Origin of the sequence: Pseudomonas sp. 21, from assembly GCF_000955805.1 — a bacterium.
In the GTDB taxonomy this organism is placed as follows: domain Bacteria; phylum Pseudomonadota; class Gammaproteobacteria; order Pseudomonadales; family Pseudomonadaceae; genus Pseudomonas.
In genome coordinates this window covers 337,900-395,452 of record NZ_JYOA01000010.1, presented here as the reverse complement: position 1 = coordinate 395,452, position 57,553 = coordinate 337,900, and the positions used below count along the sequence as shown (strand labels likewise).

Genomic DNA, 57,553 nt, shown 5'->3' with positions numbered 1-57,553 from the left:
AGCCGGCCAGCTGGCGCATGACGTGCTCGACCCAGGCGCGATCCTTCAGACGCGGATCGTCCTGCTTGGCCAGGGCATGCAGGTCCTCGGTGCCGACCAGCTCGCGGGTGATGATCGCGCCACGGGAGAAGCCACCGTTGACGCGCTCCAGGCCGTAGGCCACCACCTTCGCGGTCGGTATGCCCCACTTGGCGAACTGCTTGAGGTTCTGCCACTCGGCCTTCACCCGCGGACGCGGCAGGTAGCGGCGGAAGCCCTTGCCCGGCTTGCGGTAGCGCTTGACGTAATAGCGCACGCCGTCGCGCTCGATGCGCACGACGTCGGACATCGCATCCTTGGTAATGCGCTCGCCTTCGAGGGCGAACACGGCATCCAGGCTGCCGAAATCGGCGGCGAGATGCTGGTAGTCGGCTTCGAGTACCCAGCCGGCCATCAGAGCAGGTCTCCGTATCGTTGTTTGCGGTCGTAGAGCTTGGCCGCCTTGCGTTCCATCCACGCCAGCAGCGCGGCTTCCTCACGGAGGATGTCACGCAGCGGGCGCAGGAAGTAACCGCGCAGGAAGCGCAATTTGTCGCGGCGTGTAAGGCCGATGTCCAGCGCGGAGAAGTACAGCGCCGCCAGGTCCTTGTCGCGCCAGCGGCGCGGGGTGGCGGCGCGGGTCTGGGCGCGGTGCAGGTCGATGACCGACAGGCGCAGGTCATCGGCGCTGATCGGGCGGTCGGTGTGCAACAGGAAATGGCAGATGTAGCAGTCGCGGTGGTTGACCCCGGCGCGGTGCATGGTGCCGACCATCTTCGCCACTTCGGCGATCAGCGCGCGCTTCAGGCGCGGCTCGGGCGGCGCCTGCAGCCAGTCCAGCGAGAGGACTTCCAGGTCGGTCGTCGGCGCCAGCTCTTCGGTGATGATGAAGGAGTGCTGCGCGGCCGGATTGCCGCCGCGCTCGCCATAGGCCACCGAGGTCATGGTTGCCACGCCGGCCTGGTGCAGGCGCTCCAGGGCGCGCTGCTCCTGCCCCGCTCCGAGTACGGGGAGCTTGGCACTGAACAGGTTCTTGACGATCTCGCCCCAGCCGATGCCACGGTGGATCTTGACGAAGAAACCGCGCCCGTCGACTTCGGTGCGCAACGTGCGGCGGCCCTCCAGTTCGCGGTAGACCTTGCCCTGCAGGCGCTCGACTTCGGCGAACGGGTCCTTGCCGGCCCAGAGGGTCTTGAAGGGTTCTTTCAAATCCAGCTTCACGGCACAGCCCTATCTGTAAGAGCAAGCTTGTGACCCACATGGATGTGGGGAATGCCGGAAGCCGTAGGGAACGGCTCCGGCCTCGCGATTGGGGCGGCACGATCCATCCGGCTGTTCGCGAGCAAGCTCGCTCCTACGAGAGCCAAAGCGTTCATTCATGCCCCCGCAGGATCACGTCGGCCGCATGCTGCGGCATGCTGTAGAGATCGGCGCTGTCGGCGAAGGCCAGGCCGTTGCGCGACCAGTCGGCGCGCACGGCGTCGTCTTCCAGCATCTCCTGGAGCATGGAGTTCAGCCGCTCCTGCTCGAAGGGCGACGGCACCACACGACCGGCTTTCGCCTCGTCGATGTAGTGGGCATAGCCGCAGACATCGGTGACCAGCACCGGCAAGCCCGCGACCAGCGCTTCGAGCAGCACGGTGCCGGTGTTCTCGTTGTACGCCGGGTGGATCAGCAGGTCGGCGCCCAGCAGGAAGCGCGGGATATCACTGCGCCCCTTGAGGATCTGCACGTTGTCCGAGAGGCCCAGCGCCTTCACCTGCAGCAGGAACGGCTTGGGATCGTCCTGGCCGATGGCGATCAGGCGGGTGCGCTTGCGCAGCGAGCGCGGCAGCGCGGCCAGCGCCTTGAGGCTGCGGTCCAGGCCCTTGGTCTTGAAGCCGGAACCGATCTGCACCAGCAGCAGCTCGTCGTCACCCAGCTTGAACTCACGGCGGAATTCGGCGCGGATTTCGCCGGCGTTTGCCGGTGCCCGGCGGTCCTGGGCAATGCCCGGCGGCAGCAGGTGGAAGCGCGCCTCGGGGGTGCGGTAATGCTTGATGAACAGCGGCTGCTGGACTTCGGAGATCATCAGGATCTCGGTCTTCGATTCCGGCGCGAACACCGCGCGCTCGTAGTCGGCGAAGTGCTTGTAACGGCCCCAGCGACGGTAGAAAGCATTGCGCAGGGTCTGCGCCTTGTCCTCGAAGCAGCCGTCGGCGGCGTAGTACACATCCAGGCCCGGCATCTTGTTGAAGCCGATCACCCGGTCCACCGGCGAGCGCGCGAGGTCCGCGGCCAGCCAGGCGCTGAACTTCTCGTTGCGACGATGGTTGAACAGCGACTTCACCGGCGCCACGCGCACATCGAAGCCGGGCGGCACCTCGCCTTCCCAGATCGGCGTGTAGACGCGGATGGAGTGGCCACGTTTCTGGCACTCCAGGGCGATGCGCATGAAATCACGCTGCAGCCCGCCGAACGGGAAGTATTTGTAGAGGACGAAAGCCAGGGTCATCGAAGCGTCTCCGGGGCCAGCAGCAGTGCCTCCAGCTGGTTCGCCACGCGCTGGGGATTCAGGCGCGTGAAGCACAGAGGCTGTTCATGCCGCAGGTCGAACTGGCGCTTGTCTTCGGCCGTCGGCTGGTAGGTGCAGGTCTTCTGCAGGCAGGGCGCACAGGAGGGCCAGTCGCTGGCCAGGTGCACCTGCGAACGCCCGTAGGCGCCGGTCAGACCGGGGTTGGTCGGGCCGAACAGCGACAGCGTCGGCACATCCAGTGCGGCGGCCAGGTGTCCGAGCCCGGTGTCGACCGCCACGCAGGCGGAAGCGCCGGCCAGTACCTTGGCCATGCCTGCGAGGCTTAATCTGGGGAGCACGGAGGCGTTTTCCAAGCCTTCGGCGAGCCGTTCGGCGCGTTGCCGCTCGGCTTCGCTGCCCCAGGGCAGGCGCACCTGCCAGCCGCGCTCGCCCATGCGCTGGGCCAGCTCGCGCCAGTAGACCTCGGGCCAGTGCTTGGTCACCCAGGTGGTGCCATGCAGGAACACCAGGTAGGGCTCGCTCTCCACCGAGTCCAGCAGGCGATTGCGGTCCAGCCCGTAGTCGCCGGTGCCGGCGGGCAGCGGGTAGTCCAGCGCCTGTGCGAACAGCTGGCGCACGCGCTCGACAGCATGCTGGCCCCAGGCGACCGGATAGGTGCGGTTATAGAAGCGACTGGCCGCCGGCTCGCGGGCGGACTCCTTGTCCAGGCCGGCGATCGGCGTGCGACGGCGAGCGTAGCGGGTCAGCCAGGCGCTCTTGAGCAGGCCCTGGGCGTCGATCACCAGGTCGTAGTCGACTTCCTTCAGGCGGCGCTTGAAGCGGCTCCACTCGCCGCTCCTGAGGGTCTGCCAGAGGTTCTTGCGCCAGCGCCGGATCGCCACCGGGATCACCTGGGCCACGGCAGGGTGCCAGGCGGGAATCTCGGCGAAGCCCTCCTCCACCACCCAGTCGAACTGGATGCCGGGAATGGCGCGGGCAGCATCGGTCAACGCCGGCAGGGTGTGGATGACATCGCCCAGGGACGAGGTCTTGATCAGCAGGACCCTCATTCGGCGCTTTCCACATCCACCGGGTCAGCGACCAGTCGGTCCAGCGCTTCGATCACCGGGCGCGGCTTCAACTCGCGCAGGCAGTTGTAGTGGCCGAAGCGGCACACGCGATCGAAGCAGGGGCTGCATTCCAGGCCGAGGCGGACGATCTCCACGGCATCGGCCAGCGGCGGGGTGAACTGCGGCGAAGTGGAGCCGTAGACCGCCACCAGCGGGCGGTTCAGCGCGGCGGCCACGTGCATCAGGCCGGAATCGTTGGTGACCACGGCGCCAGCGCAGGACATCAGGTCGATGGCCTCGGACAGGGCGGTCTCGCCGGCCAGGTTCACCGACTCTTCGCGCAAGCCGGGGATCAGGCGCATGCGGATGTCTTCGCCGCCGGGATGGTCGTTCTTCGAGCCGAAGATCCACACCTGCCAGCCGGCGCGGATCTTCACCTCGGCGACCTTGGCGTAGTACTCCGCCGGCCAGCGCTTGGCCTCGCCGAACTCGGCGCCAGGGCACAGCGCCAGCACCGGACGGTCCAGGCTCAGGCCGAACTTGGCCAGCGCGGTCTCGCGGCTGTGCGGGTCGATGGCCAGGCGCGGCTGTGGATACGGCTGCGGCAGCTTCGCACCCGGCTCGTAGGCCAGGGCCATGAAGCGCTCGATCATCAGCGGGTAGCGCTCTTTATCCAGCGCGCGGATGTCGTTGAGCAGGCCGTAGCGCATCTCGCCCTTCCAGCCGGTGCGCTTGGGGATGCCGGCGAAATACGGCACCAGCGCCGACTTCAGCGAGTTGGGCAGGAGGATCGCCTGGTCGTACTGGCCCTTGAGGGTCTTGCCGATGCGGCGGCGCGAGGCGATGTCCAGCACACCGTGGCCGAGCGGGAAGCTCAGGGCCTGGCGCACCTCGGGCATGCGCTCGAGGATCGGCCGGCTCCAGTCGGGCGCCAGCACGTCGATCACGCAGTCCGGATGCTGCTGCTTCAGACACTGGAAGAGTGTCTGCGCCATCACCATGTCGCCCACCCAGGAGGGGCCTACGATCAGAATTCTCATGCCTTTTCCAGAAACGACCGGGGAGGCTCTCGCCTCCCCGTACTCCATTCATCCAGCCGTGTGGCGCGTGCCCTCACGGTCGGGTGCCGAGCATCGAATGCCGGCAGTCTAGCCCAGCGCACCTCGCGGCCGGGCGGATTTCGTCACTCCCTGTGACCTGGCGCAATGGCATCACGCGCCCAACTCCTGACCTCTGTATAGCCGCGCAGGCAACCGACAGCGCGGCCCACTCCGGCGAACATCATCCCGCCGGATGCTGGCTACTTCGAGGGAAATCGCAGCGAATCAGGTCAGCTCGAAGGCTTTCCACATCTGCATCACCATGCGCCGCTGCGCATGGAAGTGGTCGCCGCTCACCACGCCCGGCTGCTTCTGCAGGGACAATCGGTGCGCCGCCGCCCGGTAAGCCTTGTAGGCGTCCTGCAACTTCAGGACATCCTCGCCGGACATCAACCCGACCCGCTCCAGCGCTTCCAGAATCCGGATATTGTCGGTGAACTCCACCAGCTCCGGGTGCTGCCACGACCAGGCCAGGGCCGCGTATTGCACCATAAATTCGATATCGACGATACCACCGGCATCCTGCTTGAGATCGAACGGGGCCGCGGCCTCGAAGGCATTCGGCGCCGTACCGGCAGCGGTACTCTGGGTGCCGAGGTTGTCGCGCATCTTGGCGCGCATCTCGCTGACTTCCTTGCGCAGCTCGGCCAGGTCGCGCTGCTGGCCGATGACTTTCGCGCGGATCGCCTCGAAGGCCTTGGCCACCCGCTGGCAGCCCGCGAGCACGCGGGCGCGCACCAGCGCCTGGTGCTCCCAGGTCCAGGCCTCGCCCAGCTGGTACGCCTCGAAGGCGCGCAGCGAACTGACCAGCAGCCCGGAGGCGCCACTCGGACGCAGGCGCATATCCACCTCATAGAGCATGCCCGAGGGCGTCTGCGCGGTGAGGAAGTGGATGATCTTCTGCCCCAGGCGCGTGTAGAACTGCGCGCCGTCGATGGACTTCTCGCCATCGGTCTCGCACTGCGGGTCGCCGTCATGGATGAAGACCAGGTCCAGGTCCGAACCGTGGCCCAGCTCCAGGCCGCCGGACTTGCCGTAGCCGATGATGATGAAGTCCGGATCGCACGGCGTGCCGTCCACGCGAGTGGGCCTGCCATGGCGCTGCACCAGCTGGTCCCAGGTCAGGACGAGCACCTGTTCGAGGATCGCCTCGGCCAGCCAGGTCAGGTAATCGCTCACCTTCATTAAAGGCAGGGTGCCGGCGATCTCCGAGGCCACCACGCGCAGGGCATGGGCCAGCTTGAAGTGGCGCAGGGTTTCCATCTGCTGCTCGAGGTCGTCCTCGGGAATGCGCATCAGCCGCTCGCGCAGCTCGGCGCCCAGTTCGGCGGCCTGCGGCGGGCGGAACAGGCGCCCTTCGTTCAACAGCTCGTCAAGCAGGATCGGGAAGCGGGCAATCTGCTCGGCCACCATCGGGCTGGCCGCGCAGAGGGTCAGCAGGCGCTCCAGCGCACCAGGGTTCTCGGTGAGCAGCACCAGATAGGCGGAGCGCCGCGCCACCGCCTCGATCAGCGGCAGCGTGCGCTCCAGCAGCACGTCCGCCGGGCCGCGCTCGGCGATCATGTTCAGCAGCCGCGGCATGAAGGCATCCAACCGCTCGCGCCCAAGACGCTGCATGGCACGCACCTGGGTGCCATGACGCAAGTCGGTCAGGCGTTTCCAGGCCTGCGCGGGCTCGGTGAACCCGGCGTCGGCGAACTGCCGGCAGGCGGACTCCTCGTCCACCGCCTCTTCCCAGAGCGGAATCCATTCGCCACCGATGGTGGTGTCGACCTGGCCGTCTTCGTCCTCGTCCGGGTCGGCGATGACCTGGCGGAAATGCCAGTCGATGCGATCGCGCCATTGATTGGTGGCCTGGTGGAACGCCGACCAGTTGGCGAAGCCCATGATGAAGGCGACGCGGATTCGCTCGAGCTCGTCCTCCGGCAGCATCTGCGTCTGCCGATCGGCGATGGCCTGCAGGGCGTGCTCGGCGTAACGCAGGAATTCGTAGCCCTCGCGCAACTCGGCGACCACCTGCGGCGGCAGGTAGCCCTGCCCTTCGAGGATCGCCAGCACGCGCAGCAGCGGCCGCTGCTGCAGGCTGAGGTCACGGCCGCCATGGATCAACTGGAAGGCCTGGGCGATGAACTCCACCTCGCGGATGCCCCCGGCGCCCAGCTTGATGTTCTCGCTCATGCCCTTGCGCCGGACTTCCTGCTGGATCAGCTGCTTCATGGTGCGCAGCGCCTCGATGGCGGAGAAGTCCAGGTAGCGCCGGTAGACGAACGGGCGCAGCAGCTCCAGCAGGCGCTGGCCGGCTTCCTGGTCACCGCCGACCACGCGGGCCTTGATCATCGCGTAGCGTTCCCAGTCGCGCCCCTGGTCCTGGTAGTACTGCTCCAGCGCGGCAAAGCTGTGTACCAGCGGGCCGCTGGAACCGTAGGGTCGCAGGCGCATGTCGACGCGGAAGGCGAAGCCCTCGACGGTGATCGCGTCCAGCGACTTGATCAGCTTCTGCCCCAGGCGGGTGAAGAATTCCTGGTTATCCAGCGCGCGCTTGGCGCCCTGCGTCTCGCCACCCTCGGGGTAGCCGAAGATCAGGTCGATGTCCGAGGACAGGTTCAGCTCCCCCGCCCCCAGCTTGCCCATGCCCAGCACGATCATCTTCTGCGGCAGGCCCGAGCGGTTGCCGATGGGCACGCCGAACTGCTGGCAATGGCGCTGGTAGAGCCAGGCCAGGGACTGGTCGATGCTGGCGTCGGCGAGGTCCGACAGGTCGCGGCAGGTGCCCGCGAGGTCGCTGCGGCGACTCAGGTCGCGCCAGATGATGCGCACCTGCTGGCGCCGGCGGAAGCGACGCAGGCGGCGGCCCAGTTCGTCCTCGTCGGCGCAGTCGGCCAGCAGCGCTTCCAGCTGCGCACCCATCTCGCCGGGCTGCAGGGCACGCTCCAGCTCACCGGTCGCGGCCAGCTCCAATAGAAAGGCAGGATCGCGCTGGACCTGCTCGGCGACGAAGTCGCTGCCGGCCGTGACGCGGGAGAAATCGGCGTGCCGCTCGTCGGACCAGCTGTCGAAGCTGGCGATCTGCTCGGCGGAAAACGCGGCGATGGCGGTGCGGAAATTCTGCTCAGCGCGCTCGGCGAGAGGCTTGAGAGTAGCCGGCAAAGCGGCCAGGGACGGCAGGCTCATGGTCTATCCTGAGTGGTCGGCGAGGCGCCGGCATTCCTGTCTTTTCGCGCCCCTGTAGTTTTACTACTAACTTTTTCGAGGGGAGGGATGTATCCGCTGGCGATTTGTAGTAAAACTACAACCCGCCGGGCGTACCCCCGGAGCACTTCCAAGAATTCGCCGCGTCGCCCACGAGGTTGGCGCAGCTATCGGCAACGATCTACTGGCTTCCGATTCTGGAAGCCTTTCCGCCCTGGAGCAAGCCATGCAAGACCTCGATCCCGTCGAAACCCAGGAATGGCTGGACGCCCTGGAATCGGTTCTGGACCGTGAAGGTGAAGACCGCGCCCATTACCTGATGACCCGCATGGGCGAGCTGGCCAGCCGGTCCGGCACCCAACTGCCCTACGCCATCACCACGCCGTACCGCAACAGCATCCCGGTCACCCACGAAGCGCGCATGCCCGGCGACCTGTTCATGGAACGCCGCATCCGCTCCCTGGTGCGCTGGAACGCCCTGGCGATGGTGATGAAGGCCAACAAGAACGACCCGGATCTGGGTGGCCACATCTCCTCCTTCGCCTCCTCGGCAACCCTGTATGACGTTGGCTTCAACTACTTCTTCCAGGCCCCGACCGACGAACACGGCGGCGACCTGGTGTTCTTCCAGGGCCACGCCTCCCCCGGCGTCTACGCCCGCGCCTTCCTCGAAGGCCGCATCAGCGAAGACCAGCTGAACAACTTCCGCCAGGAAGTGGACGGCAACGGCCTGTCTTCCTACCCGCACCCCTGGCTGATGCCGGACTTCTGGCAGTTCCCGACCGTGTCCATGGGCCTGGGCCCGATCCAGGCGATCTACCAGGCGCGCTTCATGAAGTACCTGGAAAGCCGCGGCTTCATCCCCGCCGGCAAGCAGAAGGTCTGGTGCTTCATGGGCGACGGCGAGTGCGACGAGCCCGAATCCCTGGGCGCGATCTCCCTGGCCGGCCGCGAGAAGCTGGACAACCTGATCTTCGTCATCAACTGCAACCTGCAGCGCCTCGACGGCCCGGTTCGCGGCAACGGCAAGATCATCCAGGAACTCGAAGGCGTGTTCCGTGGCGCCGAGTGGAACGTCAACAAGGTGGTCTGGGGTCGCTTCTGGGACCCGCTGTTCGCCAAGGACACCGCCGGCCTGCTGCAGCAGCGCATGGACGAGGTCATCGACGGCGAGTACCAGAACTACAAGGCCAAGGACGGCGCCTACGTGCGTGAGCACTTCTTCGGTGCACGTCCGGAGCTGCTGGAGATGGTCAAGGACCTCTCCGACGAGGAAGTCTGGAAACTCAACCGTGGCGGCCACGACCCCTACAAGGTCTATGCGGCCTACCACCAGGCGGTCAACCACAAGGGCCAGCCGACCGTCATCCTGGCCAAGACCATCAAGGGCTACGGTACCGGTTCGGGCGAAGCGAAGAACATCGCGCACAACGTCAAGAAGGTCGACGTCGAGTCCCTGAAGTCGTTCCGCGACAAGTTCGACATCCCGATCAAGGATGCCGACCTGGAAAACCTGCCGTTCTACCGCCCCGAGGAAGGCAGCGCCGAAGCCAAGTACCTGGCCTCGCGCCGTGCCGCGCTGGGCGGCGTGATGCCGGTTCGCCGCGAGAAGAGCTTCCAGGTCCCGGTTCCCCCGCTGGAAACCCTCAAGGCCATGCTCGACGGCTCGGGCGACCGCGAAATCTCCACCACCATGGCCTTCGTGCGGATCATCTCGCAGCTGGTCAAGGACAAGGAACTCGGCCCGCGCATCGTCCCGATCGTGCCGGACGAAGCCCGTACCTTCGGTATGGAAGGCATGTTCCGCCAGCTGGGCATCTACTCCTCCGTCGGCCAGCTGTACGAGCCGGTGGATAAAGACCAGGTGATGTTCTACCGCGAGGACAAGAAAGGTCAGATCCTCGAGGAAGGCATCAACGAAGCCGGCGCCATGTCCAGCTGGATCGCCGCGGGTACCTCGTACTCCACGCACAACCAGCCGATGCTGCCGTTCTACATCTTCTACTCGATGTTCGGCTTCCAGCGTATCGGCGACCTGGCCTGGGCCGCTGGCGACAGCCGCGCGCACGGCTTCCTGATCGGCGGCACCGCCGGCCGTACCACCCTGAACGGTGAAGGCCTGCAGCACGAAGACGGTCACAGCCACCTGCTGGCGGCGACCATCCCGAACTGCCGCACCTACGATCCGACCTACGCCTACGAGCTGGCAGTAATCATCCGCGAAGGCTCGCGCCAGATGATCGAAGAGCAGCAGGACATCTTCTATTACATCACCGTGATGAACGAGAACTACGTCCAGCCGGCCATGCCCAAGGGCGCCGAGGAAGGCATCATCAAGGGCATGTACCTGCTCGATGAGGACAAGAAGGACGCCGCGCACCACGTGCAGCTGCTGGGTTCGGGCACCATCCTGCGCGAAGTCGAAGCCGCCGCGAAGATCCTGCGCGAAGACTTCGGCATCGGCGCCGATGTCTGGTCCGTTCCGAGCTTCAACGAACTGCGCCGCGACGGCCTCGCCGTGGAGCGCTGGAACCGCCTGCACCCGGGCCAGAAGCCCAAGCAGAGCTACGTCGAAGAGTGCCTGTCCGGCCGCAAGGGCCCGGTCATCGCCTCCACCGACTACATGAAGCTCTACGCCGAGCAGATCCGCCAGTGGGTTCCGAGCAAGGAGTTCAAGGTCCTGGGCACCGACGGCTTCGGCCGCAGCGACAGCCGCCGCAAGCTGCGCGACTTCTTCGAAGTCGACCGCCACTGGGTCGTGCTGGCCGCGCTGGAAGCCCTGGCCGATCGCGGTGATATCGAACCCAAGGTCGTGGCGGAAGCCATCGCCAAGTTCGGCATCAACCCCGAAAAACGCAACCCGCTGGACTGCTGAGGAGAGGCACGATGAGCGAACTGATTCGTGTACCCGACATCGGCAATGGTCAGGGTGAAGTGATCGAACTGCTGGTCAAGGTCGGCGACACCGTCGAGGCCGACCAGAGCCTGCTGACCCTGGAATCCGACAAGGCCAGCATGGAAATCCCCTCGCCGAAGGCCGGCGTGGTGAAGAGCCTGAAGGTCAAGGTGGGCGACACCCTGAAGGAAGGCGACGAGATCCTCGAGCTGGAAGTCGAGGGTGGTTCGGCTGCTGCCGAAGCACCCAAGGCCGACGCGCCGGCTCCGGCCGCCGAGGCTCCGAAGGCAGAGGCTCCGGCCGCTGCCCCGGCGCCGGCTGCCGCGCCTGCTGCTGGCGCCAGCGTCCAGGACATCCACGTCCCGGACATCGGCTCGGCCGGCAAGGCCAATGTCATCGAGGTCATGGTGAAAGCCGGCGACACGGTCGAAGCCGACCAGTCGCTGATCACCCTGGAGTCGGACAAGGCCAGCATGGAAATCCCCTCGCCGGCTTCCGGCGTGGTGGAGAGCGTGTCGATCAAGGTCGGTGACGAAGTCGGCACCGGCGACCTGATCCTCAAGCTCAAGGTCGCGGGCGCTGCTGCCCCGGCTGCCGCTGAACCCACTCCGGCTGCTGCACCGGCCGCTGCTGCTCCAGCCGCCGCTCCGGCACCGGCTGCCGCACCGGCCAAGGCTGCGGAAGCCGCTCCGGTGGGCGCGCCCAGCCGTGACGGCACCAAGGTTCACGCCGGCCCCGCGGTGCGCATGGTCGCCCGCGAGTTCGGCGTCGAGCTGGGCGAAGTGAAAGGCACCGGTCCGAAAGGCCGCATCCTCAAGGAAGACGTGCAGGCGTTCGTCAAGGAACAACTGCAACGCGCCAAATCCGGCCCGGCTGCGGGCGCTACCGGTGGCGCGGGCATCCCGCCGATCCCGGAAGTCGACTTCAGCAAGTTCGGCGAAGTGGAAGAAGTGGCGATGACCCGCCTGATGCAGGTCGGCGCTGCCAACCTGCACCGCAGCTGGCTGAACGTGCCGCACGTGACCCAGTTCGACTCGGCCGACATCACCGAGATGGAAGCCTTCCGCGTGGCCCAGAAAGCCGTGGCGGAGAAGGCGGGCGTCAAGCTGACCGTGCTGCCGATCCTGCTGAAGGCCTGTGCCCACCTGCTCAAGGAAATGCCGGACTTCAACAGCTCGCTGGCCCCCAGCGGCAAGGCGCTGATCCGCAAGAAGTACGTGAACATCGGCTTCGCCGTGGACACGCCGGACGGCCTGCTGGTGCCGGTGATCAAGAACGTCGACCAGAAGAGCCTCCTGCAACTCGCCGCCGAAGCCGCCGAACTGGCCGAGAAAGCGCGCACCAAGAAGCTCTCCGCCGACGCCATGCAGGGCGCCTGCTTCACCATCTCCAGCCTCGGCCACATTGGCGGCACCGGCTTCACGCCGATCGTCAACGCGCCGGAAGTGGCGATCCTGGGTGTCAGCAAGGCAACCATGCAGCCGGTGTGGGACGGCAAGGCCTTCCAGCCGCGCCTGATGCTGCCGCTGTCGCTGTCCTACGATCACCGCGTGATCAACGGGGCCGCGGCTGCGCGCTACACCAAGCGCCTGTCCGACCTGCTGGGCGATATCCGTACCCTGCTCCTGTAAGTGTTGCAAAGGCCGGCCCCGCGCCGGCCTTTCCTCTCGACGAGCACGCCACGCTCGTACTCTCCAGCCCTGCCGGACGGCGGGGCTTCTTTTTGTCCGGACCGGCGGTCACGCCTGGCTCCCTGCACTGCCTCAACTTCGATCCGTGACGGCCGATACAGTCTTGGCTTGTCATGGCCCCGTGCCTCATGCAAATCTTGCCAACGCCCATAGAAGTCGGGTGGGGCGAAGTACCCCATCCAGCACCCTGGAAATCTCCCGCGCATGAAGAGTCATCCCGATGCCGCCAGCCGTCAGGCGGCCGAGGTTGTCACGCAGCTTCCCGTCCCTTCGAGGCTCGGGATGCTGCGCTTCGAGCGCCTGAACGAACCCAGCTGGACCCTGCTGTTCCTCGACCCCGGCTGCGAACGCCAGATCGGCGTGCCGGCCCAGGACCTCTGCGGCCTCCTCGACGCCCCCTATGCCAGCCTGATGGAGCCCGAAGCGCGCCATCGCCTGCATGAGCAGGTGCAGCAGCAACTGCTCAAGGACGGCCGTTACCGGGTGCGCTACCTGCTTCACTCGCCGCGCGGCACGCTGAACGTGCTGGAGGTCGGCGAGTCCTTCCAGCAGCACGGCCGCCAGTTGCTCCACGGCTACCTGCTGCAGACCGAGGCGGACGAGCACGAAACCGAACTGGACCCGCGCCTGCTGGACCTGGAAGCGCAGAACATCCGCCTGAAGATGTCCCTGGAGATGTACCAGCGTTCCCAGGACGAACACCTGCAGCACCTGGTGCGCTCGCGCACCCAGCAGAACCTTATCGTGCGCCTGGCGCGGCACCGCTACCTGTCCAGCGACCCGCTGCTCGAAGCCGCGCAGCTGATCGCCCAGGCCGCCTGCGAGGCCTATGACGTGGCCCGCGCCGGCATCTGGCGCCTGCACCCGGACCATCGCCTGGAGGCGGTGACCATCTATCGCCGCGACACCGACCAGTACGAAAAGCCCCAGGACATCGACGCCAGCCACTTCCCCAACTACCTCGACGCGGTGCACAGCGGCCGCGCCATCGACGCGCACAACGCCCAGCAGGACCCGCGCACCCAGGAACTGGCCGCACGCTACCTGCGCCCGCAGGGCATCAGCGCCATGCTCGACGCCACCATCCGCGTCGGCGGCGAAGTGGTCGGTGTGCTGTGCCTGGAACACGTTGGCGAAGTGCGCATGTGGCAGAGCGACGAGATCGCCTTCGCCGGCGAGCTGGCCGACCAGTACGCCCAGGTCCTGATGAACCACGAGCGACGCAACGTCTCCAGCGCCCTGCACCTGTTCCAGCGCGCCGTCGAGCAGAGCGCCAGCGCCTTCCTGCTGATCGACCGCGACGGCCTGGTGGAATACGTCAACCCGAGCTTCACCGCCATCACCCAGTACGGCGCCGACGAAGTGCGCGGCCGCCGCCTGCCGGAGCTGCCGGCGCTGGCGAATCTCAGCGAACTGCTGTTCGACGCGCGCTCCACCCTGGTCACGCAGAACAGCTGGCAGGGCGAGTTCCGCAGCCGGCGCAAGAATCTCGAGCCCTACTGGGGCCAGCTGTCGCTGTCCAAGGTCTACGACGACAAGGGCGAGCTGACCCACTACATCGGCATCTACGAAGACATCACCCAAAGCAAGCTGGCCCAGCAGCACATCGAGAAGCTCGCCTACCGCGACAACCTCACCGGGCTGGCCAACCGGCACTTCTTCATCAACGCCCTGGAAGAACGCCTGCAGGTGGGCAGCGAGCATTCGCTGAGCCTGCTGCTGGTGGATATCGACAACTTCAAGCGGATCAACGACAGCCTCGGCCACCAGACCGGCGACAAGCTGCTGGCCAACCTCGCCCGGCGCCTGCGCAGCAGCCTGAGCGACAGCGCCACCCTGGCGCGCTTCGCCAGCAACGAGTTCGCCGTGCTGCTGGAAGAATCCGTCGCCGGCCGTGGCGAGAAGGTCGCCGCGCAGATCCTCGACGTGCTCGACAAGCCGCTGTTCGTCGACAACCAGCTGATCAGCATCACCGGCTCCGTGGGTATCGCCTACGCGCCGCAACACGGGCAGGACCCGCAAACCCTGATGAAACACGCGGGCCTGGCGCTGCACAAGGCCAAGGCCAACGGCAAGCACCAGGTGCAGACCTTCACCGAGGCGATGACCGCCGAGGCGAGCTACAAGCTGTTCGTCGAGAGTAACCTGCGCCGCGCGCTGGTACAGGACGAACTGGCGGTGCACTACCAGCCCAAGCTCTGCCTGCGCAGCGGCGCGCTGCTCGGCCTGGAAGCACTGCTGCGCTGGCAGCACCCGGAGAAGGGCATGATCCGCCCGGACCAGTTCATCAGCGTCGCCGAGGAAACCGGGCTGATCATCCCCATCGGCAAATGGGTGATCCGCCAGGCCTGCCGGCAGGTCCGCGAGTTGGCCGCCAAGGGCCTGGGCGAGCTGCACATGGCGATCAACCTGTCGCCCAAGCAGTTCAGCGACCCGGACCTGGTCGGTTCCATCGCCGCGATCCTCCACGAGGAAAGCATCCCGGCCTGCCAGCTGGAGCTGGAGCTCACCGAAAGCCTGCTGCTGGACGCCACCGACGACACCCGCCAGCAGCTGGAGCGCCTGAAGAGCCTCGGCCTGACCCTGGCGATGGACGACTTCGGCACCGGCTACTCGTCGCTGAGCTACCTGAAGAAATTCCCCATCGACGTGATCAAGATCGATCGCAGCTTCATCAAGGACATCCCGGACAACCAGGACGACATGGAAATCACCTCGGCGGTGATCGCCATGGCCCACAACCTCAAGCTGCAGGTGGTCGCCGAAGGCGTCGAGACCGCCGCCCAGCTGGCCTTCCTGCGGCGCAACCGCTGCGACATCGGCCAGGGCTACCTGTTCGACAAGCCCATCCCCAGCCACGACCTGTCCTCCAGCCTGCAGCGCTATCCCTGCCGCCCACATTGAGGCGCTCTGGCGCGGCGTGCCCGCAGCCAGTTCCGCAAGCGGTATCAAACCTCCCGCAAAGCAAAACAAACGCTGTAATCTTCGGCGAGTACCCGAGTCTATTGCCGCCCCTATTCGACAGGAGACGAATGCCATGACCCTGCGCTCGCAAATACTTGCCCACAAACTGGAACTGCCCAGCTCCGCCCAGGCCCTGCCGGGGCGTGAAAGCCCGATGCCGGTGCCCGAAGCGCATTACGTCAATGGCCACCCGCTGACGGCGCCCTTCCCCGCCGGCGTGCAGCAGATCGTTGTCGGCCTGGGTTGCTTCTGGGGCGCCGAGCGGCGCTTCTGGCAACAGCCGGGTGTGTGGGTCACCGCAGTGGGCTATGCCGGCGGCTACACGCCGAACCCGACCTACGACGAAGTCTGCTCCGGCCTGACCGGCCACAGCGAAGTGGTGCTGGTAGCTTATGACCCGCGCGAAACCAGCATCGAAGCGCTGCTGAAGGTGTTCTGGGAATCCCACGATCCAACCCAGGGCATGCGCCAGGGTAACGACACCGGCACCCAGTACCGCTCGGTGATCTACTGGTTCGACCAGGCGCAGAAAGCCGCCATCGACGCCAGCCGCGCGGCCTTCCAGAAGGAGCTCGACGCCAAGGGCTACGGCGCGATCACCACGGAAATCCGCGAAGTGCCGCCGTTCTACTACGCCGAGGCCTACCACCAGCAGTACCTGGCGAAGAACCCCAACGGCTATTGCGGCCTGGGCGGCACGGGCGTGTGCCTGCCGGCGTAAGCCCATACCTGTAGGAGCGAGCTTGCTCGCGAACAACCCCGCTGCAAGATCGGTTCGCGAGCAAGCTCGCTCCTACACGGGCACCTGGCTCATCCGTAGCGTAGGAGCGGACTCCGTCCGCGATCGGTCCGAGCCACACTGAACCGTCACGGTCACCCCCAAGAAAAAGCCCCGGCACTGCCGGGGCTTTTTTCATTCGGCGATCAGCCAGTCCACCTGGCTGCTGCCTTCGCTCTGCGCCAGCGTGTCCGCCAACCACGGCAACAGCCCGCGCAGCTCCTCGTCCAGCGGCCACGGCGGGTTGACGATGACCAGCCCGGAGCCGTTCAGACGGTCAGCCGTATCTGCCGGATGCACGCACAGCTCCACGCGAAGCATCTTCGGCGCCGAGCTTTTCTCCAGGCGCTGGTAGAAGCGTTTGAGCTGGCGGCGGTCCTTGATCGGATACCAGATGGCGACCACGGTCTGGCGCATGCGCCCAATGGCTTCGTCCAGTGCGGTTATGCAGCGCTCCAGGTCATCGGGCTGCTCGAAGGGCGGGTCGATCAGCAGTACGCCTCGCTTCTCGGCAACCGGCAGGAAGGCCCGCGGCAGCAGCCAGCCGTCGCCCTGATGCACGGAAATGCGGCGCTCGCCGGCCATGTTGGCCTTGAGCAGGCGACCGTCTTCCGGGTGCAACTCGTTGAGCATCACCCGATCCTGCGGGCGGGTCAGGCGTCGCGCCAGCTCGGGCGAGCCGGGGTAGAACTCCAGGCCGCCATCGGGATTGAGCGCGCGCACCACCTCCAGGTAATCCTGCAGCAACTCCGGCAGATCATCGCGCTCATGCAGGCGGCCGATGCCCGACTCCCACTCGCCGGTGCGGCTGGCTTCATCGCCCAGCAGGTCGTACAGGCCGATGCCGGAGTGGCTGTCGAGGTAGGCGAAAGGCGTGTCCTTGCGCGCCATCAGCGCGAAGATGCGGGCGAGGACGATGTGTTTCAGCACGTCGGCGTGGTTGCCGGCGTGGTAGGCGTGGCGGTAGTTCATGGATAGCGGACTCCTCAAGGCGCGCAGTTTAGGTCCTGGGGCGGGTGCGGTGCGAGTCCGCCGTCGCCGGGGCCCGCCGGGAGGCCGGGCGTTTTAGCCCTTTATCACGCTCATGGATGATTCTGTGCGCGCTTCATTCACCAGACTAGACTGCGCCGATTCCCACGGAGGTCGATCCATGTCCGAGACCCTGCTCAGCTCCCGCAACCTCGCTTTCGAACTCTACGAAGTGCTCGACGCGCAGGCCCTGACCCAGCGCGAACGCTTCGCCGACCACAACCGCGAGACCTTCGATGCCGCCCTGTCCACCGCGCGCGGCATCGCCGAAGAGCTGTTCGCCCCGCACAACCGCAAGAACGACGAGAACGAACCGCAGTACGTCGACGGCGGCGCGGTACTGATTCCGGAAGTGAAGCCGGCGGTGGACGCCTTCAACGAGGCCGGCTTCCAGAACGCCTCGCGCAGCTTCGAACAGGGCGGCATGCAGCTGCCGCACCTGCTGTCGCGCGCCTGCTTCGCGCACTTCCAGTCGGCCAACATCGCCACCTCGTCCTATCCGATGCTGAGCATGGGCGCCAGCCACCTGATCGAGACCTTCGGCAGCGACGAGCAGAAGCGCCTGTTCCTGCAGCCGATGATCGACGCGCGCTTCTTCGGCACCATGGCGCTGACCGAGCCCCACGCCGGTTCGTCGCTGGCGGACATCCGCACCCGCGCGGAACCGGCCGCCGACGGCAGCTACCGGATCAAGGGCAACAAGATCTTCATTTCCGGCGGCGACCACCCGCTGTCGGAGAACATCGTGCACATGGTCCTGGCCAAGCTGCCGGACGCACCGCCCGGCGTGAAGGGCATCAGCCTGTTCATCGTGCCCAAGTTCCTGGTCAACGACGACGGTTCCCTCGGCGCACGCAACGACGTGACCCTGGCCGGCCTGTTCCACAAGATGGGCTGGCGCGGCACCACCTCCACTGCGCTGAACTTCGGCGACAAGGGCGAGTGCGTCGGCTACCTCGTCGGCAAGCCGCACCATGGCCTGGCCTACATGTTCCAGATGATGAACGAGGCGCGCATCGGCGTTGGCATGGGCGCGATCATGCTCGGCTACGCCGGCTACCTGTACTCCCTGGAATACGCCCGCGAGCGCCCGCAAGGCCGCCCGGTGGATGCCAAGGACCCGACCTCGGCACCGGTCTCCATCGTCCAGCACACCGACGTGAAGCGCATGCTGCTGACGCAGAAGGCCTACGTCGAGGGCGCCTTCGATCTGGGCCTGTACGCCTCGCGCCTGGTGGACGACTGTGAAACCCTGCCCACCGAGGAAGAGCGCAAGCAGGCCCACGAGCTGCTCGACCTGCTCACCCCGATCGTCAAATCCTGGCCCTCGGAGTTCTGCCTGAAGGCCAACGAGCTGGCGATCCAGATCCTCGGCGGCCATGGCTACACCCGCGAATACCCGGTGGAGCAGTACTACCGCGACAACCGCCTGAACCCGATCCACGAAGGCACCCACGGCATCCAGTCTCTCGACCTGCTCGGCCGCAAGCTGGCGCAGAACAATGGCGCCGGCCTGAAGCAGCTGACCCGCCTGATCAACCAGTGCTGCGAGCGCGCCAGCGCGCATCCATCGCTGGACAAGCTGCGCGAGCCGCTGGAGCAACTGATGGCGCGCCTGTCCGCAACCACCCTGAGCCTGCTCGGCGACCTGATGCAGGGACGCGTGGCCCAGGGCCTGGCCAACTCCGCGCTGTACCTGAAGGTCTTCGGCCACGCCGTGATCGGCTGGCGCTGGCTGGAGCAGGCCATTCGCGCCGAGGAAGGCCTGGCGCAGATCCAGAAAGGCGGGGGCAATGCCGCCGACAGCGACTTCTACCGCGGCAAGCTGCAGGCCGCGCGCTACTTCCTGACCTGGGAAGTGCCGTCCTGCCACCACGACCTGGCGCTGCTCGAAGGCCGCGACGATACCTGTTCCACCATGCAGGACGCCTGGTTCTAGGCCCCCGCATGTCCCTTTCGCCCCGGTCACGTCCGGGGCTTTTTTATGCCTCGATGAAGGCCGCGCCGACGAGCGCGGAAGCGTCCCACAAGTTGCCGGAAGGCAGTCCAAAAAATTGAAGGAAACTTCCCACCACCAACACTGAACCAACTGACAGCGAGGCCCGAGGCAGATGCGGTTGAATGGCGCCCGCGCATTTTCCGCCCCTCACGACCATGGCCATGCAGACCGTCACCCTCCCGTCATTCCAGCGCCACTACCGGAACTTTCTTCCCCTACTCGCCATCGCCGTGGCCCTGGGCTGCACGCTCGTCCTGTTCAACACCGGCTCGACCGATGGCGGCAAACAGCGCGAGACAGCCCTTTCACCCCGCACCTCGCCGATCTACAGCGCACCCAGCACAGAAGCCTTCGAGCACGCCGACGACTACCTGAGGGAAATCGACAAGGCCATGACCGACGGTCTTGCCGTGCTGCGCGGTGGAGACAGCGGCTCGATCACCTCGCAGAGCCGCTACTTCAACGCACTGGTCAATGCCGGCTACGCGCAGTTCGGCTCGTCCTATTACGAGCCGCTGGGCAGCTGCGGCGTTTCCGGCAGCTCGGCCCGCCACCTCTGGCACACGCAGATTCGCGCCCTGAGCACCGACGCCGGGCAAAGCATCGCCGGCGAGGTCGCCAATGCCCGCGCCATCCTGCAACGGGACAGGCAATCCTGCCTGGACGCCGTCAGGATGCCTCTGGAAGAGGCACTGGAATGGGCGCCCACCGCACTCTCCGGGCTCAATCTGGTGCCCACCTGGCAAGGCAGTGCAGGCTGGCTCGAAAGCACCGCCGAACGGTCCTCAACAAACCTTTGACAGCCTTGTAAATCCGCAGGTTAGAATCGATTGGCATGCGGCCTGCATCCTGATCCCAAGTAGCGTCGCCACTCCCCTACTCCCCTGGAGGTCGACACCTTGGATGCCGTGGCCATCAACAGCTATTTCCTGATCGCTGCTGTGCTGATCGGCATGAGCATCCTGGTCAGCTCGCTGTCCTCGCGCCTGGGCATCCCGATCCTGGTCATCTTCCTCGCCGTGGGCATGATCGCGGGCACCGACGGCCCTGGCGGCATCGGCTTCTCCAACTACCCCATGGCCTACCTGGTGGGCAACCTGGCGCTGGCGGTGATCCTGCTGGACGGCGGCTTGCGCACGCGGGTGTCGAGCTTCCGCGTAGCCCTCTGGCCGGCCCTGTCGCTGGCCACGGCCGGGGTGCTGATCACGGCGGGCCTCACCGGCGTTGCCGCCGCCTGGCTGTTCAAGCTGAGCTGGATGGAAGGCCTGCTGATCGGCGCCATCGTCGGCTCCACCGACGCCGCGGCAGTCTTCTCGCTGCTCGGCGGCAAGGGCCTGAACGAGCGTGTCACCGCCACCCTGGAAATCGAATCGGGCAGCAACGACCCCATGGCGGTGTTCCTCACCGTCACCCTGATCGACATGCTCGCCCATGGCGAGAGCGGCCTGTCCTGGAGCTTCCTCTGGCACTTCCTGCGCGAGTTCGGCATCGGCTCCATCCTGGGCCTCGCCGGCGGCTGGCTGCTGCTGCAAGTAATCAACCGCATCCACCTGGCCAACGGTCTCTACCCGCTGCTGGCGATCAGCGGCGGCCTGTTGATCTTTGCCCTGGCCAACGCGGTGCACGGCAGCGGCATCCTCGCCATCTACCTGTGCGGCCTGGTGCTGGGCAACCAGCCGATCCGCTCGCGCCACGGCATCATGCACATGCTCGACGGCATGGCCTGGCTGGCGCAGATCGGCATGTTCCTGGTACTGGGCCTGCTGGTCACGCCCCACGACCTGTGGCCCATCGCCCTGCCCGCCCTGGGCCTGGCGCTGTGGATGATCCTCTTCGCCCGCCCGCTGTCGGTGCTGGTCGGTCTGTTCCCGTTCCGCGCCTTCCATGGCCGCGAGAAGGCCTTCATCGCCTGGGTCGGCCTGCGCGGCGCGGTGCCGATCATCCTCGCGGTGTTCCCGCTGATGGCGGGGCTGCCCAATGCCCAGCTGTTCTTCAACGTGGCCTTCTTCATCGTGCTGGTTTCACTGCTGGTGCAGGGCACCAGCCTGCCCTGGGCCGCCAAGCTGCTGCGCGTGGTGGTGCCGCCGGACCCGGCGCCGATCTCCCGTGCCGGCCTGGAAGTCCACCCGACCAGCGAGTGGGAGCTGTTCGTCTACCACCTGAGCAAGGAAAAGTGGTGCATCGGCGCCGCCCTGCGCGAGCTGAAGATGCCCGAAGGCACCCGTATCGCCGCGCTGTTCCGCGGCACCCAACTGCTGCACCCGTCCGGCAGTACCATCCTCGAAGCCGACGACATCCTCTGCGTGATCGGCCACGAGCATGACCTCTCGCCGCTGGGCAAGCTGTTCAGCCAGGCGCCGGATCGCGGTCTGAGCGCACGCTTCTTCGGCGACTTCGTCCTCGAAGGCGACGCCCAGCTCTCCGCCGTGGCCTCGCTCTACGGCCTGAAGCTCGAAGGCGTCGACGGCGAGCAGAGCCTGGGCCGCTTCATCGCCCACGAAATCGGCGGCCAGGCGATCATCGGCGACCAGGTGGAATGGAACGGCCTGACCTGGACCGTGGCCGCCCTGGACGGGAACAAGATCCGCAAGGTCGGGGTCAAATTCCCGGAAGGTCGTCCCGGTCCGGGACTCTTCCTCTGACCGCCCACCGGCGCCCGCTTGCGGGTGCCGGCCAGCCAGCACTACCCTCACTCCACTTTTTCCGCACGAGCCGCTGAACGCGACCATGTCATTCCTGCTGCGTACTCTCCTGACTGCCGTCCTCCTGGGCAGCTCGCTCACCGGCCTGCCCGCGCTGGCCGCCGATACCACCGTCCCCAGCGCCGAGAAGGTGCAGCAGAGCCTCGACGGCCTGGCCGACCGCAAGCTCAGCGATGCCGAAGCCAAGCCGGTCAAGGCCAGCCTGGAGAACACCCTGAAGCTGCTGGCGGCCAAGGATGACAGCGAGAAGCAGCTCAGCGAGCTCAATGGCCGCCTGGCCGATGCGCCCAAGCTGATCAGCGAGAACCAGAAGGCCCTCAGTCGCCTCAAGGGCAGCGCCGACAAGCCCGCCGCCCAGCGCTACGTCGGCTACAACGCCACCCAGCTGGAAATGCTCCTCAACGAGCAATCCACCCAGTTGGCTGCCTGGCAAAAGGAGATGATCGACGCCAAGAGCGAGATCCTCACCGCGCAGACGCGTCCCGAGCGCGCCCAGGCCGACCTGAGCAAGAACCAGACGCGCCTGCTGGATATCAACACCGCCCTCAAGGCCGGCAAGGAAGGCGCCAAGCCCCTGGCCGACGAGCGCCGCAATGAACTGCTCGCCGAACAGGCTGCGCTGACCGCGCAGAACCTGCTGCTGCGCAAGCAGCTGGCCGGCAACAACCTGCTGCTCGACCTCGCTTCCAGCCAGCGCGACCTGTTGGCCGAACGCATCGGCCGCGAAGAACGCGAAACCCTCGAACTGCAGGCGATGATCAGCGACAAGCGCCGCGAGCAGTCGGAGAAGACCGTCGCCGAACTGTCCAAGGACAGCCAGGCCGCCGGCACCGACAGCCTGCTGAGCCAGCAGAGCGCCGCCAACCTCAAGCTTTCCGACTACCTGCTACGTACCACCGACCGCCTCAACACGCTGACCCGGCGCAACCTGGAAGCCAAGCAGCAACTGGACAACCTGACCCAGGGCGAACAGGCCCTCGACGAGCAGATCAACGTGCTGCGCGGCAGCCTGCTGCTGGCCAAGATCCTCTACCAGCAGAAGCAATCGCTGCCGGTGATCAAGACCGACCAGGACCTCGCCGACGAGATCGCCGACCTGCGCCTCTACCAGTTCGAGCTCAACCAGAAGCGCGACGAGATCAACAACACCCAGGTCTACCTCGACAACCTGCTGGCCCAGCAACCCCAGGAAAGCATCACCCCGCAGCTGCGCCATGACCTCGGTGAACTGGTGGACACGCGCCTGGAGCTGATGGAGCGTCTCAACCACGAGCTGAACGCACTGCTCAACGAAGCCATCACCCTGCAGCTGAACCAGAAGCAGCTCAAGGAAACCAGCGACAGCCTGCGCGCCACTCTCGACGAGCAGATGTTCTGGATTCCCAGCAACCGCCCGCTGGACCTGTCCTGGTTCAAGATGACCCCCAGCCTGCTGCATCACCAGCTGGCCGAAGTCCCCTGGGGCTCAGGTGTAAAGGAGCTGTTCGAGGGCCTGATCGACCGCCCCTTCCTGTTCCTGCCGCTGCTCCTGCTGGTCGCCGGGCTGTTGTGGAAACGTCGCTTCCTCTACGACAAGCTCGAATCGCTGAACGACGACATCGGCCACTTCAAGCGCGACAGCCAGGCCCACACCCCGCTGGCCCTGTTGCTGGCGGTGCTGCTGGCGTTGCCCGGCACCCTGGCGCTGGCCATCGCCGGCCTCGCCCTGCTGCTCGACGCCCGCGGGCAGAACGCCACCCTGGGCAGCGCGCTGCTGGAGATGGCGCAGGTCTGGCTGGTGTTCTACACCGCGCACCGCATCCTGCGCCCCGGTGGCATCGCCGAGCGGCACTTCCACTGGAGCCAGGCGCAGGTCCAGTTCCTCGGCAAGCTGATGCGCCGACTGGGCCTGGTGGTGATGTCCCTGGTCGCGGTGGTCACCGTCGCCGAACACTCGCCGGCCTCGCTGGCCGATGACGTGATCGGCATTGCCGTGGTGCTGTTCGGCTACGGCGCCATGACCTGGCTGCTCGCCCAACTGCTGTTCAAGAGCCCCTCCAGCGAACGCCCGTCGATGATCAAGATGATCGTCGGCCTGGGCTTCACCGCCCTGCCGGTGGCGCTGTTCCTGGCCGTGGGCTTCGGCTACTACTACACCGCGCTCAAGCTCACCGACCGACTGATCGATACCCTGTTCCTGCTGATGTTCTGGATGGTGGTGGAAGCCACCTTCGTCCGCGGCATGGGCGTCGCCGCCCGCCGCCTGGCCTACCAGCGCGCCCTGAAGAACCGCCAGAACGCCCCCAAGGAAGGCATCGAGGGCACCGAGGTGGTCGAAGAGCCGACCCTGGGTATCGAGCAGATCAACGAACAGTCCATGCGCCTGATCCGCCTGGGCCTGCTGATCGGCTTCGTGGTCACCCTGTACTGGGTCTGGGCCGACCTGATCAGCGTCGTCTCCTACCTCGACAACGTGACCCTCTACCAGTACACCAGCGGCACCGGCGACGCGGCGTCCACCACGCCGATCAGCCTGAGCGACTTCCTCATGGCGCTGGTCATCGCCGCCGTGACCGTCGCCCTGGCGCGCAACCTGCCCGGCCTGCTCGAGGTGCTGGTGCTGCAACGCCTGACCCTGGCCCAGGGCAGCGCCTACGCCATCACCACCCTGCTCTCCTACACCATCAGCGGCATCGGCTTCGTCAGCGCGCTGTCCACCCTCGGGGTGAGCTGGGACAAGCTGCAATGGCTGGTGGCCGCGCTGTCGGTCGGCCTCGGTTTCGGCCTGCAGGCGATCTTCTCCAACTTCGTCTCCGGCCTGATCATCCTCTTCGAGCGCCCGGTGCGGATCGGAGACGTGGTGACCATCGGCACGCTGTCCGGCACCGTCAGCCGGATCCGCATCCGCGCCACCACCATCACCGACTTCGACCGGAAGGAAATCATCGTCCCCAACCAGACCTTCATCACCGGGCAACTGGTGAACTGGTCGCTGAGCGATACCGTGACGCGGGTGACCATCAAGATCGGCCTGGCCTACGAGAGCGACCTGCCGCTGGCGCGCAAGATCATGCTCGACGCCGCCCATGCCAACACCCGCATCCTGCGCGACCCGGAGCCGGTGCTGTACTTCACCACCATCAGCGCCAGCACCTTCGACTACGAACTGCGCTTCCACGTACGCGAGCTGGGCGACCGCAACCCGGCGGTGGACGAGACCCTCACGCGCATCGCCCTGGCCTTCCGCGAGGCCGGCATCGACATGGCCTTCAACCAGGTCGACGTGTTCCTGAAGAACTTCCAGGGGCAGGAAGCCCAGGTCATCGTTGGCCAGCAGCAATCCGCTGCCACGCCGGTGAAGATCGGCAGCGCCCCAGCCACCGACAAGCCCGGCGGCGACAAGGCCTGAGGGTGGACGCCTTCGGACAAGTCCGAGCACAATGCTCGGACTTGTCCGGAGTTAGATTGTGAAAAAGCTCGACGAACTGACCTTCGATAACCGCTTCGCCCGCCTGGGCGACGTGTTTTCCACCCAGGTCCTGCCCGATCCCATTGCCGACCCGCGCCTGGTCGTCGTCAGCCCGAAGGCCATGGCCCTGCTCGACCTCGACCCGAGCGAGGCGGACACCCCGTTGTTCGCGGACATCTTCGCCGGCCACAAGCTCTGGGAAGAGGCCGACCCTCGCGCGATGGTCTACTCCGGGCACCAGTTCGGTTCCTACAACCCGCGCCTGGGCGATGGCCGCGGCCTGTTGCTGGGCGAAGTGGTGAACGAGGCCGGCGAGCACTGGGACCTGCACCTCAAGGGCGCCGGGCAGACGCCGTATTCAAGGATGGGCGACGGTCGCGCCGTGCTGCGCTCGTCGATCCGCGAGTTCCTCGCCAGCGAATACCTCGCCGCCCTCGGCATCCCCAGCAGCCGCGCGCTGTGCGTGACCGGTTCCAGCACCACGGTATGGCGCGAGACCAGGGAGAGTGGCGCCATGCTGCTGCGCCTGGCCCCCAGCCACGTGCGCTTCGGTCACTTCGAGTACTTCTACTACACGAAGCAGGAAGAACAGCTGAAGACCCTCGGCGACTTCGTCCTGCGCGAATACTTCCCCGAGTGCCTGCAGGACGAGCAGCCCTACCTCGCCTTCTTCCGCGAAGTCGTCGAACGCAACGCGCAGATGATCGCGCTCTGGCAGGCCTACGGCTTCTGCCACGGGGTGATGAACACCGACAACATGTCGATCCTCGGCATCACCTTCGACTACGGCCCCTACGCCTTCCTCGACGACTTCGACGCCAACCACATCTGCAACCACTCCGACGACAGCGGCCGCTACTCCTTCAGCAACCAGGTGCCCATCGCCCACTGGAACCTCGCCGCGCTGGGCCAGACGCTGGTGCATTTCGTCGAAGTCGATGACCTGCGCGCCACGCTGGACCTGTTCCTGCCGCTGTACCAGGCGCACTACCTGGACCTGATGCGCCGTCGCCTGGGCTTAACCACGGCCGAGGATGGCGACCTGGAATGGGTACAGCGCCTGCTGCAGACCATGCAGAAAGGCGCGGTGGACTACTCGCTGTTCTTCCGCCGCCTCGGCGAGCAGGCGCCGGAACAGGCGCTCGCCGTGGTGCGGGAAGACTTCGTCGACCTCGCCGGCTTCGACGCCTGGGCCGCCGACTACCGCGCTCGCGTCGAACGCGAAGGCGGCAGCCAGGAAGAACGCCGCACGCGCATGCATGCCATCAACCCGCTCTACGTGCTGCGCAACTACCTCGCCCAGGAAGCCATCAGCGCTGCCGAACAGGGCGATTTCAGCGTGGTGCGCCGCCTGCACGAAGTGCTCAGCAAGCCCTTCGAAGAGCAGCCGGATGCCGAGCACTTCACCCGCCGCCCGCCGGACTGGGGCCGCCACCTGGAGATCAGCTGCTCCTCCTGAGGCGGTTATAAGCTCAGCCAAAAGCGATCTAGCGACGCCCCGGCCACATTGCTCCCGGTCATTGACCGGGGCCGGGCGGCGCTCGCATCCTCGGGGCTTTCTGCCACAAGGACGCTCGAACAATGAAACCGGAAACCCTGGCCATCCACGCCGGCTACAGCCCCGACCCGACCACCAAGGCCGTGGCCGTGCCGATCTACCAGACCAGCTCCTACGCCTTCGACGACACCCAGCACGGCGCCGACCTGTTCGACCTGAAGGTCGCCGGCAACATCTACACGCGCATCATGAACCCCACCAACGCGGTGCTGGAGGAACGCGTGGCCGCCCTGGAAGGCGGCGTCGCGGCGCTGGCGGTGGCTTCGGGGATGGCCGCCATCACCTACGCCATCCAGACCGTCGCCGAGGCCGGCGACAACATCGTCTCGGTGGCCAAGCTCTACGGCGGCACCTACAACCTGTTCGCCCACACCCTGCCGCGCTTCGGCATCCAGACCCGCTTCGCGCCGCACGACGACATCGCCGCCCTCGAAGCACTGATCGACGAGCGCACCAAGGCGGTGTTCTGCGAATCCATCGGCAACCCGGCGGGCAACATCGTCGACCTGCAAGCCCTGGCCGACGCCGCGCACCGCCACGGCGTGCCGCTGATCGTCGACAACACCGTCGCCACGCCGATCCTCTGCCGCCCGTTCGAGCACGGCGCGGACATCGTCGTGCACTCGCTGACCAAGTACATCGGCGGCCATGGCACCAGCATCGGCGGCATCGTCGTCGACTCCGGCAAATTCCCCTGGGCCGACAACAAAGAGCGTTTCCCGCTGCTCAACACGCCCGACCCGTCCTACCACGGCGTGACCTACACCGAAGCCTTCGGCCCCGCCGCCTTCATCGGCCGCTGCCGGGTCGTACCGCTGCGCAACACTGGCGCCGCGCTCTCGCCGTTCAACGCCTTCCTCATCCTGCAAGGCCTGGAAACCCTCGCCCTGCGCATGGAGCGCCACTGCGAGAACGCGGTGAAGGTCGCGCAGTACCTGCAGAACCACCCGCAAGTCAGCTGGGTGAAATACGCCGGCCTCGCCGATCACCCCGAGCAGGAACTGGCGCTGCGCTACATGGGCGGCAAGCCCGCGTCGATCCTCTCGTTCGGCATCAAGGGCGGGCAGGCAGCCGGTGCGCGCTTCATCGATGCGCTGAACCTGGTGGTGCGCCTGGTGAACATCGGCGACGCCAAATCCCTGGCCTGCCACCCGGCCTCGACCACCCACCGCCAGCTCAACGACGAGGAACTGCAGAAGGCCGGCGTACCGCGCGACATGGTGCGGCTGTCCATCGGCATCGAGCACATCGACGACATCCTCGCCGACCTCGCCCAGGCGCTGGACGCTGCCAAGGCGTGATCCCATGGCAACCGAGTGCGGCGCCATAACGGCGCCTCATTCGAGAACCAGTGGATGCCCGCAATATCTCTTTGCCATCATCTTGCAGACGCCCCATCGGCCTTTCCGTAGAATGCCGCCCAGCGCCGCAAGCCAGCGCACGACCACACCCAGCGACACGCCAGCGAACAGGGATCCAGTCCGCCTTCCCCTGCCCATTCCTTTCCGACCCGCCTTCCAGGCGCCGGCCGGCGGATAACTTTTTTCGCCCGTGACCATACGGTTCCGCCCGATCCTGCCGATAGGGCTTGGACGTGGTTCGCCACCCTGGCCCCCAACAAGAACAATCTCCGAACGGCCTGACTTCACACAACCTTTCCTGGAGATCGTCAATGAACAGCTGGATTTCCAACCTGAGCGTGAACCTCAAGTTGGCCCTGGGCTTCGGCCTGGTCCTCGCCTTCACCGCCATCCTCGCCATCGTCAGCTGGGTCGGCCTGGGCTCGCTGATCGACCGCAGCAACTGGATGAGCGATATCACCGAGCTGAACTCGCGCCTGACCAAGCTGCGCATCACCCGCCTGCAATACATGATCGCCGACGGCGCCGAGCAGGAAGCCGCCAACGTCATGTCCACCCTGGCCGACTTCAAGGCCCAGCAGCAGAAGCTGCGCGCCAGCTTCGTCAGCCCCGAGAATGTGCGCATGCTCGACCAGCTCGGCGGCATCATCGGTGACTACGAGAAGTCCCTGGCCGCCATGCGCGCCGGCTACCAGAGCGCCGGCATCACCCGCCGCACCCTGCAGGAGAACGCCGCCCGCGCCAACGAGCTGACCGCGCAGATCCAGCAGGACATCCTCAAGGCTCCGGCCGACGAAGAGCGCGCCACCCGCTTCCAGGCCATCACCGGCACCCGCGAAGACCTGTTGCAGGCTCGTTACGACGTGCGCGATTACCTCGCCACCGCCCTCACCAGCAACGGTGACGGCGTGACCCGCGGCCTCGACGAAAGCATCGCCGGCCTGCCGGCCCTGGAGAGCGTGCTCGGCGTCGCCGAAGCACAGTATGTCCAGCAACTGGGCACTGCCCTTCGCGCTTATCGCGACGCCGTCACTACCCTGCGCAGCAACATGGCCGCCATCGTCCAGGCGCGCAAGGAAATGACCGCCCAGGGGCAGGACATCGTCAAGATCAGCGAAAATCTCTACCAGCTGCAGCTGGATCGCCGCGACGTCGAAAGCGCCAAAGCCCGCAGCCTGCAGACCCTGTTCACCCTGCTCGCGCTGGTCCTGGGTGGCATTGCGGCGCTGATCATCACCCGCCAGATCACCCGCCCGCTGCAGGAAACCATGACCGTGGTCGACCGCATTGCCGCCGGCGACCTGTCGCAGACTGTCCAGGTCACCCGCCGCGACGAACTCGGCCGCCTGCAGCAAAGCATGCAGCGCATGAGCCAGAGCCTGCGCGAGCTGATCGGCGGCATCCGTGATGGCGTCACCCAGATCGCCAGCGCCGCCGAGGAGCTCTCCGCCGTCACCGAGCAGACCAGCGCCGGCGCCAACACCCAGAAGGTAGAGACCGACCAGGTCGCCACCGCCATGCACGAGATGTCCGCCACCGTGCAGGAAGTCGCGCGCAACGCCGAGCAGGCCTCCCAGGCCGCCTCCGCCGCCGACCATCAGGCCCAGGACGGCGACCGCGTGGTGAACAAGGCCGTGGAGCAGATCGAGCGCCTGGCCGAGGAAGTCGAACGCTCCGCCGAAGCCATGCAGCGCCTGGAGCAGGAGAGCGAGAAGATCGGCAAGGTCATGGACGTGATCAAGTCGGTGGCCGAGCAGACCAACCTGCTGGCCCTCAACGCCGCCATCGAAGCCGCCCGCGCGGGCGAAGCCGGTCGTGGTTTCGCCGTGGTCGCCGACGAAGTACGCGGGCTGGCCCAGCGCACCCAGCAATCCACCGAAGAAATCGAAGCCCTGGTCGCCGGCCTGCAGAGCGGCACCCGCCAGGTCTCCAGCGTCATGCTCGGCAGCCGCGAACTCACCGCCAGCAGCGTCGCCCTCAGCCGCCAGGCCGGCGAGTCACTGGGCGAGATCACCCGCACCGTCTCCAACATCCAGGCGATGAACCAGCAGATCGCCACCGCCGCCGAGGAACAGAGCGCCGTGGCAGAGGAAATCAGCCGCAGCGTGGTCAACGTGCGCGACGTCTCCGAACAGACCGCCTCGGCCAACCAGGAAGTCGCCGCCTCCAGCGTCGAACTCGCCCGCCTGGGTGGGCAGTTGCAGACACTGGTCAGTCACTTCCGGGTCTGATGTGCATGGGCCGACGCCCGACGTCGGCCCATCTTCGGAAAAGCAGTCAACGTACCGTTGAGATCGGACCTCAGAGGCTCCATCTTTGCTTCATAGCCTCTGGAGCCCCGTCATGTCCGATTCCCTGATCATCCCCTGCCCCAATTGCAACGGCCTCAACCGCGTGCCCGCCGCACGCGTGGGCGACTCACCCAGCTGCGGGCGCTGCCAGTCACCGATCGTGCTGGATACGCCGTTCGACCTCGACGAGGCCGGTTTCGCCGCCCAGGCCAAGGGCGACCTGCCGTTGCTGGTGGACGTCTGGGCCGACTGGTGCGGGCCGTGCAAGGGCTTTGCGCCGGTGTTCGAGCAAGCGGCGGCGCGGCTGTCGGGCAAGGTGCGCCTGGCCAAGCTGGACAGCGACGCCAACCCGAACCTCTCCACGCGCCTGGGGATTCGTTCGATTCCCAGCCTGATCCTGCTGCGCAACGGCCAGGAAGTGGCGCGCCAGAGCGGTGCGATGCCGCTGCCGCAGTTGCTCGACTGGCTGTCCCGCCAGGGCATCTGACGGCGAGCGTTTCGGTCAATCGGTGCGGTCATTGCCAGACCGCACACGCGGGCTAGGCTTGGGCAAAAAACCGGAGCACGCCCATGCCTTCCTACCCCGAAGACTTCATCCGCCAGCTCACCGAAGAACACATCGCCTTCGTCAAGCGCACCGGCCTCAAGGCCGAGGTGCTGGAGCCGGGCCACGTGCGCCTGCGCATGCCGCTCAAGGGCAACGAGAACCACATCCGCAACATGTACGCCGGGGCGCTGTTCACGGTGGCCGAATTGCCCGGCGGCGTGCTGATGCTGACCAGCTTCGATGCCCGGCGTTTCTACCCCATCGTCAAGGAGGCAGGCCTGCGCTTCCTGCGCCCGGCCGCCAGCGACGTGACCGTGGAAGCGCAGCTCAGCGAGGCGGAGATCGAGCGCATCGGCGAGGAAGCGACCCACCAGGGCAAGTCCGAATTCGTCCTCGACCTGCAGCTGAAGGACGAAGAGGGCAACATCGTCGCCGAAAGCCACGCCATCTATCAGCTGCGTAGTCGCTGAAGCCGGCCATTGCCCTGCATCAAGGTGAAATTTCCTACGTGGCGCGACAGTGGAAGCGCCACCAGAGGGAATCCACCATGTACCAGAACCTGCTCGTCGCCCACGACCTCAGCGTCGAGGCGGACATCGCCGTGCGCCGCGCCGCCCAACTGGCCCGCCAGCACGGCGCCCGTGTCTCGCTGCTGCACGTCATCGAGGAATTCTTCCCCGACCGCATGATGGACACCGTCCGCGAAGCGGCTGAAGTGGCATTGCGCGATGCAGCCCGCGCCAGTGACATCGCCGACTACCAGCTGGTGATACGCCAGGGGCGCGCCGCCAATACCGTGACCCAGGCGGCGCAGGAGCTGGGCGCCGACCTGCTGGTGATCGGTGCGCACCATCAGCAACTGCTCGAGCGCTTCGACGGCACCACCCTGGAGCGCATCGCCCGGCATTGCCGCGCGCCAATCCTGCTGGCAGTGGAAGAGTCCGCCGCGCCTTACACCAAGGCCTTGGCCGGACTGGACCTGTCGCACTGCTCCTGCCAGGCCTGGCGCGCCGGCTACCGGCTGCTCGCGCCCGACGCCGAGCTGCTGGCGCTCAACGCCTACCAGCCGGGCAAGAAGGCAGGCCGCGCCGACAGCCACCTGGAGACCCAGCGCGAACTGCTGCGCCAGGCGCTGCAGGATGAGCGCACGCAAGTGCCGGCTACAGGGCCGCAATTGCTTTGCGCGGTGCAGCAGGGCACGCCCCAGCAGGCGCTGGAAACGGCATTGCGGGAATGGACGCCAGACCTGCTGGTGCTCGGCAGCCGCAGCCGCGGCGCCATCGAGCAGGCCATGCTGGGCAGCTCGACGCGCTATTTCCTGCGTCGGCCACCCTGCGATGTGCTGATCAGCCAGTAAGCGCTCAGGCTTCCAGCAGACTGTGCAGTTCGACGAACTGCTGGGTCAGCTTGTGCCGGGGCTCGAGGAAGATCAGCGGGGTGCAGGCCTGGTGCGACTCGCGCATCTTCACCGAGCTCATCAGGTACACCGGCAGCACCGGCAGCTCTTCTTCCACCAGTTCATCCAGCAGTTGCTGCGGCAGGGTCGCGCGCGGCTGGAACTGGTTGACCACGATGCCTTCGACTTCCAGGTCCTCGTTGTGGTCCTCCTTCAGCTCTTCGATCTCCTGCAGCAGGCCATACAGCGCCTGGCGGGAGAAGCTGTCGCAGTCGAAGGGGATCAGGCAGCGATCTGCCGCGATCAGCGCAGAAACCGTGTAGAAGTTCAGAGCCGGCGGCGTATCCAGGTAGATTCGATCGTAGTCTTCCGAGAGCTCGTCCAGCAGTTTGCGCAGCTTGTTGATCTTGTGCTTCTGCTCGAGCTTGGGCTGCAGGTCGGCAAGCTCCGCGCTGGCGGTGACGATGTGCAGGTTGTCGAAGGGGGTCTCGTAGATGTCCACCTTGCCCTTGCGGCTGAAGGGGCCGGAGGCCAGCGTCTGCTTGAAGAAGTCGGCGATGCCCACGGGCACGTCGTCGCCGGTCAGGCCTGTCAGGTAGTGAGTGGAGTTGGCCTGGGCGTCCAGGTCCACCAGTAACGTCCGATAGCCCTCCGCCGCGCTCACCGCCGCCAGGTTGCAAGCGATGCTCGACTTGCCGACCCCGCCCTTCTGATTGAACACCACGCGTCGCATCAGCCATCCCTCCAGGAACATTCGAGTGCTGGGGGATTCTATGCAAAGCCCATGACAAGGGCGAGCGGAGTAGGCCCTGTATTTTATCTGTCGGACCACTTCCGACGAATCGCCAAGAAACCAGGAAAGCGAAGGGTAAAATGCCCTGTCTTCCGCACATCTTTGTAAGCAAAGGTTTGCCTGGCCCTACCTCGACCCGGATAATGCCGGCACTACGCCATAGCCCGTGCCGACACAGCTCTTGGTGGATCAAGGAAGACCATTCGCCCGCAAGGGCCAACAAGAGCTCTCAGCGTGATTCAATTCAATATCGACCAGTGGAGCGCCTGGGCCCCGGGTCTGTCCACGATTGCCGACTGGCAGAGTTGGGTACGGGAAGAACGCCTTCCTGACATCGCTACCCAACCGGATGTCGCCTTTCTCCCCGCCCTGCAACGCCGCCGCCTCAGCCCCCTGGCGCGGATGGTGTTCAGTGTCGCCTGGCCGCTGGCCGACGGGCGGCCACCGATGCCGCTGGTCTTCGTTTCCCGCCACGGTGAAACCGGCCGGAGCCTGGAACTGCTGCGCGAACTGGCCGTCGAACAACCACTGTCCCCGACTCAGTTCAGCCTCTCCGTGCACAACGCGGTGATCGGCCTGTGGTCGATCCTGAGACAGGACACCAGCGAAATGACGGCGATCGCCGGCGAACGTGACGGCTTCGAGCATGGCCTGCTGGAAGCCGCCGCGCTGCTGGCCGATGGCGCCCCGGAAGTCCTGCTGGTGGTGACCGATGAGCCGCCGCCGGAGCTGTATGCACCCTGGGTCGACGACGTCCCCTTTCCCTACGCCGTGGCCCTGCGCCTGCAGGCCGGCAGTGAATGGTCGCTGCAGCTCGCGGATAACGGCACGGCCCTTGCTCCGCCGTCCCACCCCAATGCCCTGAACCTGGTGCGCGCGCTGATCGAGCGCACCAGCCTGATCCACCACCCCTGGAAGAAGCGTCTATGGACCTGGCAACGCAACCACTGAGCAAGCGCGCCGACGCTTGGCCGTGGCGCCTGTTCGCCACCGGCCTGTGCTTCGCCCTCTTCGGTCTCGGCGGCCTGCTGCTGCGGGTGCTGGTGTTTCCGCTACTGGCACTTCTGCCCGGTGATGCGCAGCGCCGCCGCGCCCGCGCACGCCACACGGTGAGCCGGCTGTTCTGGTTGTTCGTGCAGATCATGCAGCGCAGCGGCGTGCTGACCTACGAAGTGGAAGGCATCGAGCGCCTGGGCCGGCCGGGGCAGATGGTGATCGCCAACCATCCCTCGCTGATCGACGTGGTGTTCCTCATCGGGCTGATCCGCGACGCCAACTGTGTGGTCAAGCAAAGCCTGTTCGCCAACCCCTTCACCCGTGGCCCGGTGACGGCGGCGCAGTACATCAGCAACAACGGCAGCATGGACATGTTCGATGAAGCCGTGGACGCGCTGCAGCAGGGCCAGACGCTGATCGTCTTCCCCGAAGGCACCCGCACCACGCCGGGCAAGGCCCCCGAATTCCATCGCGGCGCGGCGTCCATCGCCCTGCGCGGCGCCAGCGTCATCACCCCGGTGACCATCACCGTGACCCCGACCACCCTGACCAAGGCCGAGCCCTGGTACAGCATTCCCGCCCGCCGCGTGCACTTCCGGCTGCGCGTCGGCGACGACCTGGACCCACAGGTCTTTGCCAGCCAGGGCCCGGCCCCGGCTGCCTCACGCCGGCTCAATGCCTTCCTGCACCAGCATTTCACCAAGGAGCTCGCAAGAGATGAGCGATCTGCAACTGGAGATTAAACAGCTGATCATCGACGCCCTCGGGCTCGAAGATATCGGCCCTGATGACATCGGCGCCGAAGACGCGCTGTTCGGCGACGGCCTCGGCCTGGATTCGGTGGACGCCCTGGAACTGGGCCTGGCCATCCAGAAACGCTACGGCATCAAGATCGACGCCGATGCCAAGGACACCCGCCAGCACTTCGCCAACGTGGCGAGCCTGGCGGCCTTCGTGACCGCCCAGAAAGCCGCCTGAGAACGCCGACCATGCAAACCCGTGAGGACATCTACAACACCCTGCGCGACGCCCTGGTCGAACTGTTCGAACTGGAGCCGGAGCAGATCAGCCTCGACGCCAACCTGTACCAGGACCTGGAAATCGACAGCATCGACGCCGTCGACCTGATCGACCACCTCAAGCGCCAGACCGGCAAGAAGATCGCCGCCGAGGAATTCAAGTCGGTGCGCACCGTGGGCGATGTGGTCGAAGCGGTCTATCGCCTGGCCAACCCATGACACGCCTGGTCGGGCTCGGCCTGTTGCTGGCCGGGCTGCTCTACCCGTTCGCGATCTACTTCGGCATCGATCACCTGTCGCCGAAGTTCTTTGCGCTGCTGCTGGGCGGATTGTGGTTCGCCCGCAGCCTGGGCAGCGGGCAACGTCCGGGGCAGCGCTGGATGGCCCTGGCCGCCGTGGCCTTCTGCATCGCCCTGTGGCTGGTCAACGAGCCGCACCTGCTGCGCTGGTACCCGGTGCTGATCAGCGCCGGCCTGCTGTGCCTGTTCGCCCTCAGCCTGAAGTTCGGCCCGCCGCTGGTGGAGCGCCTGGCGCGCCTGCGCGAGCCTGAGCTGCCACCCCACGCGGTGCGCTACACGCGCCAGGTGACGCAGGTCTGGGTGCTGTTCTTCCTGGGCAACGGCCTGATCGCCGCGGCCCTCACGCTGTGGGCGCCGCTGGCCTGGTGGACGCTGTACAACGGCCTGATTTCCTACCTGCTGATGGGCGTGCTGTTCGCCGTCGAGTGGCTGGTGCGGCAGCGGGTCAGGAGTCAAGGATGAAACCGATTTCCCTCGCCCGGCTGCTGCCGGACCTGCCCGCCGAGCGCATCCTGGCACTGGAGCCGTCGCTGCCCGCCGATGATTTCGCGCAGCGCGTCTGCGCTGCCGCGGGCGCCCTGCGTCAACGCGATACGCAGCGCGTGGCGATCCACCTGGAAGACGCCGCCGAACTCGCCATCGCCCTCTACGCCGCCTGGCTGGCCGGCGCCGAAGCCGTGCTGCCGGCAGACAATCTTGCCCATAGCCGTGAACGCCTCGCGGCGCGGATCGACGCCTGGATCGGCGACCAACCCGGCGACCTGACGCTGGCCGAACTGAACGGCCCCGCGCTTGCACCCGCCGAACTTGACCTCGACACCTGCCGCCTGGTCCTGAGCACTTCCGGCTCCACCGGCGAGCCCAAGCTGATCGGCAAATCCCTGCGCCAGTTGAGCAACGAAGTGCAGGTGCTGGAAAACCTCTGGGGCGCCGAACTGGGCGCGGCCCACATCCTCGGCAGCGTCGCCGCGCAGCACATCTACGGCCTGCTGTTCCGCGTGCTCTGGCCGCTGTCCGCCGGGCGCGCCTTCCTTCGCCGGCAGATCGCCTTCCCCGAAGACCTGCAACGCCACAGCCTGGAACACCCCCGCTTTGCCTGGGTGGGCAGCCCGGCACTGCTCAAGCGCATGGGCGACAACCTCGACTGGCCGGCGCTGCGCCCGGTGGTGCGGGTGTTTTCCTCCGGCGGCCCACTGCCGGCCGAAGCTGGCGAGCTGCTGCACGAACGCCTCGGCCAGGCGCCGACGGAAATCTACGGCAGCTCCGAGACCGGCGGCATCGCCTGGCGCCAGGGCGGCCAGCTGTGGCAACCGTTCGAAGGCGTAACGCTGAGCCAGGACGAACACGGCGCCCTGCGCATCGAATCGACCTACCTGCCGCCCGGCGAAACCGAGCAGACCGCCGACGCCGCGCGCCTCTGCGCCGACGGCCGCTTCGAGCTGCTCGGCCGGCTGGACCGCATCGTCAAGCTGGAAGAAAAACGCATCTCCCTGCCGCAACTGGAAGCGGCGCTGGCGAAACATCCCTTCGTCAGCGAAGCCCGCCTGGGCGTGGTGCAGGAAAACCGCGCCAGCCTCGGCGCACTGGTCGCCCTCAGTGAGGCAGGCCTGCATGAGCTGCGCAACGGCGGCCGCCGCGCGCTGACCCAACGCCTGCGCGAACACCTTGCCGATCACTGCGAAGCGCTCGCCCTGCCGCGCCGCTGGCGCCTGCTGCGGCGCCTGCCGGGCAATGCCCAGGGCAAGCTGCCGCAAAGCCTCGTGGACGAGCTGCTGCACGCCCCGCGCAGCCGTGACCCCGAAGTCCTGGCGCACAGTGCAGTGGACGGCGAACAGCACTTCCAGCTGGAAATCCCCCTGGACCTCGCCTACTTCCCCGGCCACTTCCCCAAGGCGCCCGTGCTGCCCGGCGTGGTGCAGGTGCAATGGGCGCAGCAACTGGGCCGCCAGGTATTCGACCTGCCGCCGCGCTTCGGTGGCATGGAAGTGCTGAAGTTCCAGCAGTTGCTGCGGCCGGGCGATCTCTGCCAGCTGTCGCTGCGCTGGGATGCCGAGCGCGGCAAGCTGTACTTCGCCTTCACCCGCGATGAGGCGGCCTGCTCCTCCGGGCGCATCCTGCTGGGGGCCGACGCATGAGTGTGCGTCCGTGCGCGGTGATCCCCGTCTACAACCACGAGCACGCACTGCCCAAGGTCGTGGCCGAACTGCTCGCCGCCGGCCTGCCCTGCGTGCTGGTGGATGACGCCTCCAGCCGCGAGTGCGCGGTCGTCATGGACCAGCTCGCCGAAGCTCACGACACCTGGCTGGTGCGCCTGCCGGTGAACCAGGGCAAGGGCGGCGCGGTGATGGCCGGCCTGCGCGAAGCCGCGCGCCTGGGCTTCACCCACGCGCTGCAGGTGGACGCCGACGGCCAGCACGACCTGGGCAACGTGCAGCGCTTCCTCGACACGTCACGCGAACATCCCGGCGCGCTGATCTGCGGCTACCCGCAATACGACGCGAGCGTGCCCAAGGGCCGTCTCTACGCGCGCTACCTGACCCACGTCTGGGTGTGGATCAACAGCCTGTCGCTGTCGATCCGCGACGGCATGTGCGGCTTCCGCGTCTACCCGCTCACGCCCACGCTCCAACTGATCGACAGCACCCCGCTGGGCAAGCGCATGGATTTCGACCCGGAAATCCTCGTCCGCCTGGCCTGGCGCAACCAGCCGATGCAGTGGCTGCCGACCAAGGTGCATTACCCGCTGGACGGCCTCTCGCACTTTCGCCTGTTCCACGACAACGCGCTGATCTCCTCCATGCATGCGCGGCTGTTCTTCGGCATGCTCTGGCGCTCGCCGGCGATCCTCTGGCGCCGCCTGCGGAGTGCTGCGTGAGCGCGCAGCACTGGGCGCAGCAGCGCGAGCGCGGCAGCCTGCTGCTGATGCGTTTCACCGCCTGGGCGGCGCGCACGCTGGGCCGGCGCCTGCTGTCGCCGCTGCTGCACCTGATCGTGCTGTACTTCTTCCTCTTCGGCGCCCGTGCCCGCGGGGCCATCCGCGAGTACCAGCAGCGCCTGGCGCAGCACAGCGGTGACGCTGCGCTGCGGCCGACCACCGGCCGCGTGTTCGGCCAGTTCATGGCGTTCGCCGATGCCATCCTCGACAAGCTCGACGTCTGGGCCGGCCGCCTGGACCTCGCCAGCATCGAACTGAACGACCCGCACAACCTGCGCGCGCAGCTACGCAGCGGCCGTGGCCAACTGCTGGTGGGCGCGCACCTGGGCAATCTCGAAGTCTGCCGCGCGCTGGCCGAGCTGGGCGAAAAGGTGCGGATGAACGTGCTGGTGCACACCCGCCACGCCGAGCAGTTCAACCAGCTGCTGGGCGAGTCCGGCGCCAGCCGCCTGCGGCTGATCCAGGTAAGCGAACTGGACCCGGCGATCATGCTGCAACTGTCCCAGCGCCTGGACGCCGGCGAGTGGCTGGCGATCGCCGGCGACCGCATTCCGCTGCACGGCGGGCGCAATGTCGAGGTGGATTTCCTCGGTGCGCCGGCCGCCTTCCCGCAAGGCCCGTGGCTGCTCGCCGGGCTGCTGCAGTGCCCGGCCAACCTGATGTTCTGCCTCAAGCAAGGAGGCCGCTACCGCGTGCACCTGGAGCCCTTCGCCGAGCGCATCCAGTGGCGCCGCAGCGACCGCGCCGAGGTCCTGAAACACTGGACCCAGCGCTACGCCCAACGCCTGGAACACTACTGCCTGCGCGCGCCGCAGCAGTGGTTCAACTTCTACCCGTTCTGGAAAGCCCATGACGACAGCCACTGAAGCGCCGGTCTTCGGCCAAGGCCACCTGAGCATCGAACAGATCGTCGCCCTCGCCGAGCGCCGCGTCGAAAGCCGACTGGACGACGACGCCGAGTTCCGCGCGCGCATCGCCCGTGGCGCGCAGTTCCTCGACACCCTGCTGGACAAGGAAGGCGTGATCTACGGCGTGACCACCGGCTACGGCGACTCCTGCGTGGTCGCCGTGCCGCTGGAGCACGTCGAGGCGCTGCCGCAGCACCTGTTCACCTTCCACGGCTGCGGCCTGGGCAAGCTGCTCGACCCGCAGGCCACCCGCGCCGTGCTGGCCGCGCGCCTGCGTTCGCTGAGCCACGGGGTTTCCGGCGTGCGCCTGGAACTGCTGGAGCGCCTGCATGCCTTCCTCGAACACGACATCCTGCCGCTGATCCCGGAAGAGGGTTCGGTGGGCGCCAGCGGCGACCTCACGCCGCTGTCCTACGTCGCCGCCACCCTCGCCGGCGAGCGCGACGTGCTCTGGCGTGGTGAGCGCCGCAGCGCCGCCGAAGTCCACGCCGAGCTGGGCTGGCAGCCACTGGTGCTGCGCCCCAAGGAAGCCCTGGCGCTGATGAACGGCACCGCGGTGATGACCGGCCTCGCCTGCCTCGCCTATGTGCGCGCCGACTACCTGCTCAAGCTGGCCACGCGCATCACCGCGCTGAACGTCATTGCCCTGCAGGGCAACCCGGAGCATTTCGACGAGCGCCTGTTCGCCGCCAAGCCGCACCCGGGGCAGATGCAGGTCGCCGCGTGGATCCGCCAGGACCTCGCCATCGATGCGCCGACGCCGCCGCTGCACCGCCTGCAGGACCGCTACTCGCTGCGCTGCGCCCCCCACGTGCTGGGCGTGCTGGCCGACAGCCTGGGCCTGCTGCGGCAGTTCATCGAGATCGAACTGAACAGCGCCAACGACAACCCGATCATCGACGCCGAGGACGAACGCGTGCTCCACGGCGGGCACTTCTACGGCGGGCATATCGCCTTCGCCATGGACAGCCTGAAGAACCTGGTCGGCAACGTCGCCGACCTGCTCGACCGGCAGCTCGCGCTGCTGGTGGACACCCGCTACAACCACGGCCTGCCGAGCAATCTCTCGGGTGCGCCGGCCGACCGCGCGATGATCAATCACGGCTTCAAGGCCGTGCAGATCGGCGCCAGCGCCTGGACCGCCGAGGCGCTGAAGAACACCCTGCCGGCCAGCGTGTTCTCGCGCTCCACCGAGTGCCACAACCAGGACAAGGTGAGCATGGGCACCATCGCCGCGCGCGATGCCCTGCGCAGCCTGGAGCTGAGCGAACAGGTCGCCGCGGCGACGCTGCTGGCCGCGCAGCAGGGCGTCTGGCTGCGCTGCCACGAGGCCGGTGCGCGCCCATTGCCGGCACCGCTGGGCGGCATGCACGAACAACTGGCGCAGGACTTCCCGCCGCTGATCGAGGACCGCGCCCTGGAAGGCGAACTGCGCCTGTGCCTGGAGCGCATCCGTGCACGCCACTGGGGGCTCTATGCGTAAGGCCGGGGTACTGCAGGCCGAGGTGGATATCCTCGTGCCGTTCTTCGACGTCGACATGATGGAAGTGGTCTGGCACGGCCACTACGTCAAATACCTGGAAGTCGCGCGCTGCGCCCTGCTCGACAAGCTCGACCACAACTACGCGCAGATGCGCGAAGCCGGCTATGCCTGGCCGGTGATCGACCTGCAGCTGCGCTACGTGCGCGGCGCCCGTTTCGGCCAGCGCATCAGCGTGCGCGCCGACCTGGTGGAGTGGGAGAACCGCCTGAAGATCAACTACCTGATCAGCGACGCCGAGACCGGCGAGCGCCTGACCCGCGCCAGCAGCAGCCAGGTGGCGGTGGAAATCGCCAGCCGCGAGATGCAGATGGTCTCCCCGCCGGTGTTCATCGCCGCCGTGCAGCGCGCGCTGGAGGCCGAAGCATGTTGAAGCGCGCCCTGCTGGTCTGCGGCCTGCTGCTGGCTCCGCTGGCCCACGCCTTCGACCTGCCGCAACTGGCCGCGCAACTGGGCAAGCCGGCGGTGGTGCGGGGCGAATTCGTCCAGGAGAAACACCTGCGCTCCCTGCCGCAACCGCTGGTGAGCAAGGGGCATTTCGTCCTGGCCAAGCAGCACGGCCTGCTCTGGCTGCTGCAGACGCCGCTCAAGCAGGACTACCGCATCGATGACAAAGGCATCGCCCGGCGCGACGCCAACGGCTGGCAGCAACTGCCGCAACGCAGCGCCAGCGCACAACAGAACCGCCTGTTCCTCGCCGTGCTGGAGGGCGACAGCAGCGGCCTGCAACGGGACTTCGACCTCGCCCTGAGTGGCGAGTCGAACGACTGGAAACTGACCCTCACGCCACGCGCCGTGCTGCTCAAGCAGATCTTCGACAGCATCGAGATCGCTGGTGGCGAGCTGGTGCAGCGCATCGAGCTGCACGAAGCCCAGGGCGACCGCACCGTGCTGCGCATGACCAGCAGCCAGCCTGGCGACAGCCTGACCGATGCCGAGCGCGCCGACTTTGCCCGCTGAGCGGCCGCAGTGGCTGCCGCGCCTGGTGATCGCCGGGCTGCTGGCGCTGCTCGCCCTCGCCGCCTGGCAGTGGCGCCACGGCCCGCCGCTGAGCACCGACCTGCTGGAGCTGGTGCCCGGCAGCAGCCGTGACGCCTTGCAGAAGCAGGCCGAGCAGCGCATGCAGGAACCGCTCAACCGCGAACTGATCGTGCTGGTCGGCTACCCGGAGCGCGACACCGCCATCGCCCACGCCCGCGAGCTGGCCGAGCGCTGGCAGGCCAGCGGCCTCTACGAAAAGGTGCAGTGGGGCGTGCAGGCTGACCTGTCGGCACTGCGCGAACAGCTGCGCGCGGGTCGACTGGCGTTGCTCAGCGACGACGACCGCCGGCAACTCGCGGGCGAGCCCGCCGCGTTCATCCAGCAGCGCGTGGAACAACTCTTCGACCCGTTCTCCGGCTTCGGCCTGGTGCCCAACGACCAGGACTGGTTCGGCCTCGCCCTGCGCATCCAGCACCACCAGCCGCTACCTTCGAAGGTGCAGCTGGACATCGGCAGCGGCGCACTGATTGCCGAGGACGACGGCCGCAGTTGGGTACTGCTGCGCGCCCGCACCCGCGCCGATGCCTTCGACATGAACCTGCCGCGTGCAGTCGCCGCGCAGGTCGCCGAGGTGCGCCAGCAACTGGCCGCCGATGGCGGGCAACTCGTCGCCGCCAGCGGCCTGCTCTACGCCGCCGACGGCCAGCGCCAGGCCAGCCGCGAAATGACCTGGGTTGGCGGCGGCGCCGCACTGGGCACCCTGCTCCTGTTGCTGCTCGCCTTCCGCCGCATTCGCGCGCTGCTGGCCTTCCTGCCGGTGCTGGTCGGCGTACTGGCCGGCGCCACCGCGTGTATTGCGCTGTTCGGCAAGGTCAACCTGCTGACCCTGGTGCTCGGCGCGAGCCTGATCGGCGTGGCTTCGGACTACCCGCTGCACTACCTGTCCAAGGCCTGGACCCCCGGCCCTGACAAGGAGCATCCCTGGCAACCGTGGCGCGCACTGAAGCTGAGCCATCGCGGGCTGCTGCTGAGCCTGCTGACCAACCTGATCGGCTACCTCGCCCTGGCCTGCACGCCGTTCCCGGCGCTGACCCAGGTGGCGACCTTCTCGGTGGCCGGGCTGCTCGCCGCCTACCTCTGCGTGATCGGCCTGCTGCCCCTGTTGCTGCGCGGCGATGCCATCTCTCCGCAGCCGCTTCTGCTCGGGTTCGGCGAGCGCCTGATCCGCCTGCGTGAAGCACTGATCAAGCGCACCGGGAGCTGGCCACTGCTCGCCGTGGTGGCGCTGTTCTGCGCCGGGGGCCTCTGGCAATTGCAGATCAAGAACGACCTGCGCCAATGGCTCGGCAACAAGCCGCAATTGCTCGCCGAAGCCCAGGCCACCGCGCGCATCACCGGCTACCAGCCCACCAGCCAGTTCTTCCTGGTGCGCGCCGCCGACGAGACCCGGCTGCTGCAACGCCAGGCCGAACTGGCCGCGCGGCTGGACAGGCTGGTCGCCTCCGGGCAACTGAAGGGCTATCTCGCGCTCAACCAGTTGCTCGCCACCGCACAGCAGCAACAGCAGGCCCGCGAAGCCCTGCGCCAGCTGCCGCAACATTGGCAGGCGCTGCTCGACCTGGGCATCCCGCAAACCGCGCTGCAAGCCGAGCTGGATCAGCTGGAAAAGCTCCCGCAGCAATCCCTCGACCAGGCCCTGAAAGGCCCGCTGGGCGAACCCTGGCGGCCGCTCTGGCTGGGTACGGTGGATGGCGGCGTGGCCGGACTGGTGAGCCTGCAAGGGCTTTCCGATGCCGGCGTGCTGGCCGAGCAGGCGAAAGGCCTGGAAGGCGTGCAGCTGGTGGACCGCCTCGGCGAGCTGAACCGCCTGTTCGCCGCCACCCAGGTCAGCGCCACCGAACTCAAGCTGCTCTCCTGCGTGCTGATCTTCACCCTGCTGCTGAAACCCTTCGGTCCGCGCGGCGCCCTGCGCATCGTCCTGCTGCCGCTGCTGGCCGCGCTGTGCAGCCTCGCCAGCCTGGGCTGGCTGGGCCAGCCGCTGACGCTGTTCAGCCTGTTCGGCCTGCTGCTGGTGACCGCCATCGGCGTGGATTACACGATCCTGATGCGCGAACGCGTCGGCGGCGCGGCGGTGAGCCTGATTGGCGTGCTGCTGGCGGCCATCACCACCTGGCTGTCGTTCGGTCTGCTGGCGCTTTCCAGCACGCCGGTAATCAGCAACTTCGGCCTGGCCGTGGGGCTGGGCCTGGCGTTCTGTTTCCTGTTCTGCCCGTGGGCGGGTGAGCGCCACCGGGAAGGAGTCCGGGCGTGCTGACGGTCCTGTTCTGGCTGGCGATGCCGCCGCTGTTCGCCCTCGCGGTGATCGGCGGGCGCCACCTGCGCCTGCTGCCCATCGTCAGCCAGTTGCTGGTGGCCGGGCTGCTGCTACCACTGCTGTTCGTGGTGCTGCAGGGCCAGGGCTTCGAGGTGCGCACGCTGGTCACTGCGCCCTGGCTGCGGCCGCTCTACGACATCGGCTTCGCGCTGCTGCTGGGGCACATCCTCAGCGATGTGATCGACCTCGACGTCAGCCGCCAGAGCCTGAAGATCGCCCTGCCCAGCTTCGCCGTGCCGCTGGCCTGCGGCATGGCCAGCGCCTGGTGGTTGCTGGGCGTGCGCGAGGGCATGAGCGTGCTGGGCATCGGCCTGCTGTTCTCGATCACGGCGATCCCGGTGCTCTACCTGTTCCTGCGCAACATCGACTACCCCGAGGACGCCACGCGCCGGCTGATGCACGCGGCGGTGCTGATGGACCTGTGGTGCTGGAGCCTGTTCGGCCTGGCGCAGGGCAGCAGCGATCCGAGCCAACTGGTGTGGCCGCTGCTGGCGGGTGTCGCGCCGCTGCTGCTGCGCCTGCTGCGAGTGCGCCACGCGCTGGCCTACAGCCTGCCGTTCTTCGGCCTGATGGTCGCCTTCCAGCACTGGCATTTGAACACCCTGGTGTTCGCCATCACCTGGCTGATGGCCCAGGCTGCGGTGCGCCAGCCGTTCCGCCTGCCGGTTTCCCCGCAGGTGGCGCAGGCGCTGCAGAACTACCTGCTGGTGCCGCTGGTACTGGCCTTCGGCATCCTGCAGATCGATTTCCACCACGCGCTCTCCGGCTACTCCTGGCTCTACCTCGGTGCGCTGCTGGCGCTGCCGGTGATCAGCAAGCTCGCCGGCAGCTGGCTCGGCCTGCGCTGGGCGCTGCCGGGCGCCACGGGCGGACAGCTGTGGCAGGAAAGCCTGCTGCTGAACATTCGCGGGCTGACCGAGATCGTCTTCCTCAACCTGCTGTTCCAGCAGGGCCACATCGACTCGCTGCTGTATTTCAGCCTGCTGCTGATGAGCCTGTTCGCCACCCTGCTGCCCGCTCTCTGCGGCGTGCGTCGCCCGCACGCCACTCCCGTTTCCAAGGATCACGCCCCGGCAAGGAGCCCTTCTGATGCCCGCCCCTGAACTGCAACAACGCACCGTCGTCGTCATCGGCGCGGGCCCTTCCGGCGCCATCGCCGCCGCGCTGCTCAAGCGCAAGGGCCACGACGTGCTGGTGCTGGAGCGCCAGCGCTTCCCGCGCTTCTCCATCGGCGAGAGCCTGCTGTCGCACTGCCTGGACTTCGTCGAGGAAGCCGGGATGCTCGACGCGGTGCTGGCCGCCGGTTTCCAGACCAAGCACGGCGCGGCCTTCGGCTGGGGCGAGCGTTACACCGATTTCGATTTCCGCGACAAATTCACCGACGGCAAGGGCAGCACCTTCCAGGTCCAGCGTGCGCGCTTCGACCAGTTGCTGGCCGACCAGGCCGAATTGCAGGGCGTGGACATCCGCTACGAGGAGGAGATCGTCGCCGCCGACTTCGACGGCGCGTGCCCGCGCCTGCGTGTACGCCGCCTGGACGGCAGCGAGTACGAAGTGGAATGCGCCTTCGTGCTCGACGCCAGCGGCTACGGCCGCGTGCTGCCGCGCCTGCTCGACCTGGAAGCGCCGTCCGGCTTCCCGGTGCGCCGCGCGGTGTTCACCCATATCGAGGACCGCATCGACGCGCCGCACTTCGACCGCGAGAAGATCCTCATCAGCATCCATCCCGAAGAACGCGGCATCTGGTACTGGACCATCCCTTTCAGCGATGGCCGCACCTCCATCGGCGTGGTCGCCGAGGACCGGCACTTCGAAGGCAAGCTGGATGACCTGGACGCCTGCCTGAAAGGCTTCTTCGATGCCGCGCCGAACCTGCGCCCGCTGCTGAAGAACGCCGTGTGGGACACCCCGGCGCGCACCCTCGGCGGCTACTCGGCGAACGTGAAACGCCTCGCCGGGCCGGGCTTCGCCCTGCTGGGCAACGCGGCGGAGTTCCTCGACCCGGTGTTCTCCTCCGGCGTCACCATCGCCATGCGTTCCTCCAGCATGGCGGCCAACCTGCTCGATCGTCAGCTCAAGGGCGAGACGGTGGACTGGCAAGGCGATTTCGCCCAGCCGCTCAAGCGCGGCGTGGACACCTTCCGCGCCTACGTCGAGGGCTGGTACGACGGCAGCTTCCAGGACGTGATCTTCTACGAGAAGGCCGACCCGGAAATCCGCCGGATGATCTGCTCCATCCTCGCCGGCTACGCCTGGGACACGCGCAATCCCTTCGTCGCCGAACCGCAGCGCCGCCTGCGGGTACTTTCCGAAATCTGCGCCAGCCAAGGACAAGGACTGTCATGACCCGCCCCGCCTCCACCTACGTCGAAGAAACCCGTTTCGGTTTCTGGTTCCTGCAGAGCCACACCTGGCAGCACCACGTGCTGCGCGTGGCGATCAACGATCTCAAGCGCCTGGTCAGCTGGGACATCCCGCAGAACCCGGTGCTGCTGGACGCCGGCTGTGGCCAGGGTCGCTCGTTCCGTTTGCTGCGCGAGGCGTTCAGACCCGGCCGCATGATCGGCCTCGACGCCGACCCGCACAGCCTCGACTGCTCGGCCGTGGAAGCCGCGCGGGAGAATATCGAGGTGGAGCTGAACTGCGCCGACTGCGCCGACCTGATGCTGCCCTCGGCCAGCGTCGACATCCTCTTCTGCCACCAGACCTTCCACCACCTGGTGGAGCAGGAGCGCGCCCTGGCCGAGTTCTGGCGCGTGCTCAAGCCGGGCGGCTTGCTGCTGTTCGCCGAGTCCACCGAGGCGTACATCGATACCTGGGTGATCCGCTGGTTCTTCCGCCACCCGATGCACGTGCAGAAGAGCGCCGCGCAGTACCTGCAGATGCTCCGCGAGCAGGGCTTCGAATTCAGCGAGCAGAACGTCTCCTACCCTTACCTGTGGTGGAGCCGCTCGAAGGACTTCGGCCTGCTGGAACGCTGGGGCCTGCGCAAGGCCAAGCCGTTCGGCCAGCGCGAGGAGACCCTGGTCAACGCCGTGGTGCGCAAACCGCTGGAGAACCGCCCCGCATGATCCGCTGGCTGAGCCTCGCCCTGTTCCTGCTGCTGGCCGGTTGCGCCCAGCATGCGCCGCTGCCCTCCGCGTTGCCGCCCTTGGCGACGCCGTTGCAACTGCACATCCAGCGCGAACAGGCGAGCTCTTCCCAGGACTGGCTGCTGGTGATTCAACAGGAAGGTGCCGCCCTGCGCTGGTCGCTGATCGATCCGCTGGGCATCCCGCTGTCGCGGCAATTGCTGCGTGACGGAGCATGGAGCAACGACGGCCTGCTGCCACCCAATCCGGAAGCACGCGAGCTGTTCGCCGTGCTGCTGTTCGCCCTGACGCCGGCGGATCAGCTTGCTGCGCGCTATCAGGCCGCGGACTACCAGACGGACGGCGCCACGCGCCACCTGCAACAGCGCTGGCAGATCACTTACCGTTCGGCACAGGATTTCACCCTGCAAGCCGCCGACACCCGTTACCAGGTGACGCCCCTGAACACCGAGAGCGCCGCGCCATGACCGCCACCTACCTGAACGAGCTGGGCCTGATCTGTGCCCTGGGCAACGACCGCCGCGAAGTGGCCGCCGCGTTGCTCACTGGCGAATCCGCCGGGATGCAGGTGCAGGCCGGCTGGGTGCCGGGCAGGAGCCTGCCGGTCGGCACGGTGAAGGCGCGCCTGGCGGCCATTCCCGACAAGCGCCACGACACCCGCAACAACCGCCTGCTGCTGGCCGCCGCCACGCAGATCGACCCGGCCATCCGCGCCGCCATCCAGCGCCATGGCGCCGCGCGCGTGGCGGTCGTGCTGGGCACCAGCACCTCGGGCATCCAGGAAACCACCCAGGGCATCCGCCATCACACCCTGCATGGGCAGTTGCCGGAGGGCTTCCACTATTCGCACCAGGAACTGTCCGACCCGGCCGTATTCCTTGCCGAACACTATGAACTGGCTGGGCCGAGCTACGTGATTTCCACCGCCTGCACGTCCAGTGGCCGCGCGCTGCAAAGTGCGCGGAGATTGCTGAACCTTGGCCTGTGCGACGCGGTGCTGTGCGGTGGCGTGGACAGCCTGTGCGAGCTGACGCTCAACGGCTTCGGCGCACTGGAAGCGGTCTCCGACGAGCGCTGCAACCCGTTCTCGGCCAACCGCAAGGGCATCAACATCGGCGAAGGCGCCACGCTGTTCCTGATGACTCGCGAGCCATCCCGTATCGCCCTGCTCGGAGCTGGCGCCAGCTCCGACGCACACCATATTTCCGCCCCCGAGCCCGAAGGCCGCGGTGCCCGCGAGGCGATGCGCAAGGCACTGGCCGAGGCGAAGCTCGACGCCACGCAGATCGCCTACCTGAACCTGCATGGCACCGCGACCACCCACAACGACGCCATGGAAAGCCTCGCCGTGCAGGCGGAGTTCCCCCATGGCGTGCCGTGCTCCTCGACCAAGCCGCTGTCCGGGCATACCCTCGGCGCCGCCGGTGCGCTGGAAGCGGCGTTCTGCTGGCTGCTGTTGAGTGAGCACAACCCCGGCAACCGGCTGCCGCCGCAGCGCTGGGATGGCGTCGCCGACCCGCAAGTGCCGGCGCTGCAACTGGTCCGCGATGACGGCCCCGCCCTGCCGGCAAGCGGCCCGCGCTACCTGATGAGCAATTCGTTCGCCTTTGGCGGCAACAACATCAGCCTGATCCTGGGCGAGATGAGCAAGGATTCTGGAGTGACCCGATGATCGACTGGCCGATCGCCTCCCTGCTGCCCCACGCGGGCGACATGATCCTCATCGAAGAAGTGCTCGACTTCGGCGACGAGGACATCCGCACGCGCCTGACGGTGCGCCCGGGCGGCCTGTTCAACGAGGCCGACGGCAGCCTGCCGGCCTGGGTCGGCGTGGAGCTGATGGCGCAGAGTGTCGCCGCCTATGCCGGCTGCCAGGCGCGCGTGCGCGGCGAGCCAGTGGAGCTGGGCTTCCTGCTCGGCACCCGCCAGTACCAGTGCGACGTGGCGAGCTTCCCCGCCGGCGCGCAAATCACCATCCATGCCATCCGCACCCTGCAGGACGACAATGGCATGGGTGTCTTCGAATGCCACCTGGAAGGGCCGGGAATCAAGGCGCTGGCGCGCCTGACGGTGTTCCGCCCGCCAGAGGTCGCAAGCTATCTACAAGAACCTGCTGTGAAAGAGCCAAGCGTATGACTGACCCCATTCTGGTAACCGGCTCCAGCCGTGGCATCGGCCGCGCCATCGCCCTGCGCCTGGCCCAGGCCGGCTTTGACATCGTGCTGCACTGCCGCAGCGGCCGCGCCGAAGCCGACGCCGTGCAGGCCGAAATCCTGGCCCTGGGCCGCAGCGCCCGCGTGCTGCAATTCGACGTGGCCGACCGCGAGGCCGCGCGCTCCATTCTCGAAGACGACGTGGAAACCCACGGCGCGTATTACGGCGTGGTGTGCAATGCCGGCCTGACCCGCGACGGCGCCTTCCCGGCGCTCACCGAAGACGACTGGGATGCAGTGCTGCGCACCAACCTCGACGGTTTCTACAACGTCCTGCACCCGGTGATCATGCCGATGATCCGCCGCCGCCAACCGGGGCGCATCGTCTGCATCACCTCGGTGTCCGGGCTGATCGGCAACCGCGGCCAGGTCAACTACAGCGCCTCGAAAGCCGGCGTGATCGGCGCCGCCAAGGCCCTGGCCATCGAACTGGGCAAGCGCAGGATCACCGTGAACTGCGTGGCGCCGGGGCTGATCGATACCGCCATGCTCGATGAGCAGGTGCCGGTGGAGGAAATCCTCAAGATGATCCCCGCCCAGCGCATGGGCACCCCGGAAGAAGTCGCCGGTGCGGTGAATTTCCTGATGTCGGCCGAGGCCGGCTACATCACCCGCCAGGTGCTGGCGGTCAACGGAGGGCTGTGCTGATGAAGCGCGTGGTCATCACCGGCATGTCCGGCATCACGTCCCTGGGTTCGGACTGGGCGAGCATCGAGGCCAACTTCAGCGCCAACCGGAGCGGCATCCGCCGCATGGACGAGTGGGATCGCTTCACCGAGCTGAACACCCGCCTGGCTGGCCCGGTGCTGGATTTCAGCGTACCCAGGCACTGGACCCGCAAGCAGCTGCGCAGCATGGGGCGCGTCTCGCGCCTGTCGGTGGGCGCCGCCGAGCGCGCGCTGGCCGATGCCGGGCTGCTGGATGACGAATCGATCCGCGATGGCCGCATGGGCGTCGCCTGCGGCTCGTCCACCGGCAGCACCGACGAGATCAAGGCGTTCGGCAACATGCTGCTGAACTCGGTGGCCGATGGCCTCAACGCCAACTCCTACGTGCGCATGATGCCGCACACCACGGCGGCGAATATCAGCATCTTCTTCGGCCTCAAGGGCCGGGTGATCCCGACCTCCAGCGCCTGCACCAGCGGCAGCCAGGGCATCGGCTATGCCTACGAGGCGATCCGCTTCGGCCGCCTGCCGCTGATGCTCGCCGGCGGCGCCGAGGAGCTGTGCCCGACCGAGGCCATGGTGTTCGATGCGCTCTACGCCACCAGCCTGAAAAACGACACCCCGCAGCAGACGCCGCGCCCCTACGACAGCGGCCGCGATGGCCTGGTGATCGGCGAAGGCGCCGGCATGCTGGTGCTCGAAGACCTGGATCACGCCCTCGCCCGTGGTGCGCGCATCCACGCCGAGATCGTCGGCTTCGGCAGCAACGCCGACGGCCAGCACACCACCCGCCCGGAACAGTCGACCATGCGCCGCGCCATGGAGCTGGCCCTGGAAGACGCCAACCTGCACGCCGCGGCCATCGGTTATGTGAACGGCCACGGCACCGCTACCGAACAGGGTGATATCGCCGAGACGCTGGCCACCAGCGAGCTGTTCGGAAATCGCATGCCGATCAGCTCGCAGAAGAGTTTCCTGGGCCACACTCTGGGAGCGTGCGGCGCGCTGGAGTCCTGGTTCAGCATCGAGATGATGAACAGCGACCGCTACGTGCACACCCTCAACCTGGACGAGATCGACCCGCGCTGCGGCGACCTCGACTACCTGCGGGGCGAGCCGCGCGCGATGAGCCATGAGTACGTGATGAACAACAACTTCGCCTTCGGCGGCATCAACACCTCGCTGGTCTTCCGCCGCTGGCGCTGAGCCCTTTTCACCGTTACGCCCAACGACACTGCAAGGAGAGCAAACCATGTCCCGACTGATCCGCAGCCTGCTGCTGTGCGTGGCCACCGCGATGGCCGTCGGTTGCACCACCAAGCCCGTGGAGAACATCGACCAGAGCCTGCCGCCGGACAGCAACCGCACCTCGGTGCAGGTCCAGGCGGCGATCCACGATGCGCTGGAAGAGCAGAAATGGACCGTGCAGCAGGACTCCGGCAACGTGATCTACGCCGAGATCACCGTGCGCGAGCGGCACCACGCCGAAGTCAGCATCCCGTACAGCAGCCAGCAGTACTCCATCAAGCTGCGCAGCAGCAGCGGCCTGGACGAGAAGGACGGGCAGATCCACCGCAACTACAACAAGTGGGTCGCCATCCTCAACAACAAGATCCTGCAGAACCTGCACCTCGCCCCGCCGAGCAACTGATCCCCCTCATCGACAAGGAGTCGATCCATGCAACGCAAGACCCTCGGGCTGTTCGCCCTCGCGCTCTGCGCGGCCATTCCCGGCATCAGCCAGGCGCGCGACACCACCCTGCACCTGCCCTTCGACGACGTCGTCGCCGAGGCGGTGAAGACCGGCAAGCTGGATGGCAGCGTGAAGTTCTACCTGGCGGGCAACCCGGCGGGTGACAAGCTGAACGTGGTTCAGTCCGGGGCCATCACCAACAAGAAGACCAACGCCTTCAACAAGAGCGACGAGGAAGCCTGCCGCTGGGCGCTGCAATCGGCGCTGATCACCCTGCAGGACTCGGCGAAGAAGGCCGGCGCCACCGCCGTGACCAATATCGTCAGCTACTACAAGCGCAACGAGTTCAAGGACGCCAAGCAGTTCGAGTGTCACGCCGGGGCAGTCATCGCCGGCGTCGCGCTGAAGGCGGACTACGCCAAGTAAACCTCCCGCCCCGTCCCGCCGGCCGGGGCGCTTTCACGGAAGAAGTACATGCGCTACCTGATTCCGCTGCTGCCCATCGGCGCAGCGCTGCTGAGCCTTGGCTGCACCTCGGTGCAGGTCGAACCGCTGGCCCAGACCGATGCCGTGGTGTGCATCGAGAAGAACCCCAAGGTGATGGTCACGGACTTCGTTCCGGTGCTGCAGAGCGGCTTCGCCCGTCACGGCATCACCGCGCAGGTCTATGACGGCCAGCCACCGGCGGACTGCCGCTACCAGGTGACCTACGACGCCCGTCGCTCCTGGGACATGGCACCGTACCTGTCGACCGCCGAGATCACCGTGCGCGGCCCTTCGCGGGAACTGGTCGGCCACGCCGAGTACCACCTGCGGGCCAAGGGCGGCCTGTCGATGATGAAGTGGCAGGGCACCAAGGCGAAGATGGACCCGGTGATCGACGAACTGCTGGCCGGCACCCGTGTTGTCGCGGCAGCTTCCGCCGCTCCGGTGCGCAGCTTGGCGCAGCCGGCTGCCAACGAGACGGCGGGCCTGTCGCGGGACGAGCAGATCCAGGCGCTGCAACTGGAGAACCTCGACTACTCCGAGTACCAGCGACGCTACCAGCAGATCCTGCAGAGCACCGCGCCCTGAGCCTGCGACTGACCTGGCACCCTCAGCCGGCCCTGCCAGCCTGGACCTCCTGGGTCACCAGGTCGAAGAACGACTGCGCCAGGCGTGACGTCTCGTTGCGCCGCCGCACCAGCCACACCGAGCTGGTCGCGCCCGGATCGCTCAGGGTGCGATAGACCACGCCGTCCACCCGCGTCCGGCGGAACGACGCTGGCAGCATCGACACGCCAAGCCCCGCTGCCACCAGGCCGATGATGGTCATCGCCTCGCCCGCTTCCTGGGCGATGCGCGGACTGAAGCCGGCCTGCCGCGACAGCGCCATCAACTGGCTGTAGAGCCCCGTGCCGTAGCTGCGCGGGAAGAACACGAACGGCTCGTCCGCCAGCGCGGCGAACTCCAGCCCCTCCTGGCTGGCCTGCGCCAGCGGGTGGTCGGCACGCAGCACGGCTACCAGCGGCTCGCTGAACAGCTCCACGGCTTCCAGGGTTTCCGGCAGCGGGATCGGACGGATCAGGCCGACCTGCACGCGCTCTTCCAGCAGCGCCTGCACGGCCTGGCCGCTGCTCAGTTCCTGCAGGTCCAGGTGCACGTCCGGGTAGGCCTGGCGGAACGCGAGGATGGCGCGCGGAATGCTGGAGGTGAACGGCGCCGAGGCAGTGAAACCGACCTTCAGCTCGCCGATCTCGCCCTGGTGCGCACGCCGCGCCAGCAAGACGGCCCGATCCACCTGCTGCAAGACCTGCCGGGCCTCGTCCAGAAACAGCTTGCCAGCCTCGGTGAGCGCCACGCGGCGGTTGGTGCGCTCCAGCAGGCGCGCGCCGATCTCCTCCTCCAGCGCCTGGATCTGCTGGCTCAGCGGCGGCTGGGAAATCCCCAGTTGCTCGGCGGCGCGGCCGAAGTGCAGCTCCTCCGCCACGGCGATGAAATAACGCAGGTGTCGCAGTTCCATGTTTCCCCCTGCTGGAGCGCCGGTGTTCCGGGTTGGGTGGGAGCGGACTTCGTCCGCGATGGGGTGAGCCCCGTGCCGTGCGGTTCGCGAGCAAGCTCGCTCCTACAAGTTAACGACGGTGCGAGCCTTGTAGGAGCGAGCTTGCTCGCGAACCAGCCGTTGACCTGACGTCACAGGCGTTTGATTCGTAAAACGAATCAAACGTGTCGATTAATATATTGGAAATAATAAAGCCCGCTCCTTATCCTTTCCACACAAGCCCAATAACGACTACCAACCTGCTCCCTGCCTGGCCGCGCGGGTCCTTGCCGCCATTCCAGGCCCTCTGCTGTCATCTACCTGAGGTGTGTCGTGAGTCAACCTGCCCTGCGGGCTTTGCGGGAAGAACATCCCATGGCGGCCGAACTGGCCGTCGTACAAGAACCGGTAGCCGCCAACGATCCGGCGGAGGTACTGCCTGATCTGCGCGAAAGCGCGCGTGAAGCCAACCACGACGTGGTGCGCGCCGTCGAAGAGATCGAAAGCTACATCGAGAAAGGCACCCCGGCATTCATGCGCACCTCGCTTGCGCTGTTCTCCGGCGGCTTCGCCACCTTCGCCCTGCTCTACTGCGTGCAGCCGATGATGCCGGTACTGTCCAAGGCCTTCAGCCTGACCGCCGCGCAGAGCAGCCTGGTGCTGTCGATCTCCACCATCACCATGGCCTTCGGCCTGCTGGTCACCGGGCCGATCTCCGACGCCATCGGGCGCAAGTCGATCATGGTTGCCTCGCTGGTGCTCGCCGCCCTGTTCACCATCGGCAGCTCGCTGATGCCGACCTGGCACGGCGTGCTGGCCATGCGCGCGCTGCTCGGCCTGTCCCTCAGCGGCCTGGCGGCGGTGGGCATGACCTACCTCTCCGAAGAAATCCACCCACAGCACATCGGCCTGTCCATGGGGCTGTACATCGGCGGCAACGCCATTGGCGGCATGAGCGGACGGCTGATCAGCGGCGTGCTGGTGGACTACGTGAACTGGCACGTCGCGCTGGCCACCCTGGGCGTGCTCGCCCTGGCCGCGGCGCTGCTGTTCTGGCGCATCCTCCCCGAGTCGAAGAACTTCCGTCCCGCACCGCTCAAGCCGCGCCGGCTCATCGAGGGCTTCACCGGGCACTTCCGCGATGCCGGCCTGCCCTGGCTGTTCCTCGAGGCATTCCTGCTGATGGGCGCTTTCGTCACCCTGTTCAACTACATCGGCTACCGCCTGCTGGCAGAGCCCTACCACCTGAGCCAGGCCATTGTCGGCGTGCTCTCGCTGGTCTACCTGTCGGGCATCTACAGCTCGGCGTGGGTCGGCTCGCTGGCCGACAGGCTGGGCCGGCGCAAGGTGCTCTGGGCGATGATCGCGCTGATGCTCGGTGGCGTGCTGATCACCCTGCTGCAACCGCTGGCCCTGGTCCTGGTCGGCCTGCTGGTGTTCACCTTCGGCTTCTTCGGCGCGCACTCGGTGGCCAGCAGCTGGATCGGCCGCCGAGCCCTGAAAGCCAAGGGCCAGGCATCGTCGCTGTACCTGTTCAGCTACTACGTCGGCTCCAGCGTCGCCGGTACCGCTGGCGGTCTGTTCTGGCACCAGTACGGCTGGAACGGCGTGGGCCTGTTCATCGCCGGCCTGCTGGGCATCGGCTTGCTGGTGGCCCTGCACCTGGCGCGCCTGCCAGTGTTACCGCGCGACCTGCCCGCACTCAACAAGGCTGGGTAGTTTCTACACACACGGAAAATTGCATGCCTAAAAACGACATGGAACGGTCGTACAAAGACATTAATCTCAGATCCGACAACGCCTACCAGGCGGGCGTTGTAGGATAAATTCCCAACCTACGACTTAAGTCGTAACAGAATGTGGCGCGATCCTTGCGTTCATAATGTCGAACGACTTGTTGGAATCCTGAAACGGACCTCGACTCCCGCAGTACGCAATTCCCTCCGTAGTTGTAGGTAAAGCATGAGCAGCACCCCCTCTTCCGGGCTCTCCCAGGGCCTGCAAAATCGTCACGTCACGATGCTTTCGATCGCCGGTGCCATTGGCGCGGGCCTGTTCGTAGGCTCCGGCCACGCCATCGCCGAAGCCGGCCCGGCCGTCATGGTTTCCTATCTGGTCGCCGGCCTGCTGGTGGTCCTGGTGATGCGCATGCTGGCCGAAATGGCCGTCGCGCAGCCGGACAGCGGCTCCTTCTCCACCTACGCCGACCGCGCCATCGGTCACTGGGCCGGTTTCACCATCGGCTGGCTGTACTGGTGGTTCTGGGTCCTGGTGATCCCGCTGGAAGCCAACGCCGCCGCAGCCATCATCCACGCCTGGTTCCCCGGCGCGCCGATCTGGATCCTGGCCTTCCTGATCACCTCCGCGCTGACCGTGACCAACCTGTTCAGCGTGAAGAACTACGGTGAGTTCGAGTTCTGGCTGGCGCTGATCAAGGTCGTCTCGATCATCGCCTTCCTGGTGCTGGGCTGCGCGGCCATCTTCGGCTTCTCGCCCAACAGCGAAGTCTCCGGCATCGGCCACCTGACCAGCGAAGGCTTCCTGCCCAAGGGCTGGGGCGCCGTGCTCGCTGCACTGCTGACCACCATGTTCTCCTTCATGGGCTCGGAAATCGTCACCATCGCCGCCACCGAGTCCAAGGACCCTGAGCAGCAGATCACCCGCGCCACCAACTCGGTGATCTGGCGTATCGCGCTGTTCTACCTGCTGTCGATCCTGATCGTGGTCTGCCTGGTGCCGTGGAACGACCCGCGCCTGGTGAGCATGGGTTCCTACCAGACAGTGCTGGAACACCTGCACATTCCGTACGCCAAGCTGATCGTCGACATCATCGTCCTCGTCTCGGTAACCAGCTGCCTCAACTCGGCGCTCTACACCGCTTCGCGCATGATGTACTCGCTGAGCAAGCGCGGTGACGCACCGAAGATCGCCCAGGTGACCAGCGCCAGTCGCACCCCGGTGTATGCCGTGCTGCTGTCCACCGCCATGGCCTTCCTGTGCACCTTCGCCAACTACCTGGCCCCGGCCGAAGTGTTCAACTTCCTGCTGGCCAGCTCCGGCGCCATCGCCCTGCTGGTGTACCTGGTGATCGCCCTGTCACAGCTGCGCATGCGCAAGAAGCTGCTCGCCCAGGGCCACCAGCTGAAGCTGAAGATGTGGCTGTTCCCGTGGCTGACCTGGGCAGTGATCATCTTCATCGTCGGCGCCCTGGTGATCATGCTGATCCGACCGGACCACCGCATGGAAGTGGTCGCCACCACCCTGCTGACCGTCGTGGTGGTCTGCTCCGGCCTGCTGGTGTCCAACCGCCGCAAGGCCCAGCGCGCCGCCGGCCTGGTGGGCGACGCCGCGTGATGCGCCCTGATGGGGCTTGAGGCTCCATGAGGGAATGCAAAGCCCCGCTTCCGAGCGGGGCTTTTTTATGGCGGCATGATTGTTCTGCCGCCCAGACCGATCACGTAAGCCTTCGGCCCCTGTAGGAGCGCGCCATG

Annotated in this window: 48 protein-coding genes (1 of these 48 cut by a window edge); 39 read left to right on the top strand and 9 right to left on the bottom strand. The window is 66.8% G+C overall.

Annotated features, from left to right (window positions below; genetic code table 11):
- The 6 genes from UB43_RS23690 to glnE all read right to left on the bottom strand — a co-directional run.
- Positions 1–433, bottom strand: partial view of a lipopolysaccharide kinase InaA family protein gene (locus UB43_RS23690; RefSeq protein ID WP_045216095.1) — the 5' portion only. The gene continues 302 nt to the left of window position 1, outside the view; only the first 433 of its 735 coding nucleotides appear in the window; it begins with the start codon at positions 431–433; its stop codon lies beyond the left edge, outside the window.
- A complete protein-coding gene (gene rfaP / locus UB43_RS23685; protein WP_045216093.1) occupies positions 433–1,239 on the bottom strand; it encodes a lipopolysaccharide core heptose(I) kinase RfaP in 807 nt (268 codons plus the stop codon). Before rfaP ends, UB43_RS23690 begins: the two co-directional genes overlap by 1 nt.
- A gap of 151 nt (positions 1,240–1,390) precedes the next feature.
- Positions 1,391–2,512: a glycosyltransferase family 4 protein gene (locus UB43_RS23680; RefSeq protein ID WP_045216091.1), complete on the bottom strand. Its 1,122-nt coding sequence runs from the start codon at positions 2,510–2,512 to the stop codon at positions 1,391–1,393.
- Positions 2,509–3,582 (bottom strand): lipopolysaccharide heptosyltransferase I, encoded by a 1,074-nt coding sequence (gene waaC, locus UB43_RS23675; protein ID WP_045216089.1) that lies wholly within the window; start codon positions 3,580–3,582, stop codon positions 2,509–2,511. The genes UB43_RS23680 and waaC overlap by 4 nt, the downstream gene beginning before the upstream one ends.
- The gene (gene waaF, locus UB43_RS23670; protein ID WP_045216085.1) at positions 3,579–4,622 is read right to left on the bottom strand and encodes a lipopolysaccharide heptosyltransferase II; all 1,044 of its coding nucleotides are present in this window, start codon (positions 4,620–4,622) and stop codon (positions 3,579–3,581) included. Before waaF ends, waaC begins: the two co-directional genes overlap by 4 nt.
- A 285-nt stretch (positions 4,623–4,907) precedes the next feature.
- Positions 4,908–7,853, bottom strand: a complete 2,946-nt coding sequence (gene glnE / locus UB43_RS23665) for a bifunctional [glutamate--ammonia ligase]-adenylyl-L-tyrosine phosphorylase/[glutamate--ammonia-ligase] adenylyltransferase (RefSeq protein ID WP_045216083.1) — start codon at positions 7,851–7,853, stop codon at positions 4,908–4,910.
- 244 nt (positions 7,854–8,097) lie between these two features.
- On the opposite strand from glnE, the gene aceE reads away from it, so the two are divergent.
- From aceE to msrA, 4 genes are all read left to right on the top strand, one after another.
- On the top strand, positions 8,098–10,746 hold the full coding sequence (gene aceE / locus UB43_RS23660) for a pyruvate dehydrogenase (acetyl-transferring), homodimeric type (protein WP_045216080.1): 2,649 nt from the start codon (positions 8,098–8,100) through the stop codon (positions 10,744–10,746).
- 11 nt (positions 10,747–10,757) lie between these two features.
- Positions 10,758–12,398, top strand: coding sequence for a dihydrolipoyllysine-residue acetyltransferase (aceF, locus tag UB43_RS23655; protein ID WP_045216077.1), 1,641 nt, complete (start codon positions 10,758–10,760; stop codon positions 12,396–12,398).
- A 264-nt stretch (positions 12,399–12,662) separates the two neighbouring features.
- Entirely contained in the window at positions 12,663–15,362 is a 2,700-nt protein-coding gene (locus UB43_RS23650; protein ID WP_045216074.1) for a bifunctional diguanylate cyclase/phosphodiesterase, read from the top strand.
- Between the two features lie 133 nt (positions 15,363–15,495).
- Complete coding sequence (msrA, locus tag UB43_RS23645) at positions 15,496–16,143, top strand: peptide-methionine (S)-S-oxide reductase MsrA (RefSeq protein ID WP_045216071.1); 648 nt, start codon at positions 15,496–15,498, stop codon at positions 16,141–16,143.
- 192 nt (positions 16,144–16,335) lie between these two features.
- On the opposite strand, the gene UB43_RS23640 is transcribed toward msrA, so the two are convergent.
- A complete protein-coding gene (locus UB43_RS23640) occupies positions 16,336–17,172 on the bottom strand; it encodes a 23S rRNA (adenine(2030)-N(6))-methyltransferase RlmJ (protein WP_045216068.1) in 837 nt (278 codons plus the stop codon).
- A gap of 178 nt (positions 17,173–17,350) precedes the next feature.
- Here UB43_RS23640 and UB43_RS23635 point away from each other — a divergent pair, with 178 nt between their 5' ends.
- The 10 genes from UB43_RS23635 to UB43_RS23590 all read left to right on the top strand — a co-directional run bounded on the left by UB43_RS23635 (position 17,351) and on the right by UB43_RS23590 (position 32,492).
- Positions 17,351–19,168 (top strand): acyl-CoA dehydrogenase, encoded by a 1,818-nt coding sequence (locus UB43_RS23635; RefSeq protein WP_045216066.1) that lies wholly within the window; start codon positions 17,351–17,353, stop codon positions 19,166–19,168.
- A 221-nt stretch (positions 19,169–19,389) separates the two neighbouring features.
- The gene (locus UB43_RS23630; RefSeq protein WP_045216063.1) at positions 19,390–20,028 is read left to right on the top strand and encodes a hypothetical protein; all 639 of its coding nucleotides are present in this window, start codon (positions 19,390–19,392) and stop codon (positions 20,026–20,028) included.
- A 99-nt stretch (positions 20,029–20,127) separates the two neighbouring features.
- Entirely contained in the window at positions 20,128–21,870 is a 1,743-nt protein-coding gene (locus UB43_RS23625; protein ID WP_045216060.1) for a potassium/proton antiporter, read from the top strand.
- Between the two features lie 85 nt (positions 21,871–21,955).
- A complete protein-coding gene (gene mscK, locus UB43_RS23620) occupies positions 21,956–25,318 on the top strand; it encodes a mechanosensitive channel MscK (protein ID WP_045216058.1) in 3,363 nt (1,120 codons plus the stop codon).
- A 58-nt stretch (positions 25,319–25,376) separates the two neighbouring features.
- Positions 25,377–26,837 carry a protein adenylyltransferase SelO gene (selO, locus tag UB43_RS23615; RefSeq protein ID WP_045216055.1) on the top strand — a complete coding sequence of 487 codons (1,461 nt, stop codon included), beginning with the start codon at positions 25,377–25,379 and terminating at the stop codon, positions 26,835–26,837.
- Positions 26,838–26,959: 122 nt separating this feature from the next.
- Positions 26,960–28,237, top strand: coding sequence for a bifunctional O-acetylhomoserine aminocarboxypropyltransferase/cysteine synthase (locus tag UB43_RS23610; protein ID WP_045216053.1), 1,278 nt, complete (start codon positions 26,960–26,962; stop codon positions 28,235–28,237).
- A gap of 371 nt (positions 28,238–28,608) precedes the next feature.
- Positions 28,609–30,528, top strand: a complete 1,920-nt coding sequence (locus UB43_RS23605; protein ID WP_045216050.1) for a methyl-accepting chemotaxis protein — start codon at positions 28,609–28,611, stop codon at positions 30,526–30,528.
- A gap of 112 nt (positions 30,529–30,640) precedes the next feature.
- Positions 30,641–31,075, top strand: coding sequence for a thioredoxin TrxC (gene trxC, locus UB43_RS23600; protein WP_045216048.1), 435 nt, complete (start codon positions 30,641–30,643; stop codon positions 31,073–31,075).
- 83 nt (positions 31,076–31,158) lie between these two features.
- Positions 31,159–31,605: a YiiD C-terminal domain-containing protein gene (locus UB43_RS23595; protein WP_045216046.1), complete on the top strand. Its 447-nt coding sequence runs from the start codon at positions 31,159–31,161 to the stop codon at positions 31,603–31,605.
- Positions 31,606–31,682: 77 nt separating this feature from the next.
- Positions 31,683–32,492, top strand: a complete 810-nt coding sequence (locus tag UB43_RS23590; protein ID WP_045216044.1) for a universal stress protein — start codon at positions 31,683–31,685, stop codon at positions 32,490–32,492.
- A gap of 4 nt (positions 32,493–32,496) precedes the next feature.
- Here UB43_RS23590 and UB43_RS23585 read toward each other — a convergent pair whose 3' ends face one another.
- Positions 32,497–33,264, bottom strand: coding sequence for a ParA family protein (locus UB43_RS23585; RefSeq protein ID WP_045216897.1), 768 nt, complete (start codon positions 33,262–33,264; stop codon positions 32,497–32,499).
- Positions 33,265–33,558: 294 nt separating this feature from the next.
- Between UB43_RS23585 and UB43_RS23580 the strand changes: the two genes are divergently transcribed.
- Genes UB43_RS23580 through UB43_RS23470 form a run of 23 tightly spaced genes read left to right on the top strand, consistent with a single transcriptional unit; the run spans position 33,559 to position 53,116 of the window.
- Positions 33,559–34,275: a beta-ketoacyl synthase chain length factor gene (locus UB43_RS23580; RefSeq protein WP_045216041.1), complete on the top strand. Its 717-nt coding sequence runs from the start codon at positions 33,559–33,561 to the stop codon at positions 34,273–34,275.
- Positions 34,251–35,063 carry a 1-acyl-sn-glycerol-3-phosphate acyltransferase gene (locus tag UB43_RS23575; RefSeq protein ID WP_045216039.1) on the top strand — a complete coding sequence of 271 codons (813 nt, stop codon included), beginning with the start codon at positions 34,251–34,253 and terminating at the stop codon, positions 35,061–35,063. Before UB43_RS23580 ends, UB43_RS23575 begins: the two co-directional genes overlap by 25 nt.
- On the top strand, positions 35,038–35,298 hold the full coding sequence (locus UB43_RS23570) for a phosphopantetheine-binding protein (RefSeq protein WP_045216036.1): 261 nt from the start codon (positions 35,038–35,040) through the stop codon (positions 35,296–35,298). The genes UB43_RS23575 and UB43_RS23570 overlap by 26 nt, the downstream gene beginning before the upstream one ends.
- Before the next feature lie 11 nt (positions 35,299–35,309).
- Positions 35,310–35,558, top strand: a complete 249-nt coding sequence (locus tag UB43_RS23565) for an acyl carrier protein (RefSeq protein ID WP_045216034.1) — start codon at positions 35,310–35,312, stop codon at positions 35,556–35,558.
- A complete protein-coding gene (locus UB43_RS23560; RefSeq protein ID WP_045216031.1) occupies positions 35,555–36,100 on the top strand; it encodes a membrane protein in 546 nt (181 codons plus the stop codon). Before UB43_RS23565 ends, UB43_RS23560 begins: the two co-directional genes overlap by 4 nt.
- Positions 36,097–37,773 carry an AMP-binding protein gene (locus UB43_RS23555; protein ID WP_045216029.1) on the top strand — a complete coding sequence of 559 codons (1,677 nt, stop codon included), beginning with the start codon at positions 36,097–36,099 and terminating at the stop codon, positions 37,771–37,773. Before UB43_RS23560 ends, UB43_RS23555 begins: the two co-directional genes overlap by 4 nt.
- On the top strand, positions 37,770–38,513 hold the full coding sequence (locus tag UB43_RS23550) for a glycosyltransferase family 2 protein (protein ID WP_045216027.1): 744 nt from the start codon (positions 37,770–37,772) through the stop codon (positions 38,511–38,513). Before UB43_RS23555 ends, UB43_RS23550 begins: the two co-directional genes overlap by 4 nt.
- 47 nt (positions 38,514–38,560) lie before the next feature.
- Entirely contained in the window at positions 38,561–39,439 is an 879-nt protein-coding gene (locus UB43_RS23545; RefSeq protein ID WP_256205349.1) for a glycosyl transferase, read from the top strand.
- Positions 39,423–40,964: a histidine ammonia-lyase gene (gene hutH, locus UB43_RS23540; protein ID WP_045216022.1), complete on the top strand. Its 1,542-nt coding sequence runs from the start codon at positions 39,423–39,425 to the stop codon at positions 40,962–40,964. Before UB43_RS23545 ends, hutH begins: the two co-directional genes overlap by 17 nt.
- Entirely contained in the window at positions 40,957–41,394 is a 438-nt protein-coding gene (locus UB43_RS23535; protein ID WP_045216020.1) for a thioesterase family protein, read from the top strand. The genes hutH and UB43_RS23535 overlap by 8 nt, the downstream gene beginning before the upstream one ends.
- Positions 41,388–41,981, top strand: a complete 594-nt coding sequence (locus UB43_RS23530; RefSeq protein WP_045216018.1) for an outer membrane lipoprotein carrier protein LolA — start codon at positions 41,388–41,390, stop codon at positions 41,979–41,981. Before UB43_RS23535 ends, UB43_RS23530 begins: the two co-directional genes overlap by 7 nt.
- Complete coding sequence (locus UB43_RS23525; RefSeq protein WP_045216894.1) at positions 41,971–44,316, top strand: MMPL family transporter; 2,346 nt, start codon at positions 41,971–41,973, stop codon at positions 44,314–44,316. Before UB43_RS23530 ends, UB43_RS23525 begins: the two co-directional genes overlap by 11 nt.
- Entirely contained in the window at positions 44,310–45,479 is a 1,170-nt protein-coding gene (locus UB43_RS23520; protein ID WP_045216016.1) for a hypothetical protein, read from the top strand. The genes UB43_RS23525 and UB43_RS23520 overlap by 7 nt, the downstream gene beginning before the upstream one ends.
- Positions 45,466–46,722: an NAD(P)/FAD-dependent oxidoreductase gene (locus UB43_RS23515; protein ID WP_045216014.1), complete on the top strand. Its 1,257-nt coding sequence runs from the start codon at positions 45,466–45,468 to the stop codon at positions 46,720–46,722. The genes UB43_RS23520 and UB43_RS23515 overlap by 14 nt, the downstream gene beginning before the upstream one ends.
- Positions 46,719–47,447: a class I SAM-dependent methyltransferase gene (locus UB43_RS23510; protein WP_045216012.1), complete on the top strand. Its 729-nt coding sequence runs from the start codon at positions 46,719–46,721 to the stop codon at positions 47,445–47,447. Before UB43_RS23515 ends, UB43_RS23510 begins: the two co-directional genes overlap by 4 nt.
- Positions 47,444–47,935: a hypothetical protein gene (locus UB43_RS23505; RefSeq protein ID WP_045216009.1), complete on the top strand. Its 492-nt coding sequence runs from the start codon at positions 47,444–47,446 to the stop codon at positions 47,933–47,935. Before UB43_RS23510 ends, UB43_RS23505 begins: the two co-directional genes overlap by 4 nt.
- A complete protein-coding gene (locus tag UB43_RS23500) occupies positions 47,932–49,140 on the top strand; it encodes a beta-ketoacyl-[acyl-carrier-protein] synthase family protein (RefSeq protein ID WP_045216007.1) in 1,209 nt (402 codons plus the stop codon). The genes UB43_RS23505 and UB43_RS23500 overlap by 4 nt, the downstream gene beginning before the upstream one ends.
- A complete protein-coding gene (locus UB43_RS23495) occupies positions 49,137–49,604 on the top strand; it encodes a hotdog family protein (protein WP_045216005.1) in 468 nt (155 codons plus the stop codon). Before UB43_RS23500 ends, UB43_RS23495 begins: the two co-directional genes overlap by 4 nt.
- Positions 49,601–50,329 (top strand): 3-oxoacyl-ACP reductase FabG, encoded by a 729-nt coding sequence (gene fabG / locus UB43_RS23490; RefSeq protein ID WP_045216003.1) that lies wholly within the window; start codon positions 49,601–49,603, stop codon positions 50,327–50,329. Before UB43_RS23495 ends, fabG begins: the two co-directional genes overlap by 4 nt.
- Complete coding sequence (locus tag UB43_RS23485; protein ID WP_045216001.1) at positions 50,329–51,555, top strand: beta-ketoacyl-ACP synthase; 1,227 nt, start codon at positions 50,329–50,331, stop codon at positions 51,553–51,555. Before fabG ends, UB43_RS23485 begins: the two co-directional genes overlap by 1 nt.
- Positions 51,556–51,601: 46 nt before the next feature.
- Positions 51,602–52,000, top strand: a complete 399-nt coding sequence (locus tag UB43_RS23480) for a hypothetical protein (RefSeq protein WP_045215998.1) — start codon at positions 51,602–51,604, stop codon at positions 51,998–52,000.
- 27 nt (positions 52,001–52,027) lie between these two features.
- Positions 52,028–52,468 (top strand): hypothetical protein, encoded by a 441-nt coding sequence (locus UB43_RS23475; protein WP_045215996.1) that lies wholly within the window; start codon positions 52,028–52,030, stop codon positions 52,466–52,468.
- A gap of 48 nt (positions 52,469–52,516) precedes the next feature.
- Positions 52,517–53,116 carry an Sbal_3080 family lipoprotein gene (locus UB43_RS23470; protein ID WP_045215993.1) on the top strand — a complete coding sequence of 200 codons (600 nt, stop codon included), beginning with the start codon at positions 52,517–52,519 and terminating at the stop codon, positions 53,114–53,116.
- Positions 53,117–53,138: 22 nt separating this feature from the next.
- Here UB43_RS23470 and UB43_RS23465 read toward each other — a convergent pair whose 3' ends face one another.
- Positions 53,139–54,044, bottom strand: coding sequence for a LysR family transcriptional regulator (locus UB43_RS23465; RefSeq protein WP_045215991.1), 906 nt, complete (start codon positions 54,042–54,044; stop codon positions 53,139–53,141).
- A 393-nt stretch (positions 54,045–54,437) separates the two neighbouring features.
- Between UB43_RS23465 and UB43_RS23460 the strand changes: the two genes are divergently transcribed.
- Together UB43_RS23460 and gabP are read left to right on the top strand one after the other, a co-directional pair.
- Positions 54,438–55,781 carry an MFS transporter gene (locus UB43_RS23460; RefSeq protein ID WP_045215988.1) on the top strand — a complete coding sequence of 448 codons (1,344 nt, stop codon included), beginning with the start codon at positions 54,438–54,440 and terminating at the stop codon, positions 55,779–55,781.
- Positions 55,782–56,024: 243 nt separating this feature from the next.
- Entirely contained in the window at positions 56,025–57,416 is a 1,392-nt protein-coding gene (gene gabP, locus UB43_RS23455) for a GABA permease (RefSeq protein WP_045215986.1), read from the top strand.
- Positions 57,417–57,553: the final 137 nt, after the last annotated feature.

What these genes read in the sequence shown, in the direction of transcription:
- UB43_RS23680 (WP_045216091.1), bottom strand. Translation starts at nt 2,512, where the DNA reads ATGACCCTGGCTTTCGTCCTCTACAAATACTTCCCGTTCGGCGGGCTG.
- waaC (WP_045216089.1), bottom strand. Translation starts at nt 3,582, where the DNA reads ATGAGGGTCCTGCTGATCAAGACCTCGTCCCTGGGCGATGTCATCCAC.
- waaF (WP_045216085.1), bottom strand. Translation starts at nt 4,622, where the DNA reads ATGAGAATTCTGATCGTAGGCCCCTCCTGGGTGGGCGACATGGTGATG.
- glnE (WP_045216083.1), bottom strand. Translation starts at nt 7,853, where the DNA reads ATGAGCCTGCCGTCCCTGGCCGCTTTGCCGGCTACTCTCAAGCCTCTC.
- aceE (WP_045216080.1), top strand. Translation starts at nt 8,098, where the DNA reads ATGCAAGACCTCGATCCCGTCGAAACCCAGGAATGGCTGGACGCCCTG.
- aceF (WP_045216077.1), top strand. Translation starts at nt 10,758, where the DNA reads ATGAGCGAACTGATTCGTGTACCCGACATCGGCAATGGTCAGGGTGAA.
- UB43_RS23650 (WP_045216074.1), top strand. Translation starts at nt 12,663, where the DNA reads ATGAAGAGTCATCCCGATGCCGCCAGCCGTCAGGCGGCCGAGGTTGTC.
- msrA (WP_045216071.1), top strand. Translation starts at nt 15,496, where the DNA reads ATGACCCTGCGCTCGCAAATACTTGCCCACAAACTGGAACTGCCCAGC.
- UB43_RS23640 (WP_045216068.1), bottom strand. Translation starts at nt 17,172, where the DNA reads ATGAACTACCGCCACGCCTACCACGCCGGCAACCACGCCGACGTGCTG.
- UB43_RS23635 (WP_045216066.1), top strand. Translation starts at nt 17,351, where the DNA reads ATGTCCGAGACCCTGCTCAGCTCCCGCAACCTCGCTTTCGAACTCTAC.
- UB43_RS23630 (WP_045216063.1), top strand. Translation starts at nt 19,390, where the DNA reads ATGCAGACCGTCACCCTCCCGTCATTCCAGCGCCACTACCGGAACTTT.
- mscK (WP_045216058.1), top strand. Translation starts at nt 21,956, where the DNA reads ATGTCATTCCTGCTGCGTACTCTCCTGACTGCCGTCCTCCTGGGCAGC.
- UB43_RS23610 (WP_045216053.1), top strand. Translation starts at nt 26,960, where the DNA reads ATGAAACCGGAAACCCTGGCCATCCACGCCGGCTACAGCCCCGACCCG.
- UB43_RS23605 (WP_045216050.1), top strand. Translation starts at nt 28,609, where the DNA reads ATGAACAGCTGGATTTCCAACCTGAGCGTGAACCTCAAGTTGGCCCTG.
- trxC (WP_045216048.1), top strand. Translation starts at nt 30,641, where the DNA reads ATGTCCGATTCCCTGATCATCCCCTGCCCCAATTGCAACGGCCTCAAC.
- UB43_RS23595 (WP_045216046.1), top strand. Translation starts at nt 31,159, where the DNA reads ATGCCTTCCTACCCCGAAGACTTCATCCGCCAGCTCACCGAAGAACAC.
- UB43_RS23590 (WP_045216044.1), top strand. Translation starts at nt 31,683, where the DNA reads ATGTACCAGAACCTGCTCGTCGCCCACGACCTCAGCGTCGAGGCGGAC.
- UB43_RS23585 (WP_045216897.1), bottom strand. Translation starts at nt 33,264, where the DNA reads ATGCGACGCGTGGTGTTCAATCAGAAGGGCGGGGTCGGCAAGTCGAGC.
- UB43_RS23575 (WP_045216039.1), top strand. Translation starts at nt 34,251, where the DNA reads ATGGACCTGGCAACGCAACCACTGAGCAAGCGCGCCGACGCTTGGCCG.
- UB43_RS23570 (WP_045216036.1), top strand. Translation starts at nt 35,038, where the DNA reads ATGAGCGATCTGCAACTGGAGATTAAACAGCTGATCATCGACGCCCTC.
- UB43_RS23565 (WP_045216034.1), top strand. Translation starts at nt 35,310, where the DNA reads ATGCAAACCCGTGAGGACATCTACAACACCCTGCGCGACGCCCTGGTC.
- UB43_RS23560 (WP_045216031.1), top strand. Translation starts at nt 35,555, where the DNA reads ATGACACGCCTGGTCGGGCTCGGCCTGTTGCTGGCCGGGCTGCTCTAC.
- UB43_RS23555 (WP_045216029.1), top strand. Translation starts at nt 36,097, where the DNA reads ATGAAACCGATTTCCCTCGCCCGGCTGCTGCCGGACCTGCCCGCCGAG.
- UB43_RS23550 (WP_045216027.1), top strand. Translation starts at nt 37,770, where the DNA reads ATGAGTGTGCGTCCGTGCGCGGTGATCCCCGTCTACAACCACGAGCAC.
- UB43_RS23545 (WP_256205349.1), top strand. Translation starts at nt 38,561, where the DNA reads ATGCGTTTCACCGCCTGGGCGGCGCGCACGCTGGGCCGGCGCCTGCTG.
- hutH (WP_045216022.1), top strand. Translation starts at nt 39,423, where the DNA reads ATGACGACAGCCACTGAAGCGCCGGTCTTCGGCCAAGGCCACCTGAGC.
- UB43_RS23535 (WP_045216020.1), top strand. Translation starts at nt 40,957, where the DNA reads ATGCGTAAGGCCGGGGTACTGCAGGCCGAGGTGGATATCCTCGTGCCG.
- UB43_RS23530 (WP_045216018.1), top strand. Translation starts at nt 41,388, where the DNA reads ATGTTGAAGCGCGCCCTGCTGGTCTGCGGCCTGCTGCTGGCTCCGCTG.
- UB43_RS23515 (WP_045216014.1), top strand. Translation starts at nt 45,466, where the DNA reads ATGCCCGCCCCTGAACTGCAACAACGCACCGTCGTCGTCATCGGCGCG.
- UB43_RS23510 (WP_045216012.1), top strand. Translation starts at nt 46,719, where the DNA reads ATGACCCGCCCCGCCTCCACCTACGTCGAAGAAACCCGTTTCGGTTTC.
- UB43_RS23505 (WP_045216009.1), top strand. Translation starts at nt 47,444, where the DNA reads ATGATCCGCTGGCTGAGCCTCGCCCTGTTCCTGCTGCTGGCCGGTTGC.
- UB43_RS23500 (WP_045216007.1), top strand. Translation starts at nt 47,932, where the DNA reads ATGACCGCCACCTACCTGAACGAGCTGGGCCTGATCTGTGCCCTGGGC.
- UB43_RS23495 (WP_045216005.1), top strand. Translation starts at nt 49,137, where the DNA reads ATGATCGACTGGCCGATCGCCTCCCTGCTGCCCCACGCGGGCGACATG.
- fabG (WP_045216003.1), top strand. Translation starts at nt 49,601, where the DNA reads ATGACTGACCCCATTCTGGTAACCGGCTCCAGCCGTGGCATCGGCCGC.
- UB43_RS23485 (WP_045216001.1), top strand. Translation starts at nt 50,329, where the DNA reads ATGAAGCGCGTGGTCATCACCGGCATGTCCGGCATCACGTCCCTGGGT.
- UB43_RS23480 (WP_045215998.1), top strand. Translation starts at nt 51,602, where the DNA reads ATGTCCCGACTGATCCGCAGCCTGCTGCTGTGCGTGGCCACCGCGATG.
- UB43_RS23475 (WP_045215996.1), top strand. Translation starts at nt 52,028, where the DNA reads ATGCAACGCAAGACCCTCGGGCTGTTCGCCCTCGCGCTCTGCGCGGCC.
- UB43_RS23470 (WP_045215993.1), top strand. Translation starts at nt 52,517, where the DNA reads ATGCGCTACCTGATTCCGCTGCTGCCCATCGGCGCAGCGCTGCTGAGC.
- UB43_RS23465 (WP_045215991.1), bottom strand. Translation starts at nt 54,044, where the DNA reads ATGGAACTGCGACACCTGCGTTATTTCATCGCCGTGGCGGAGGAGCTG.
- UB43_RS23460 (WP_045215988.1), top strand. Translation starts at nt 54,438, where the DNA reads ATGGCGGCCGAACTGGCCGTCGTACAAGAACCGGTAGCCGCCAACGAT.
- gabP (WP_045215986.1), top strand. Translation starts at nt 56,025, where the DNA reads ATGAGCAGCACCCCCTCTTCCGGGCTCTCCCAGGGCCTGCAAAATCGT.